Annotated in this window: 56 protein-coding genes, 1 other RNA gene and 1 other annotated feature (2 of these 58 running past the window's edge); of the genes, 14 read left to right on the forward strand and 43 right to left on the reverse strand. The window is 45.0% G+C overall.

The window, feature by feature from the left end; all coding sequences use genetic code 11:
• The 3 genes in view from AC5W2J_RS07295 to AC5W2J_RS07305 are tightly spaced (at most 22 nt apart) and all read right to left on the reverse strand, a layout consistent with a single transcriptional unit that may run on beyond the window.
• Positions 1-773, reverse strand: partial view of a cysteine desulfurase family protein gene (locus AC5W2J_RS07295; RefSeq protein ID WP_496058814.1) — the 5' portion only. It extends 364 nt beyond the left edge of the window; the window shows 773 of its 1,137 coding nt (coding positions 1-773); the start codon lies at positions 771-773; its stop codon lies off the left edge, out of view.
• Positions 774-795: 22 nt separating this feature from the next.
• Positions 796-1,215, reverse strand: coding sequence for a cysteine metabolism transcriptional regulator CymR (gene cymR / locus AC5W2J_RS07300; protein ID WP_120193466.1), 420 nt, complete (start codon positions 1,213-1,215; stop codon positions 796-798).
• Positions 1,148-1,849: a YczE/YyaS/YitT family protein gene (locus AC5W2J_RS07305; RefSeq protein ID WP_496058815.1), complete on the reverse strand. Its 702-nt coding sequence runs from the start codon at positions 1,847-1,849 to the stop codon at positions 1,148-1,150. The genes cymR and AC5W2J_RS07305 overlap by 68 nt, the downstream gene beginning before the upstream one ends.
• A 186-nt stretch (positions 1,850-2,035) precedes the next feature.
• Between AC5W2J_RS07305 and AC5W2J_RS07310 the strand changes: the two genes are divergently transcribed.
• Positions 2,036-3,307, forward strand: coding sequence for a replication-associated recombination protein A (locus AC5W2J_RS07310; RefSeq protein ID WP_496058816.1), 1,272 nt, complete (start codon positions 2,036-2,038; stop codon positions 3,305-3,307).
• A 267-nt stretch (positions 3,308-3,574) separates the two neighbouring features.
• Here AC5W2J_RS07310 and AC5W2J_RS07315 read toward each other — a convergent pair whose 3' ends face one another.
• Positions 3,575-5,725 carry a cache domain-containing protein gene (locus AC5W2J_RS07315; protein WP_496058817.1) on the reverse strand — a complete coding sequence of 717 codons (2,151 nt, stop codon included), beginning with the start codon at positions 5,723-5,725 and terminating at the stop codon, positions 3,575-3,577.
• Between the two features lie 96 nt (positions 5,726-5,821).
• A non-coding RNA gene (gene ssrS / locus AC5W2J_RS07320) (6S RNA) lies at positions 5,822-6,003 on the reverse strand.
• 150 nt (positions 6,004-6,153) lie between these two features.
• On the opposite strand from ssrS, the gene AC5W2J_RS07325 reads away from it, so the two are divergent.
• A complete protein-coding gene (locus AC5W2J_RS07325) occupies positions 6,154-6,471 on the forward strand; it encodes a hypothetical protein (protein ID WP_496058818.1) in 318 nt (105 codons plus the stop codon).
• A 93-nt stretch (positions 6,472-6,564) separates the two neighbouring features.
• On the opposite strand, the gene aspS is transcribed toward AC5W2J_RS07325, so the two are convergent.
• From aspS to AC5W2J_RS07415, 18 genes are all read right to left on the reverse strand, one after another.
• A complete protein-coding gene (aspS, locus tag AC5W2J_RS07330) occupies positions 6,565-8,352 on the reverse strand; it encodes an aspartate--tRNA ligase (RefSeq protein ID WP_496058819.1) in 1,788 nt (595 codons plus the stop codon).
• A 1-nt stretch (position 8,353) separates the two neighbouring features.
• Positions 8,354-9,631 (reverse strand): histidine--tRNA ligase, encoded by a 1,278-nt coding sequence (hisS, locus tag AC5W2J_RS07335; protein ID WP_496058820.1) that lies wholly within the window; start codon positions 9,629-9,631, stop codon positions 8,354-8,356.
• Between the two features lie 72 nt (positions 9,632-9,703).
• Positions 9,704-9,925 (reverse strand) — a binding site (T-box leader).
• 53 nt (positions 9,926-9,978) lie between these two features.
• Positions 9,979-10,431 (reverse strand): D-aminoacyl-tRNA deacylase, encoded by a 453-nt coding sequence (gene dtd, locus AC5W2J_RS07340; protein ID WP_496058821.1) that lies wholly within the window; start codon positions 10,429-10,431, stop codon positions 9,979-9,981.
• Between the two features lie 31 nt (positions 10,432-10,462).
• Positions 10,463-12,640, reverse strand: a complete 2,178-nt coding sequence (locus AC5W2J_RS07345; RefSeq protein ID WP_496058951.1) for a RelA/SpoT family protein — start codon at positions 12,638-12,640, stop codon at positions 10,463-10,465.
• A gap of 264 nt (positions 12,641-12,904) precedes the next feature.
• Complete coding sequence (locus AC5W2J_RS07350; protein ID WP_496058822.1) at positions 12,905-13,426, reverse strand: adenine phosphoribosyltransferase; 522 nt, start codon at positions 13,424-13,426, stop codon at positions 12,905-12,907.
• A complete protein-coding gene (recJ, locus tag AC5W2J_RS07355) occupies positions 13,416-15,767 on the reverse strand; it encodes a single-stranded-DNA-specific exonuclease RecJ (RefSeq protein ID WP_496058823.1) in 2,352 nt (783 codons plus the stop codon). The genes AC5W2J_RS07350 and recJ overlap by 11 nt, the downstream gene beginning before the upstream one ends.
• Positions 15,768-15,848: 81 nt before the next feature.
• Positions 15,849-16,166: a LapA family protein gene (locus AC5W2J_RS07360; protein ID WP_496058824.1), complete on the reverse strand. Its 318-nt coding sequence runs from the start codon at positions 16,164-16,166 to the stop codon at positions 15,849-15,851.
• Positions 16,167-16,177: 11 nt separating this feature from the next.
• On the reverse strand, positions 16,178-17,095 hold the full coding sequence (locus tag AC5W2J_RS07365; protein WP_496058825.1) for a cation diffusion facilitator family transporter: 918 nt from the start codon (positions 17,093-17,095) through the stop codon (positions 16,178-16,180).
• Positions 17,096-17,167: 72 nt separating this feature from the next.
• Positions 17,168-18,034, reverse strand: a complete 867-nt coding sequence (gene secF, locus AC5W2J_RS07370) for a protein translocase subunit SecF (protein ID WP_496058826.1) — start codon at positions 18,032-18,034, stop codon at positions 17,168-17,170.
• A gap of 61 nt (positions 18,035-18,095) precedes the next feature.
• Positions 18,096-19,400, reverse strand: a complete 1,305-nt coding sequence (gene secD / locus AC5W2J_RS07375) for a protein translocase subunit SecD (RefSeq protein ID WP_496058827.1) — start codon at positions 19,398-19,400, stop codon at positions 18,096-18,098.
• A 172-nt stretch (positions 19,401-19,572) separates the two neighbouring features.
• Complete coding sequence (locus tag AC5W2J_RS07380) at positions 19,573-19,890, reverse strand: post-transcriptional regulator (RefSeq protein ID WP_496058828.1); 318 nt, start codon at positions 19,888-19,890, stop codon at positions 19,573-19,575.
• A 147-nt stretch (positions 19,891-20,037) separates the two neighbouring features.
• A complete protein-coding gene (gene yajC / locus AC5W2J_RS07385) occupies positions 20,038-20,292 on the reverse strand; it encodes a preprotein translocase subunit YajC (protein WP_496058829.1) in 255 nt (84 codons plus the stop codon).
• 31 nt (positions 20,293-20,323) lie between these two features.
• A complete protein-coding gene (gene tgt / locus AC5W2J_RS07390; RefSeq protein WP_496058830.1) occupies positions 20,324-21,463 on the reverse strand; it encodes a tRNA guanosine(34) transglycosylase Tgt in 1,140 nt (379 codons plus the stop codon).
• Positions 21,460-22,503: a tRNA preQ1(34) S-adenosylmethionine ribosyltransferase-isomerase QueA gene (queA, locus tag AC5W2J_RS07395; RefSeq protein ID WP_496058831.1), complete on the reverse strand. Its 1,044-nt coding sequence runs from the start codon at positions 22,501-22,503 to the stop codon at positions 21,460-21,462. The genes tgt and queA overlap by 4 nt, the downstream gene beginning before the upstream one ends.
• A gap of 29 nt (positions 22,504-22,532) precedes the next feature.
• On the reverse strand, positions 22,533-22,751 hold the full coding sequence (locus tag AC5W2J_RS07400; protein WP_496058832.1) for a DUF2905 domain-containing protein: 219 nt from the start codon (positions 22,749-22,751) through the stop codon (positions 22,533-22,535).
• The gene (gene ruvB, locus AC5W2J_RS07405) at positions 22,748-23,749 is read right to left on the reverse strand and encodes a Holliday junction branch migration DNA helicase RuvB (protein WP_496058833.1); all 1,002 of its coding nucleotides are present in this window, start codon (positions 23,747-23,749) and stop codon (positions 22,748-22,750) included. Before ruvB ends, AC5W2J_RS07400 begins: the two co-directional genes overlap by 4 nt.
• A 35-nt stretch (positions 23,750-23,784) precedes the next feature.
• A complete protein-coding gene (gene ruvA, locus AC5W2J_RS07410) occupies positions 23,785-24,378 on the reverse strand; it encodes a Holliday junction branch migration protein RuvA (protein WP_496058834.1) in 594 nt (197 codons plus the stop codon).
• A gap of 69 nt (positions 24,379-24,447) precedes the next feature.
• Positions 24,448-25,194 carry a YebC/PmpR family DNA-binding transcriptional regulator gene (locus AC5W2J_RS07415; RefSeq protein ID WP_496058835.1) on the reverse strand — a complete coding sequence of 249 codons (747 nt, stop codon included), beginning with the start codon at positions 25,192-25,194 and terminating at the stop codon, positions 24,448-24,450.
• 98 nt (positions 25,195-25,292) lie between these two features.
• Here AC5W2J_RS07415 and AC5W2J_RS07420 point away from each other — a divergent pair, with 98 nt between their 5' ends.
• The gene (locus AC5W2J_RS07420) at positions 25,293-25,832 is read left to right on the forward strand and encodes a transcription repressor NadR (protein WP_496058836.1); all 540 of its coding nucleotides are present in this window, start codon (positions 25,293-25,295) and stop codon (positions 25,830-25,832) included.
• Between the two features lie 42 nt (positions 25,833-25,874).
• Here AC5W2J_RS07420 and pheA read toward each other — a convergent pair whose 3' ends face one another.
• From pheA to AC5W2J_RS07440, 4 genes are all read right to left on the reverse strand, one after another.
• A complete protein-coding gene (gene pheA, locus AC5W2J_RS07425; protein ID WP_496058837.1) occupies positions 25,875-26,768 on the reverse strand; it encodes a prephenate dehydratase in 894 nt (297 codons plus the stop codon).
• A gap of 30 nt (positions 26,769-26,798) precedes the next feature.
• Positions 26,799-27,239: an ACT domain-containing protein gene (locus tag AC5W2J_RS07430; RefSeq protein WP_496058952.1), complete on the reverse strand. Its 441-nt coding sequence runs from the start codon at positions 27,237-27,239 to the stop codon at positions 26,799-26,801.
• Positions 27,240-27,358: 119 nt separating this feature from the next.
• Complete coding sequence (gene obgE / locus AC5W2J_RS07435; RefSeq protein WP_496058838.1) at positions 27,359-28,648, reverse strand: GTPase ObgE; 1,290 nt, start codon at positions 28,646-28,648, stop codon at positions 27,359-27,361.
• A gap of 5 nt (positions 28,649-28,653) precedes the next feature.
• On the reverse strand, positions 28,654-29,190 hold the full coding sequence (locus tag AC5W2J_RS07440; protein ID WP_496058839.1) for a Spo0B C-terminal domain-containing protein: 537 nt from the start codon (positions 29,188-29,190) through the stop codon (positions 28,654-28,656).
• Between the two features lie 354 nt (positions 29,191-29,544).
• Here AC5W2J_RS07440 and AC5W2J_RS07445 point away from each other — a divergent pair, with 354 nt between their 5' ends.
• Positions 29,545-30,495 (forward strand): agmatinase family protein, encoded by a 951-nt coding sequence (locus AC5W2J_RS07445; protein WP_496058840.1) that lies wholly within the window; start codon positions 29,545-29,547, stop codon positions 30,493-30,495.
• A 45-nt stretch (positions 30,496-30,540) separates the two neighbouring features.
• On the opposite strand, the gene hemY is transcribed toward AC5W2J_RS07445, so the two are convergent.
• The 4 genes from hemY to AC5W2J_RS07465 all read right to left on the reverse strand — a co-directional run bounded on the left by hemY (position 30,541) and on the right by AC5W2J_RS07465 (position 36,282).
• Positions 30,541-31,935 carry a protoporphyrinogen oxidase gene (gene hemY / locus AC5W2J_RS07450; RefSeq protein ID WP_496058841.1) on the reverse strand — a complete coding sequence of 465 codons (1,395 nt, stop codon included), beginning with the start codon at positions 31,933-31,935 and terminating at the stop codon, positions 30,541-30,543.
• A 5-nt stretch (positions 31,936-31,940) separates the two neighbouring features.
• Positions 31,941-32,876 (reverse strand): ferrochelatase, encoded by a 936-nt coding sequence (gene hemH / locus AC5W2J_RS07455; protein ID WP_496058842.1) that lies wholly within the window; start codon positions 32,874-32,876, stop codon positions 31,941-31,943.
• 1 nt (position 32,877) lies between these two features.
• Complete coding sequence (gene hemE, locus AC5W2J_RS07460) at positions 32,878-33,924, reverse strand: uroporphyrinogen decarboxylase (protein WP_496058843.1); 1,047 nt, start codon at positions 33,922-33,924, stop codon at positions 32,878-32,880.
• Between the two features lie 189 nt (positions 33,925-34,113).
• On the reverse strand, positions 34,114-36,282 hold the full coding sequence (locus AC5W2J_RS07465; protein WP_496058844.1) for a transglycosylase domain-containing protein: 2,169 nt from the start codon (positions 36,280-36,282) through the stop codon (positions 34,114-34,116).
• A 155-nt stretch (positions 36,283-36,437) separates the two neighbouring features.
• Here AC5W2J_RS07465 and AC5W2J_RS07470 point away from each other — a divergent pair, with 155 nt between their 5' ends.
• From AC5W2J_RS07470 to AC5W2J_RS07480, 3 genes are read left to right on the forward strand one after another with little or no spacing between them, the layout of a single operon-like run.
• The gene (locus AC5W2J_RS07470) at positions 36,438-36,962 is read left to right on the forward strand and encodes an antibiotic biosynthesis monooxygenase family protein (RefSeq protein ID WP_496058845.1); all 525 of its coding nucleotides are present in this window, start codon (positions 36,438-36,440) and stop codon (positions 36,960-36,962) included.
• A gap of 5 nt (positions 36,963-36,967) precedes the next feature.
• Positions 36,968-37,693 carry a cytochrome c biogenesis CcdA family protein gene (locus tag AC5W2J_RS07475; protein ID WP_496058846.1) on the forward strand — a complete coding sequence of 242 codons (726 nt, stop codon included), beginning with the start codon at positions 36,968-36,970 and terminating at the stop codon, positions 37,691-37,693.
• A gap of 51 nt (positions 37,694-37,744) precedes the next feature.
• The gene (locus AC5W2J_RS07480) at positions 37,745-38,968 is read left to right on the forward strand and encodes a M20 family metallopeptidase (protein ID WP_496058847.1); all 1,224 of its coding nucleotides are present in this window, start codon (positions 37,745-37,747) and stop codon (positions 38,966-38,968) included.
• Between the two features lie 114 nt (positions 38,969-39,082).
• Here AC5W2J_RS07480 and AC5W2J_RS07485 read toward each other — a convergent pair whose 3' ends face one another.
• Positions 39,083-39,661, reverse strand: a complete 579-nt coding sequence (locus AC5W2J_RS07485; protein WP_496058848.1) for a TetR/AcrR family transcriptional regulator — start codon at positions 39,659-39,661, stop codon at positions 39,083-39,085.
• A 185-nt stretch (positions 39,662-39,846) separates the two neighbouring features.
• Between AC5W2J_RS07485 and AC5W2J_RS07490 the strand changes: the two genes are divergently transcribed.
• Positions 39,847-40,482 carry an FMN-dependent NADH-azoreductase gene (locus AC5W2J_RS07490; RefSeq protein ID WP_496058849.1) on the forward strand — a complete coding sequence of 212 codons (636 nt, stop codon included), beginning with the start codon at positions 39,847-39,849 and terminating at the stop codon, positions 40,480-40,482.
• Positions 40,483-40,549: 67 nt separating this feature from the next.
• Here AC5W2J_RS07490 and AC5W2J_RS07495 read toward each other — a convergent pair whose 3' ends face one another.
• The 4 genes from AC5W2J_RS07495 to AC5W2J_RS07510 form a co-directional block, all read right to left on the reverse strand.
• On the reverse strand, positions 40,550-41,770 hold the full coding sequence (locus tag AC5W2J_RS07495) for an ABC transporter permease (RefSeq protein WP_496058850.1): 1,221 nt from the start codon (positions 41,768-41,770) through the stop codon (positions 40,550-40,552).
• A 1-nt stretch (position 41,771) separates the two neighbouring features.
• Positions 41,772-42,512 carry an ABC transporter ATP-binding protein gene (locus tag AC5W2J_RS07500; RefSeq protein ID WP_496058851.1) on the reverse strand — a complete coding sequence of 247 codons (741 nt, stop codon included), beginning with the start codon at positions 42,510-42,512 and terminating at the stop codon, positions 41,772-41,774.
• Between the two features lie 219 nt (positions 42,513-42,731).
• Positions 42,732-43,121 carry a hypothetical protein gene (locus AC5W2J_RS07505; protein ID WP_496058852.1) on the reverse strand — a complete coding sequence of 130 codons (390 nt, stop codon included), beginning with the start codon at positions 43,119-43,121 and terminating at the stop codon, positions 42,732-42,734.
• A gap of 47 nt (positions 43,122-43,168) precedes the next feature.
• Positions 43,169-44,761: a long-chain-fatty-acid--CoA ligase gene (locus AC5W2J_RS07510; protein WP_496058853.1), complete on the reverse strand. Its 1,593-nt coding sequence runs from the start codon at positions 44,759-44,761 to the stop codon at positions 43,169-43,171.
• A gap of 202 nt (positions 44,762-44,963) precedes the next feature.
• On the opposite strand from AC5W2J_RS07510, the gene AC5W2J_RS07515 reads away from it, so the two are divergent.
• From AC5W2J_RS07515 to AC5W2J_RS07535, 5 genes are all read left to right on the forward strand, one after another.
• A complete protein-coding gene (locus AC5W2J_RS07515; RefSeq protein ID WP_496058854.1) occupies positions 44,964-45,401 on the forward strand; it encodes an HIT family protein in 438 nt (145 codons plus the stop codon).
• Positions 45,402-45,499: 98 nt separating this feature from the next.
• Positions 45,500-46,585, forward strand: coding sequence for a 3-phosphoserine/phosphohydroxythreonine transaminase (gene serC, locus AC5W2J_RS07520; RefSeq protein WP_496058855.1), 1,086 nt, complete (start codon positions 45,500-45,502; stop codon positions 46,583-46,585).
• Positions 46,586-46,818: 233 nt separating this feature from the next.
• Entirely contained in the window at positions 46,819-47,178 is a 360-nt protein-coding gene (locus tag AC5W2J_RS07525; RefSeq protein WP_496058856.1) for a YtxH domain-containing protein, read from the forward strand.
• 92 nt (positions 47,179-47,270) lie between these two features.
• Positions 47,271-47,831, forward strand: coding sequence for an HTH-type transcriptional regulator Hpr (locus AC5W2J_RS07530; RefSeq protein ID WP_496058953.1), 561 nt, complete (start codon positions 47,271-47,273; stop codon positions 47,829-47,831).
• Positions 47,832-47,987: 156 nt separating this feature from the next.
• On the forward strand, positions 47,988-48,536 hold the full coding sequence (locus tag AC5W2J_RS07535) for a DUF3267 domain-containing protein (protein ID WP_496058857.1): 549 nt from the start codon (positions 47,988-47,990) through the stop codon (positions 48,534-48,536).
• Between the two features lie 25 nt (positions 48,537-48,561).
• Here the strand turns inward: AC5W2J_RS07535 and AC5W2J_RS07540 are convergent, their stop codons facing one another.
• Positions 48,562-49,140 (reverse strand): YpmS family protein, encoded by a 579-nt coding sequence (locus AC5W2J_RS07540; RefSeq protein ID WP_496058858.1) that lies wholly within the window; start codon positions 49,138-49,140, stop codon positions 48,562-48,564.
• A 201-nt stretch (positions 49,141-49,341) separates the two neighbouring features.
• Between AC5W2J_RS07540 and AC5W2J_RS07545 the strand changes: the two genes are divergently transcribed.
• Positions 49,342-50,250 carry a foldase protein PrsA gene (locus tag AC5W2J_RS07545; protein WP_496058859.1) on the forward strand — a complete coding sequence of 303 codons (909 nt, stop codon included), beginning with the start codon at positions 49,342-49,344 and terminating at the stop codon, positions 50,248-50,250.
• 269 nt (positions 50,251-50,519) lie between these two features.
• Here AC5W2J_RS07545 and AC5W2J_RS07550 read toward each other — a convergent pair whose 3' ends face one another.
• The 6 genes from AC5W2J_RS07550 to AC5W2J_RS07575 all read right to left on the reverse strand — a co-directional run.
• Entirely contained in the window at positions 50,520-51,887 is a 1,368-nt protein-coding gene (locus tag AC5W2J_RS07550) for a sensor histidine kinase (RefSeq protein ID WP_496058860.1), read from the reverse strand.
• Entirely contained in the window at positions 51,884-52,567 is a 684-nt protein-coding gene (locus AC5W2J_RS07555) for a response regulator transcription factor (protein ID WP_496058861.1), read from the reverse strand. Before AC5W2J_RS07555 ends, AC5W2J_RS07550 begins: the two co-directional genes overlap by 4 nt.
• Before the next feature lie 65 nt (positions 52,568-52,632).
• Positions 52,633-55,497 (reverse strand): ATP-binding protein, encoded by a 2,865-nt coding sequence (locus tag AC5W2J_RS07560; protein ID WP_496058862.1) that lies wholly within the window; start codon positions 55,495-55,497, stop codon positions 52,633-52,635.
• Complete coding sequence (locus AC5W2J_RS07565; protein WP_496058863.1) at positions 55,487-56,725, reverse strand: metallophosphoesterase family protein; 1,239 nt, start codon at positions 56,723-56,725, stop codon at positions 55,487-55,489. Before AC5W2J_RS07565 ends, AC5W2J_RS07560 begins: the two co-directional genes overlap by 11 nt.
• A gap of 140 nt (positions 56,726-56,865) precedes the next feature.
• Entirely contained in the window at positions 56,866-57,624 is a 759-nt protein-coding gene (yidC, locus tag AC5W2J_RS07570; protein WP_496058864.1) for a membrane protein insertase YidC, read from the reverse strand.
• A gap of 27 nt (positions 57,625-57,651) precedes the next feature.
• Positions 57,652-57,671, reverse strand: the 3' portion of a protein-coding gene (locus AC5W2J_RS07575; protein ID WP_496058865.1) for a hypothetical protein. It continues 253 nt past the right edge of the window; only the last 20 of its 273 coding nucleotides appear in the window; the start codon falls outside the window, past its right edge — the gene reads right to left on this strand; the stop codon is at positions 57,652-57,654.

Here is a 57,671-nt window from a genome sequence, read left to right on the forward strand (position 1 = left end):
CGACAAGCCGCTTTCTCTTCTGCTGCTTTGGCAAATCCTGCAGCGGCCGGCACGTTTTCTGTTCCCGCTCGTTTTTTCCGTTCCTGTTCCCCGCCTGAGTGGATCGGCTCCAGCTGGATACCGCGTCGGACATATAAAAATCCTGTTCCTTTGGGTCCATTAATTTTATGGGCGGAAACTGAAAGCATGTCCACACCCAGCGTTTCTACATCCAGATTGGACAGCCCAAATGACTGTACCGCATCAGTATGCATTGCCGCCTGCGTATTTTGCACTACTGCTGCTATCTCTTCAACAGGCTGTAATACGCCCGTTTCATTATTACTGTGCATAATGCTCACTAAAATGGTGTCTTCCCGAAACGCTGCTTTAAACTGCTCCAAAGATACTGCACCTGTATGATCGACAGGTAGAAACGTAACCTCAAACCCTTCTTCCTGAAGCTTTTCAAGAGGATGCAGTACCGCATGGTGTTCAACAGCACTCGTAATAATATGCTGTCCTTTCCCCTTATTCGCACGGGCATATCCGGTAAGCGCCAGGTTGTTTGCTTCGGTTCCGCCGCTCGTGAAAATGATGCTTGCAGCGTTGGCATGAATCGTTTCCGCCAGTCTGCTTCTGGCATCATCGAGCAGCTTTCTTGCGTCTCTTCCTATTCGATGAATGCTTGAGGCGTTACCATAGGAATCGTACATACTTTTCGTGATTGTTTCAATTACTTCCGGAAGCATGGGCGTCGTCGCCGCATGATCCAAATAAATGGCTGAGGCCACTTCCGCCCCCTCCTCGCATAGTTTAAATGTAGAACATATAATCCTGCATGTCGCCTTCTTCTTTATAATTAGCTAAATACTCAAGAGTTGTGTTATCGAGAACGTCTTTTACGGCGTCTCTTATTTTTATCCATAGTGCCCGCTTTACCGGCTCTTCGTCCTCGAGAACTTCCACCGGGCTTATTGGGCCTTCCAGTACGCGGATGATATCACCTGCTGTAATTTCGGAAGGTTCCTTCGTCAGCATATAGCCTCCGTAAGCTCCACGTACACTCTTCACGAGCATTGCGTTTCGGAGCGGGGCAATAAGCTGTTCTAAATAATGCTCAGAAAGTTCATGTTCACGCGCTATGGATTTTAATGACGTCGGTCCTTCACCGTGTTTTTTTGCCAATGCCATCATTATGGTAAGGCCGTAGCGTCCTTTTGTTGAAATTTTCATGTCTGCCACCTCTTTCAATCAAATAATGCACAAGCTTCGACGTTTGAGGCATAGCAAATCCTACTACCTGCCCGATGCCGAGGCAAAAAAGAATCGTACCGACAAAAACAGGCCCGCCTAAAGCCCAGCCTGCGGCCAGCACTACTGTTTCCATCATAATTCTCACTCTCGAGATTTTCCATCCTGTTCGTTCATGCAATGCAATCATCAAACTGTCCCGGGGGCCTGCGCCGACTTCCGGCGCGATATACAGGCCTATTCCATAGCCGATAATAATAATTCCGGCCAAAAGCATTGCTATTTGAACAACCAGGAGAGACGGTGTCCCGATAAGAAGAAGAAATATATCAATAAATACTCCAATTAAGAACATATTCACAATTCCGCCTGCCTGCGGTTTTTCTTTCTGCAGAAGGGAAGTTACAATAATCACAATAATGCCGATTATAATGCTCCACGTTCCTACCGTCAGGCCAAATTGATCCCGCAGGCCAATGTGAAGAACATCCCACGGGGCACTTCCCAGATCAGCACGGATCATCAGCGCAATGCCAAATGACACAATGACCAATCCTATCATAAAAATGAGCCACCGTATGAAAAGATGCTCGCGTTTTGTATACAGTTTTACCATCAAAGACCTTCTTTCAACCGATTCACACTGAAGTCTACGCTATTATAGCATGAAAGCCCCCTTATTTGCATAAGAGTGCTCTAAGTCCGTTTATTTACTTCTGCCCTTTGCCTCTCTATAATAAAGGCTGTATATATGATGCAGCCTAAGGCGCCTTTTAAGGCATGCTGCAAGATGGAGGATTTTATGAAAAACAAACAGCAGCCGCTGGCTTACCGAATGAGGCCGAGAACAATAGAAGAAATTGCAGGGCAGCAGCACCTGCTCGAAGAAGGCAAACTGCTAAAACGGATGATAACCGCTAAAAGACTGACTTCCCTGATACTATACGGCCCTCCCGGCACTGGAAAAACGTCTATCGCTTCGGCTATTGCGGGAAGCACCGACACCCCGTTTAAAATGCTGAATGCGGTTGTCCACAATAAGAAAGATATGGAAATAGCCGTCGCAGAAGCAAAAATATCCAATCACTTGATCGTGATTATGGATGAAGTCCATCGTCTCGATAAAACAAAACAGGATTTTCTGCTTCCCCACCTGGAAAAAGGGCTGATTACGATGATTGGTGCCACGACCGCCAATCCGTATCATTCCATTAACCCTGCCATTCGGAGCAGATGCCAGATTTTTGAACTGCACCGCCTGGAACACGAAGATATAAAAAAACTCTTGTTTGCCGCCATGGACGATAAAGAAAGAGGGTTTGGTTCCTTTTCCGCCGTTCTGGCTGATGAAGCGGCGGAACATCTTGCCTACGCCTGCGGAGGAGATGCCCGTGCCGCTTTAAATGCACTTGAAATTGCCGTTTTGTCGAGTCCCTCTTCTGATCAGCCTGCGGCTATTACTAAAGAAACAGCAGAAGAATGTATACAGCATAATCGCTTTCAGCATGATAAAGACGGAGACGCCCATTATGACGTGCTTTCTGCTTTTCAAAAATCGATCCGGGGAAGCGATCCGGATGCCGCTCTTCATTATCTGGCGAGGCTTATTGAAGCAGGGGATTTAATAAGCATCAGCAGAAGGCTTATCGTCACAGCCTACGAAGACATTGGGCTTGCCAACCCTCAGGCCGGTGTCCGAGCGGTTGCTGCGGTGGAAGCTGCAGAAAGACTGGGCTTTCCGGAAGCACGCATTCCCCTGGCAAACGTTGTTGTGGAGCTCTGCCTCTCCCCTAAATCCAACAGCGCCTATAAAGCGATCGATAAAGCCCGGGAGTCTCTTCTAAAACACGGGACCCCCGACATACCGAAGCACTTAAAAGACTCTCATTATAAGGGAGCTGCCAGTTTAAACAGAGGCGTGGCATACAAATACCCGCACAATGAACCCGGCGGCTGGCTGGCTCAGCAGTATCTTCCCGATGCTCTGAAAAAGGATGCATACTACGAAGCAAAAAACCATAATAAATTCGAACATGCTTTAGCTGAAGGACATAAAAAAATGACAAAGCGTTGATGGTCCTGCAAAAGCTGCTTCAATAAAAAAGGTGAGAAAATGTATAGGCGGCGCTTTCCGCAGGCCATACCTCAGCTCCAGAGGAAAAGATCAACCTCTTTATCTTCACCCCTGGCTGTTCTGCTGGAGTCACCGCCTGATTCATTCTTTGTATTTCTAAGCAGCCTTTCTTAAAAAAACGGCGCTCTTTTAGATAAGCTAAATGAAGCAGCTTCTCGACAACCTAAAAAAACCGGAAGGCTGGCCCTTCCGGTTTTTTGTGTTTTTTTATTCTATTGGAAACGAGAGCTGAAACAGCGTGCCCTTACCTTCTGCAGAAAACACTTTAATGTTTCCGTCCATTTCACTTACGATCTGGTAGCAGATCATCAGCCCAAGACCTGTTCCTTCCTCTTTTGTAGTAAAAAATGGCGTGCCTAATTTCGACAGGGTGCGGGGATCCATCCCCTCTCCCGTATCTTCTATCTCCACCCCGATACATGGATGGTTGGATTTATTAAGAAACTCATATGTTCTTATACTGACTCTGCCGTTCTCTTTAACTGCTTCTATTGCATTTTGAAGTAAATTTAAATAAAGCTGTTTTAATTTTTTCTCATTGGCATTCATATTAGGGATATCTTGAAAAGCTGTGTGAATTTCTATATTTTTTGACTGAGCCTGGTCTTTATGAAGGTACAAAATATCCTGCAGAATAGTGTTCATATTGATCTGCATGGTCCGTTCGTCATATTCCGGACTTGCAATCCCCAGCAGATCACGGACAATTCCATTCACCCGGTCAATCTCGCTTAAGATAATCTGGTAATGCTGAATTTCCTCATCATTTTGTTCTGATTTTTCTTTAAACAACTGAATAAATCCTTTTATCGTCGTAAGCGGATTGCGGATTTCATGAGCAAATCCCGATGCAAGCTTCCCTACTGCCTGAAGCTTTTCGCTGCGGACCAGCTCTTTTTCAAGCACTCTGTTATCGGTCACATCATTAAAAACAATTAAAATATCTTCCACCTGTTCTGCATTTTCAAGCCTGGGCAGAAGCGTTACGCTCGTAATAAAATAATATGTCTTACCATCAAAGGTGAGCTCTATTTCTTTTGTATGCTCTTCTTCAAGTTCCATGTTTATTTGATCAATAAACGCCCGGAACAGCCCGCTTTGCTTTTTTAATTCCTCGAGTGAGGAAGCAAGCACATTGTTTTTATTCAATTGAAAAAGCGAGCTTGCCGCATGGTTAAATGTAGTAACCAATCGGGCGCTTTTATTGATCGAAATAACACCATTATCCGTCGTCTCAAGAATTAAGGTTGATTTTTTATGGCTTTTTTCCCGTTCTTCCAGCCTTGCCGTCATAACATTAAACGTCTGAGTCAGCTCATTTACTTCTGAATAGGAAGCCGGCGGCAGTGGGAGCACAGGTTTGCCAATGGCAAAATCCCGTGTGGCTGTTACAAGAGATTCCAACGGCCGTACGATATACCTCGAAAGCGCGATAGCAGCTAAAACGGTAATAACGAGCACAGCGCTGAATAATATTACATATGTAAACAGTAATCTTCTTAATGGAGCATACAGAGCACTTTCTGGTACTGAAATCCCTACATACCACTGGTTATTAAAACCTTCCATCTGATCAATCGGAACGATTGTACTGACTGTTTCTGCTTCCCTGCTTGTCGTTAAAGAAGGAGAAGTTCCCAGCTGTTCAAATTCTTCAAAAGTCAGCTCTGCGTCGCGGACAAAATTACGATCCAGAATATAACTGCTGTCCGGATGGGCGATATAGTACCCTTCTTCATTTAAAATAAAGGCCTCTCCATTCATTCCCAGCTGTTCCTGCTCATCTGTAAACCGGTTCATTCTGTCCCAGATAAACGTTTCAAGCGAAACGAGGTCATATGCCGGTGATATCACACCGATATCATTACCGTCCTCATCTTTTACTCCCGCGGACATTGCTAATATCGGCCGCTCTAGTATTCTCGACATAAACAGGTCAGAGAAATAAAGTTCTCCATTTTTAGCTTCTTCATACCAGGCCACATCATTTACATCCCGGCCGACCGCATTGTCTTCAGTGGAATGAGCGATTATGCCTTCATTGTTCGTAAACACCATGCCGTGATACATTTCCTGGGATTCTACAAAGCGGGTAAACTCGGCCTGCAGCTCGGCTTCAGAAGCATCCGGATTTCGTATAACAGGACTGGTCGCCAATTGATCAAGATCAGACAGGCGCTCCCGTATCATTCCTTCTACAGAGACAGACAAATTGGAGGAAAATGAAATGAGTGTCTGCTCGATACGGTCGGATAAATCTGCTTCCTGGGTTTCATGCGAAACAAAACCAATCACCAGCAGTGGGATGCTGGTAATGGCTACAAAGAAAACCAATAATTTTGACCGCAGTGTACGCATGTGTTTCACCCACTATCTATTAAGTAATAAGCTTTCCATATAAAAAACTCCGAAGTAACAGCCTTCGGAGTAAGCATTTGTAGTAGTTAGTTAAGGAAGAGTCCCGTAGTGCCGTTAAACTAACTTTGTTTTGAAGCCTGCTCTCGCAGGTGGGTGCCCTGCTTCACCGTCCGTGCTTCCACTTCGCAGAGGCATGCACTTTCGATGAAAACATCAGGCTCCCGATGTATAGGTGTTGGCTCAAAACGTACAGTGTTCTACGTACACCTCAGGACTCTTCGATTTGTGATTTTATCATAGCATGCCGGTCCCGAATGGTCAAGATACTTACCCGGCATATTGAGAAGAGATTCGTTATTACTAAACTTCCCGGTTTCTTTATGTTAACCTTTATAAAAGACTTACGATAAAGAAGGGAGCAGATCATATTGACCAATTCCTCCGTTCGGGAAAACGATACACCGCAGCCGTTGGCAGAACAGGATACTATTTTTATCGAACAAAAAATTGAATGGCTTGAAAAAAAGCGGGTAAAACATGTATCTTCTCTTTGTTTGTATGAAGACAGAATAGAAAGCGAGCATCATGCATACTACCTCGAAGATATCTTTGATCTCTCCTACCGTTGGTCTGAGGAACAGATTGGGTTTTTATACATTCACACGGTGTTTGGTATTCGTACCTTCCATATCCATTCCTCACCGGAAGAATTTATCACTGAGTTTCATAAGCTGGAGCATCTTTAGAAAACTTCTTATTTACTAAACAATGGCTTCTTTATACAACAAAGGTTCCGATTATCGAGTAATGATAATCGGAACCTTTCTATAATAGGGAACTTATTTTGTCTTTTCTTCTTTTTTAGCAATCGCAAGCTTGAGATGCAGTTCTTTTAACTGCTGGTCGCTTACAGCACCTGGTGCACCCGTCAATGGATCACTTGCACTGGCTGTTTTTGGAAATGCAATTGTATCACGCAGGTTGTCACGGCCTGCAAGAATCATGACGAACCGGTCCAGTCCAAGAGCAATTCCTCCGTGCGGCGGCGTGCCGAATTCAAATGCATCCAGCAGGAAGCCAAACTGCTCCTGCGCTTCTTCTTCACTGAAGCCAAGTGCCTTGAACATACTCTGCTGCATATCTTTTTTATAAATACGCTGGGATCCTCCACCGATCTCATATCCGTTCAGGACGATATCATATGCTTCTGCCCTTACGTCTTCCGGTGCGGACTCAAGCTTATGGGCATCCTCCTTTAGAGGACTTGTAAACGGGTGATGCATTGCAGTGTAACGATTTGAGTTATCATCGTATTCAACGAGTGGAAATTCTGTGACCCACAGGAAGTTATATTTAGACTCATCGATCAACTGAAAATCTTTACCGAATTTCAGCCGCAGCGCGCCCATCGTTGCGTACACAACCTCTTTTTTGTCTGCACCAAAGAAGAGAAGATCTCCCGGCTCCGCGTCCATTGCCGTTTTAATTTGTTCGATTTCCTCTTCCGTAAAGAATTTCGCGATCGGTCCGCGCAGTTGATCTTCTTCTACCCGCAGCCATGCCAGTCCTTTTGCACCGTAAATGGCTGCAAAGTCTGCCAGCTCGTCAATTTCCTTGCGGGACATCTTTGGAGCGGCCCCTTTTACGTTCAGGCCTTTTACGATGCCGCCGTTCTTCACAGCCTGGGCGAAAACTTTAAAATCGCTGTTTCCTACAATATGAGACAGCTCTGTAAGCTCCAGGCCAAATCTCGTATCCGGTTTATCAGAACCGTAGCGGTTCATGGCATCCTCATATGTCATTCTTGGAAAAGGTGTCTGTACCTCTTTGCCAAGCACTTCTTTTACAGTTTTCTGCATCAGCTCTTCAATCATTGGAAGAAATTCTTCTGTTTCCAGGAAAGAGGCTTCAATATCAAGCTGGGTGAATTCCGGCTGGCGGTCTGCCCGCAGGTCTTCATCTCTAAAACAGCGTACAATTTGATAATATCTTTCAAAGCCGGACACCATCAATAGCTGTTTAAACAATTGCGGAGACTGGGGCAGGGCATAAAATTCTCCTTTATGAACACGGCTTGGTACCAAATAGTCCCGCGCGCCTTCCGGTGTGCTTTTTGTAAGCATTGGTGTTTCAATATCGATAAATTCATTATCATTCATATAATCACGGATGATGTTTGTCACCCGGTTGCGCAGCTTAATCGTTTCGCGCATTTCTTCTCTTCTTAGATCGAGATAACGATACTTCAGGCGGACATCTTCCGAAATTTCCTGATTGCTGTCAATTTGAAAAGGAAGCGGCTTGGAGGTATTTAAAATATCGATCTGTTCCACCCGGATTTCCACCGTACCGGTAGGAATCTTCTCGTTGTATGTTTCCTTGTCTCTTTGCACGACTGTCCCGTAGATTTCCAGGACGTATTCACTGCGCACGCTGTCTGCTGTTTCCAGTGCATCCGCGGAAATTTCCGGATTTGCGACAATCTGTACGATACCACTGCGGTCGCGCAGGTCAATAAAAATAACCTGTCCGAGATCTCTTCTCGTCTGGGCCCAGCCTTTCAGGCGTACTTTTTCTCCAATAAGCGATTCTGTAATATCTCCTGCATAATGCGTTCTTTTTCCCATGTTATTCTCTCCCCATTTTATCAGTTAAATAGTCAGCCAGATCGGCGATGGCTGTTTTTTCCTGGCTGCCATCGCTCATTTTTTTAATACTGACTTCTCCGCTCTGCAGTTCATCGTCACCGATGACGACAGTATATGCAGCATTCATTCGATCCGCTGCTTTAAACTGTGCTTTCACTTTTTTCTTCATGTAATCTTTTTCCACACGAAGTCCTTTTCTGCGAAGCGACCACAAAATCGATACTGCTTCCGTTTCTGCTTTTTCTCCCATCGTGACGACGTAGCAGTCCAGTCCTTTTTCGACCGGCAGGTCTACGTTCTGGGCGGAAAGAGCCATCAGCAGCCTTTCAATACTCAGCGCAAAGCCAATGCCCGGCGCTTCAGGTCCCCCCAGCTCTTCGGTTAAACCATTGTAACGGCCGCCTCCTGTCAGAGTCGTGATTGCGCCGAACCCTTCGCCTTCAATCATGATCTCAAAAGCGGTGTTATTATAATAATCGAGCCCTCTGACCAGTCCCGGATCAATTTCGTACGAAATATCCATCTGGCTGAGAAAAGCCTGTACTTTTTCAAAATAGCGGCGGCTGTCTTCATTAAGATAATCCAGAATAGATGGTGCGGTTTCCATTAAAGGATGGTTTTTATCTTTTTTGCAGTCCAGAATACGTAGTGGATTTTTCTCCAGCCGCTGCTGGCAGTCACTGCAGAACTCCTCAATACTCGGTTTAAAGTGGCCGATAAGTGCCTGCTTATGGTTCTCACGGCTTTCTGTATCTCCGAGGCTGTTTATAACCAGCTTCAATCCTTTTAATCCAAGGGATGAATACAGCTCCATCGCAAGCGCAATCACTTCTGCATCAATCGATGGATCATCACTGCCAATCGCCTCGACGCCAAACTGGACAAACTGGCGCATCCGTCCTGACTGCGGACGTTCGTAGCGGAACATTGGACCGATATAATACAGTTTATCCGGCTGACCCGGAAGTCCGAAGCGTTTGTTTTCTACATAAGAACGGGCAACCGAGGCTGTACCTTCCGGACGAAGGGTCATGCTGCGTCCGCCTTTATCTTCAAAGGTATACATTTCCTTCTGGACAATATCTGTTGTGTCGCCTACACTCCGCTGAAATAGTTCTGTCTGTTCAAAAATAGGAGTGCGGATTTCCGAGTAATTAAAAGCCCGGCATAAATCGTGCATTCTTTTTTCTACGTACTGCCACTTTTCTGACGTTCCCGGAAGTATATCCTGGGTTCCTCTAGGTATTTGAACTGCCATTTCCCCACTCCCTTTAAAAATAGTTGTTTTGCAGGCTTATAAAAAAACACAAAAAACCCGCCCCTCAAAAATATGAGGGACGGGATTTATTCCCGTGGTACCACCCTGGTTAGAGCCTTACAGCTCCCGCTTTGACAGTTAACGCCTGTGTACGGCTGCTTTTACTTCTCCACGTTTCAAAGCAGCACCTAAAGAGTGTCTTTCTGTAAATAACGAGCGGAAATGCTTCCAGCCTTGGCATCTCTTCTCTGGCCTCGTTTACCTTTACATACTTTTCTCCATCATTGGTTTTCTATCGAATTCCATCATACGAATAATTGTCTTTTGTGTCAATACGAACCTGCGCTTTATTCCTTTGGTTCAGGGGATTCCAACGTAAGGGTTACCGGGCCGTTGTTCGTAAGCGATACCTGCATATCCGCACCGAACCTTCCCTCTGCCACTGTTACGTTTTTGCTGCGGAGTTCCTCATTGAACAAATGATAAAGCGGCTTGGCATCTTCAGGTCGGGCGGCTTCGGTAAAGCTTGGCCGTCTTCCTTTTTGAGCATCACCGTATAACGTAAACTGCGAGATCGAGAGCACTTCGCCCGAAATATCGAGCAGGGATTTATCGAATTTCCCCTCTGCATTTTCAAAAATGCGGAGGTTGACTATTTTTTCAGCCATCCATTCTACTTCCCGGCTTGTATCACCGTGGGTGAAGCCTGCTAATACAACCAGTCCTTCTGTTATAGAGCCGGATACCTCTCCTTCGACGGAACAGGCTCCTTCTGATACACGCTGAATAATAACTTTCATCGCTGGAATGGACCCTTTCTGTAAACCGGTATTAATGCATAACGCGCTGCACCGTATATATATCCGGTAGTTTTTTTATTTTATCTACCACTTTCTGCAGATGACCGGTGTTGTGAATGGATATGCTCATATCGATGAACGCCATTTTGTTTTTATCACTGCGGCCGCTGACAGCATTAATGTTTGTTTTTGCTTCCGTTACGCAGTGCAGTACTTCATTCAAAAGTCCGCGTCTGTCATAGCCGATAATTTCTATATCCACATTGTAGTTTTTGTTCGTTTCGACCGAGCCTTCCCACTCTACTTCAAGCAGGCGTGGACGTGCTTCGTCATTATCTACGTTTGCACAGTCCCTGCGGTGAATCGATACGCCGCGGCCCTTCGTAATAAAACCTACAATGTCGTCACCTGGTACAGGACTGCAGCATTTGGATAACCGGATGAGCAGGTTGTCTACTCCTTTTACACGTACTCCTGCGTTTGTTTTTTTCACAGGATGATTCGTATTAATAGTTTTCACCGCTTCAGCTACCGACTGTTTTTCGTCCTGTTCATTTTGGTGGCGGATTTTATCTGTCAGTCTCGTGACGATCTGTTTTGGGCTTACTCCATTGTAGCCGACAGCCGCAAACATATCTTCTTCTCCGCTAAAGCTGAATTTATCGGCCGCTTCATTTTTGTTCTCTTCCGTGAGAATCTGCTTTGGATCATAATCCTGAGACTTTAATTCTTTTTCAACAAGCTCTTTTCCTTTTTGAACGTTTTCTTCCCGACGTTCTTTTTTATAGAACTGCTTGATTTTATTTTTGGCGTGGGAACTCTGTGTTAGTTTCAGCCAGTCCTGACTTGGGCCGTAGGAATGCTTGGATGTAAGCATCTCTACGATATCTCCGGTATCAAGCTGATAATCCAGCGGCACCATCTTTCCATTTACCTTCGCCCCGATAGTCCGGTTTCCAATTTCCGTATGGATCCGGTAGGCAAAGTCAATAGGCACCGATCCTCTCGGCAGTTCGATAACGTCCCCTTTCGGGCTGAATACAAACACCATATCCGAGAACAGATCCATTTTTAAGGATTCCATAAAGTCCTGGGCATCATCGGCATCATTCTGCCATTCAATAATTTCCCGGAACCACGTTAATTTATCCTCGAACGTCTGCTTTCCGGAAACACTTTTGCCTTCTTTGTATGCCCAGTGGGCTGCCACACCAAATTCAGCTACACGGTGCATATCCGTGGAACGTATCTGCACTTCAAGCGGCTCTCCTTTTGGACCAATAACGGTCGTATGAAGAGACTGGTACATGTTTGCTTTCGGCATCGCAATATAGTCTTTAAACCGTCCCGGCATCGGTTTCCAGCAGGTATGAATAATACCAAGCACGGCGTAACAGTCCCGTATGCTTTTCACAATAATACGCACGGCGAGAAGGTCATATATTTCGTTAAACTGTTTTTTCTGTTTAACCATCTTTCGGTAAATACTGTAAATATGTTTCGGACGTCCGTACATCTCTGCTTTAATGTTTAAGTCATCAAGGTTGTGATTAATGTCCCCGATTACTTCTTCGATATACTGCTCGCGCTCGGCGCGCTTCTGCTTCATCAGATTAACAATCCGGTAATACTGCTGTGGATCCAAATAACGCAGAGCGGTGTCCTCAAGCTCCCACTTGATCTTTGAAATACCAAGGCGGTGGGCAAGCGGCGCAAATATTTCCAGGGTTTCATTGGAAATCCGGCGCTGTTTATCAGGCGGCAGGTGCTTTAACGTTCTCATGTTGTGCAGACGGTCTGCCAGCTTAATCAGGATAACCCGGATATCCTTTGCCATCGCAACGACCATTTTCCGGTGATTCTCCGCCTGCTGTTCCTCTTTTGATTTGTATTTGATTTTCTTTAATTTGGTGACGCCGTCTACAAGCATCGCTACTTCTTCGTTAAATGCCTCTGAAATGTCTTCCACTGTTACTTCTGTATCTTCGACCACATCATGCAAAAAAGCACCCGCAACTGTATTGGGGTCCATTTCAAGGTCTACTAATATTCCTGCTACTTGAATGGGATGGAGAATATATGGCTCTCCAGATTTTCTGTATTGATCTTTGTGAGCTTCTTCTGCATATTTATACGCCTTTTCTAAAAAAGAGACATGGTTTTCGGATAAATAATGTCGAGCTTTTTCCAACACTTCATCGATGGTCATGGAATCACCCTGCACACCTTTCTACATAACGTGTTTTTTTCTATTTTCTATATTATGTGTAAGAATTGCGTTTCTGTAAAGTTTTTAGACTTATTCTAATTGGCTCAAAAAAGTCTGTCCTTTTCTAAAAAGACACTCCATGCAAATTTGGGTCTAATCTGTTAAGTATAACTCTACCATGCCCTTGTTTGCACTACTTTATTCAAGAAATAAAAAAAGCACTCCATATTAGGAGTGCTTTTTGTAAAATATTAGTATTTTCTGCTAAAAAGTTACTAAGGAAAAAATATCATACTCTCCCAGCTCAGCCAGCTTGTCCCGGCCATCCAGGTAGTCCAGTTCAATTAAGAAGGCAAGGCCGGCTACAATGCCGCCCAGCTCTTCTACCAGTTTTACAGTGGCATGAATGGTGCCGCCGGTAGCCAGCAGGTCGTCTGTAATTAGCACACGTTGTCCCGGCTTGATGGAATCCTGATGGATGGAAAGCTGGTCTTCCCCGTATTCCAGCCCGTAATCCATATCCACGGTTTCGCGGGGCAGTTTGCCTTTTTTCCGAACCGGTACAAAGCCGATTTCCATTGCGTAGGCGATCGGGCAGCCAACGACAAATCCTCTTGCTTCAGGTCCTACAATCACATCAATACTTTTGTCTTTCGCGAATTCTTTCATTTCGTTAATCGCCTGTTTGTATGCCGGGCCGTCCTGCATAAGAGTCGTAATGTCTTTAAAGCGAATGCCGTCTTTCGGGTAATCCTCAACGACTGTAATATATTTCTTATAATCCATGATTAACCTTCTCTCTTAATTCATTGTCTTGTTTTTCCAAAAGCAGTTCACCAAGCAGCCGTTCCTTCAACTGCTTATACGTAGAAAAAAGCAGGTCCTGCTCCATTTGCTTCAGCTGTTCCCGGCGATTGTATGCAGTCGATTCGGTTAACGGCTTTTTTCCGCTGGACCCTAAAAACTCAACCTTGCTGCCTTCCAGCCTGATAAACCCAAGTTCAGTGAAGACATTTGTCATAAAATCAATATCTGCCGCCTTCCAGCCTTTCTGCTGAATTAACTTTTGTTTGAGCGTTTCCAGATTAAATGACTGGTATTTATTTAAAAATGAGTAAAACCACTTGAAATGTTCTCTTGTTCCTCCGTGTTGGAAATAGGTTTCTTCTTCTGTGTAAAAACAGGCATACATATGCTCTGTCCGGCGGCAGAGATGAAGCGCCTGGTTTAATTCTTCAAGAGACGTTGGAATATCGATAAAAGCCGTATATTTCTCTTCGACAGGATTCTCCAGCTCACGGGCCATATATAGTGCAGAACCATCCGGCAGGTCATCTGCTATTAACGCTTTGGTTTTGTCCTGAAAAACGACAGCCGCCGTGCCGGCAGGAAGGGCTTGTATCATCTGCTTTAATCCTTTTTGCTGGCGCTTGTCATGAACCTGGCATGTAGTGATCGCCATATCATGCATCATCAGCTGCGGCTTGCGGAAATTGTTCCATTCATTAATCGTCAGTTGCCCTATGAAAGAAGCATTGGCCGTTACCGTCATCTGATCGGCTAAATGCCCCTTTTGAAAAGCAATTCCATCGAGCCGGCTCCCCGCCTGTTCAAGTGAAAGTTTCAAATGGGTTTTATCGCTGCCGATTTTTTTAAAGGCCGTAATTTCCACGTCTTCAAGCAGAAATACAGGCTTTGGGTTTGCCATCCCGAATGGCGCGAGTGTGCTTAAATCTTCCAGCGCTGCCACTGTAATATCGGATAACGGTACCTGCAGGTCAATGGAAGCCGCAGGCACATAGGCAGAAGGATCAAGGACAGAGGCTGCCTGCCGGCACAGTTCGGTACGCAGCTCTTCGATGTTCTCCACCTTCATCGAAAGACCGGCTGCCATTTCGTGGCCTCCGAATTTCTCAAGAAGCGGACGCTGTTTGGATAACTGCTCAAACATATTAAAGCCTTCAATACTCCGCGCCGATCCTTTAGCGGTTTTCGTTTCGCCGTTAATGGATAATACAATGACCGGGTGGTGGTAGGTCTCGACAAGGCGGGAAGCCACAATCCCTATAACGCCTTCATTCCAGCCTTCTCCTCCTGTGATAATCACTTCGTTCTCATGATATCCTTTGTCTTCCACCTGCTTGACGGCCGTGTCTGTTAACTCTTTCACTATATTTTTTCTCGATTGATTCAATGTATCGATGCGCCCGGCCCATTCAGCTGCCTCCTCTTCGTTTTCAGAGAGGAGCAGATGAACCGCCGGGTCAGCAGAATCCATGCGGCCGGCTGCATTTAAACGCGGTCCCATCGTAAATCCGATATGGTCTTCCTGCATTGTATCCGCGTCAATGCCGCACACTTTCTTTAATGCGGCAATTCCAGGCCTTGTGGAAGAAGTAAGCGAACGAAGCCCTTTTTTAACCATGCTTCTATTTTCATCCACAAGCGGCACCAGGTCGCTTATCGTACCGAGCGTCACCAGGTCCAAATAATGTTCCGGCAGCTCTCCAAGAAGGGCATGGGCTACTTTAAAAGCCACTCCAACCCCGGCCAGTTCTTTAAACGGATAAGAGCATTCCGGTTTTTTAGGGTTTATAATAGCAAAGGCTTCCGGCAGCTCCGGGGGCGGCTCGTGGTGATCGGTAATAATAACATCCATGCCAAGGGCATTGGCTGCGGCAACTTCCTCTTTAGCACTGATTCCGGTATCTACCGTAATCATCAGAGAAGCCCCGTCTGCTGCAGCCTGTTCCACTGCCGGTATATTAGGGCCGTAGCCTTCTGTAAAACGATTAGGAATATACCAGCCGAATACGGCTCCCGCTTCTTTAAGCAGAAGTACCATCAGCGTCGTGCTCGATACCCCATCGGCATCATAATCACCAAAAATCAAAATCTTTTCTTTATCCTCTATTGCCTGTTTTATTCGGGAGACCGCCCGCTCCATGCCATCCAATAAATATGGGTCATGCAGCCTGGACATGCTCGTGTCCAGAAAAGAGGCGGCCTCTTCTACAGAGGAAAATCCTCTGGCAGATAATACTTTTGCTGCGAGAGGAGACAGGTTCATTTTTTTTTCGAGTACTTTCCATTCCTCATTGACAGAGGAAGCTGTTTTCCAATTCATTTTGGATTTTAACATTAAAACACCCCTCAACCCGTTTATTATACTAAAGGGTTGAAAGGGTGACAATCTTATATTTACAGCTTACGGCCTGTTTTTTCCGGTAGTTTGTTTGTCTTTTCTGCGGCCGAACCCTTTGCTTCCTGAAGCGGCAGAGTCCGAGGCCGGTGTCCGATTTTTATATTTTTTTAATTCTGTCCGAAGTCCGTAAATTTTAACAGCGTTGATGGAACCTGCGATGAAGGCTCCTATTAACACCGAACCAAGTATGATAAGAATGAGCGGCCATTCTGCCGTACCGAACAAGTAGTTCACTTCTACACTATTAACGTTAATTACTGCAAAAACAGCAATAACAATGGCTAAAATCAAACTGACAATAAACATCGTTTGTGTTTTCATCACGCATTCTCCTATTCTGGTTTCTTTTCCTCAAATGGATTCACATGCACGAATACATCCTGCACTTCCACCATTGTCATTAATGATTCCTTTACCTGTTTTCCGATAGCATGCCCCTCCTCTACGCTGATATACGGATCTACACCAATCTTTATATCAATTATAACGTAATGCCCATGCTCCCGTGCAAAAAATTCATCCACATGCAGCACGCCCTCCACCTGCTCCGCATTCTTTATCATCTCTACGGTATCTTCCGAATGAAGCACATGGTCAAGCACATTATGAATAGAATCTTTCCCCAGCTTCCAGGCCATTCTCATAATCAATATAGAGACAAATAAACCCGCTAAAAGGTCTCCGTATGTCAGAAAGTTAATGTTGTAGGCACCCCCTGCAATGGAAGCTCCTATCCCAATTAAAGCGGCAATAGAGGAAAAGACGTCAGAGCGGTGATGCCAGGCGTCTGTTATAATCGCTTCGCTTTTGTATTTCACACCCAGCTTATATTTATAGCGGAACATGCCTTCTTTTACTATTATCGAAAAAACGACCGCATATAAGGCTAGACTGCCTGGAACGACCACAGGCTCTGATATGTCCCTCACCGCATTTAATCCTATTTCAAACCCGACCACAAATAGCAGAACAGCGACAATAATCGCCGTCAGCGTTTCTGCTTTGCCGTGTCCGTATGGGTGATCAGCATCAGGAGGCAGCTTGGCTGCACGGATCCCGACCAGCACCGCTACTGATCCGACCACATCCGACGCAGAATGAGCGGCATCGGCCACAAGGGCACGGCTGTCGGCCATAATACCTACGATAAATTTAATAATGGCTAAAATAATATTTCCAAAGATGCCAACCATAGCTCCAAAACGCACCATTTTATACCGATGTTCCTGAAAGTCGTTCATCGCTATCATTCCTTTATCTTTGTTACCTATTTTCCGTTTTAAAAGATAGAAAAAACCATGGCACAAACCATGGCCTTTTCGTTATAACGTTGGTTCTGCTTCTTTCTGTGCTTCTTTTTTCTGCTGCTTCTGAATGCTTTTCCATTTCCACGATACCCATAACTGGGCGGCAAGGAATAAAGAGGAATACGTTCCCGCAATAAGCCCGATAATCAAGGCAAAGGAGAACGAGCGTATCGCCTCGCCGCCGAATACATAAAGGGATACTGCTGCAAATACGACGGTAAGAACCGTGCTGATGGAACGGCCCAGCGTCTGATTTAAACTTTTATCAACCACAGCAGAGAGCTGCTCAAAGGTTGAAACTTCTTCTTCTTTCGCCATATTCTCCCGGATCCGGTCGAATGTAACGATCGTATCGTTGATGGAATAACCGACGATCGTCAGAACGGCTGCAATGAACGGTACGTTCACTTCGAGCTGCAGCGCACTAAATACGACGATAATGAAGAAAGCATCATGAAACAGGGCGACGATAGCCGCAAGTGCATATAAAAATTGAAAACGGATGGTCACATAAATAATGATTCCGACCGCTGCGATGAGTACCGAAATCAGGGCATTCATGGCAAGTTCTTCTCCTACCTGAGGAGACACGGTACTGATATTCGGTTCCTGTCCATAGTTATCAATAAAATACGTCTGTACCTCGCTGATTTCCCCTTGATCGAGAGCTCCTATAAAGCGGGCATGAGCGATTTCCCCATTATCTCCGGCAAGGGTAATATCATCGGGTTCGTATCCTTCGCCAATAGCAGCAAAATCTTCCTGCACCTGCTCTGCGGTCAGCGGATCTCCTGAAGATACTTCAACCCGGGATCCGCTCTCAAAGTCGATGCCGAGATTTAAACGGATCGTGACCAGCAGGGCAATTCCTATAGCTGCCATTACAAGTGATATGATAAAAAACTTTTTTCTGTGTTTGACGAATGGAATTTCTTTTCTACGTTTACTGCCGAGCATCAATGTCACGCTCCTTTATTCCAAACACTCTTGGCTTTTTGTTGAAGATCCGGCTTTTCACCCATAAACCGAGTAAAAATCTCGTTAAAAGAACGGCGGTTAAAAAGCTCGTCAAAATACTGACAATAAGCACGACAGCAAACCCCTGAACGGAGCTCGTACCATAGTAAAACAGTACCCCTGCAGCAATAATCGTCGTGATGTTGGCATCTACGATAGTGGAAAAAGAACGGCTCGTTCCTAGTTTAAAGGCGCTGATAACCGATCTGCCTTCACGCAGTTCTTCTTTAATCCGCTCGTAGGTGATAATATTCGCATCTACGGCCATACCCACACCAAGAACGAGGGCTGCAAGACCAGGCAGGGTCAGAACACCCTGCATCCAGTTAAAAACAACCAGCACGACATAAATATAACTTGTCAGGGAAATAATCGATATAACTCCCATGAATCTGTAATAGAAAAGCATAAATGCGAAAATCAGGCCGATGCCGATAAATCCGGCAAATATTGTCTGTTCCATCGCTTCTTCTCCAAGAGAGGCACCAACAGCATTGGAGTAGATCTCTTCGAGTTCAACCGGCAGTGACCCGGAATTAAGAATCTCTGCCAGAAATTCTGCTTCTTCGAGTTCAAAGTTTCCTTCTATCTGTACGGTATCGGTATAAAGAGGTTCGTTAACGGATGGAGCAGATAAAAACTTAGGATCTTCTTTTTGGGATTCCTCCATAAAAGAATCCCCTTCTTCATAATCCAGCCAAATAACCATCAAGTTCTCCGGTGGAGGATATTCTTCAATAACCTGTTCGGTTACCCGGCCGAACTCATCTCCGTCCCGGAGCCCAACGGAAACAACAGGCTGATTGCCCTGGTCAAAATTGACGCTGGCTCCACTTTCCTGAAGATCGTCACCAGAGAGCAGTACATTATCATCTATGTCACGAAAGCTCAGGTCTGCTTCGGTAGCGAGAAGCTCCCGGGCCTGCTGCTGGTCGTCTATCCCTGCCAGCTGCACCCTGATACGGTTATCTCCTTCAATCGAAATGTTGGGTTCTGATACCCCCAGAACGTTCACACGTTGATCGAGGGCACTAACCGTCGACTGCATCGTCTCCTCTGTTACTTCCCCCTCGCCGCCGGGATTATTGACTTCATATAATATCTCAAAGCCTCCCTGCAGATCGAGTCCAAGATTAATGCTTTTGGCGGTATTGAGCGCCGTTTGGGACATCAGTCCCCCAATAGCAAGGACGATGAGAAAAAAGATAACAATTCTCGATTTTTTTATCATGCTTCGGTACATCCTCTCTATACACTGTCTCAAGCTGGCTTTTTTCATGAAAAAACTTGGCAGTGCTGCCAAGTTTGCTGTTACAGGCCTTTTTTTTCACAGAACATGCTAATTATACGGACGCATCTAAATCAATGTCAAATCACTTTTTTCTATACTATACGTTTTGCACTTAAGAACGGGCACTGCGGGTATTTTCAATATCTTCCAATATAGATGCCAGCTGATTGCCGCTGCGGCTCTTCTCTTCAAGGTCAATATAGGAATTAATCGTAAGGCGGTTCATATAGTCGCTCATTTTAAGATGCAGAATATCTTGTATTACTTTATGTAAATGCACTCTTTTTTTCCATGTCCGCTCGTTCTCAAGTAGATACTGCCAAATGGTTTCTTCTGTTACATTAATGTACCCAAGCATATGAAACTCTTCTTTTTTACTCTGCAGTGCCGGTTGCACCACATCTTTCCAATTGCTGACTGAATATAACATGCTTTAGCTCCTTTACCTGTTTTGCGCTTATGTCTGAATAACCTGACAGATCTCTTCTTTTATTTTAGCAGGGGAGAGCGCAAAGAAAAAGCTGTCTCCCCAAAATTAATAAAATGGAGAAACAGCTGTTTTTACAATGGAAGTACTTTAATCTTCATTTACTACCTCTTTAACCGCACTGCGGTCAAAAGTCAGCCTGTTGCTTCCATCTACAACAATAACAAGTTTGTTTTCGTCTATCGCATCAATTGTACCGTGAAGGCCTCCAATTGTGACGATGCGATCTCCTTTTTGGAGATTGGAGTGCATCTGTGTGATCTGCTTTTGTTTTTTCTGCTGTGGACGAATAAGCAGAAAATAAAAAATAGCAAACATAAGCACGAGCATAATAATTGCTTCCATGATTTGTCCCTCCCTTCACTGGTTAAAAAAACTAAAAGTTTTTGGCATTTTCTTTATTAAAGCCGTATGCCTCAAAATACTCTTCCCTGAAATCAAGAAGCCTGTCGTCACGTATAGCCTGGCGGACCTGCTCCATCAAGTTTAACAGGAAATAAAGATTGTGATAAGAAGTGAGCCTAAAACCAAATGATTCATTGCATTTCACCAAATGACGTATGTAAGCTCTGGAATAATTTTTGCAAACATGGCAGTCACATTTCTCATCAATTGGTCTGAAGTCCCGGGCAAACTTTGCATTTCTAACGACAAGACGGCCGGAACTTGTCATGCACGTCCCGTTCCTTGCAATTCGAGTTGGAAGCACACAGTCAAACATATCTATGCCGCGGATCGCTCCATCTATAAGAGAATCAGCAGACCCAACACCCATCAGATACCTTGGCTTGTTGTCCGGAAGAAGCGGAGTCGTAAATTCCAGCACACGATTCATGATTTCTTTCGGCTCTCCAACTGATAGACCGCCTATAGCATAACCCGGAAAGTCGAGAGAAATCAATTCTTTCGCTGATTGTTTACGAAAATGTTCATATTCTCCTCCCTGGACAATGCCGAACAATCCCTGCGTATCCGGATTAGCGTGTTCGGCCAGACAGCGCTCAGCCCACCTGGAAGTTCTTTCTACACTGGCTTTCATGTATTCTTCACTTGCCGGATGAGGGGGGCATTCATCAAACGCCATCATAATATCAGGTCCCAGGTCATTTTGAATCTGCATTGCTTTTTCAGGAGATAAAAACAATTTTTCCCCGCTGATATGATTTCTAAAGTGGACGCCCTCTTCTTTAATATCTCTAAGCTTGCTTAAGCTGAACACTTGAAATCCACCGGAATCGGTTAGAATCGGCTTGTTCCAGTTCATGAATTTATGCAGACCGCCCGCTTCTTTAATGATATCTTCCCCGGGTCTGATCCATAAATGATACGTATTGCTTAAAATAATCTGGGCGTGCATTTCTTCCAGTTCATCCGGACTGATGGTTTTAACAGTAGCCATCGTTCCAACCGGCATGAATATCGGCGTTTCAATCACTCCATGCGGAGTATGAAGCTTTCCGAGCCTGGCCCCGGATTGTTTGCACGTTTTTATTAGTTCGTAACGGATCGCGCTCATGTGACGCCCCCTCCCTTTTTAATAAACATAGCATCTCCAAAGCTGAAAAATCTATACTTGTTTTTCACCGCTTCTTTGTATGCCTCCAATATTGTATCTTTTCCTGCTAATGCGCTGACAAGCATAACCAGCGTTGATTTCGGAAGGTGGAAATTAGTAAGCAGGGCGTCAATTCCTGAAAAAGAATAGCCCGGATAAATGAAAATATTCGTCCATCCTGATCCTGCAGCAAATAAACCATCGTTCTGTCCCGCAATCGTTTCCAAAGTACGGGCGGACGTCGTTCCTACCGCTGTAATAGTACCCCCGGAACGCCTTACTTCATTCAGCGTCTCCGCAGCCGGCTGCTTTAATTCATAAAATTCAGAGTGCATGTCATGGTCCTCTATGGAATCGACCGAAACAGGCCGGAACGTCCCGAGACCGACATGAAGCGTAAGCGGAACAATATGAACCCCCTGCTCCTGAAGCTCATGCAGCAAATCTTCGGTAAAATGAAGGCCTGCCGTCGGCGCCGCTGCGGAACCATTGTTTTCTGCATATACCGTCTGATAGCGCTCCTGGTCTTCCAGCTTTTCTTTTATATAGGGAGGAAGCGGCATTTCACCAAGTGACTCCAGAATTTCCAGAAACACCCCATCGTATGAAAATTGAAGAATACGACCGCCGTGTTCCTGCAGCTCTATGCATTCGGCGGTAAGCTTTCCTCCACCGAACGTTATAACCGTCCCTGCTTTAATTTTTTTGGCGGGCTTTACGAGCGTCTCCCACTTGTCCTGTTCCAGCTGTTTTAACAAGAGTATTTCAATGGCAGCCCCTGTGTCTTTCTCACCAATCAGCCGGGCGGGCAACACGCGCGTGTCATTAATAACCAGCGCATCTCCCTTTTGAAGAAACTGCTTTACCGCCGTAAATTGACGGTGTTCGACCCCGCCTGACAGCGGATCGACCACCATCATCCGGGAACGGTCTCTATTTAACAAAGGAGTCTGGGCGATCAGCTCCTCCGGAAGTTCAAAGTCAAAATCCTGTACGTTCATGTCCAGTATTCCTTTCTATGCATGCCGTTTTAACGAAAACGGCCTATCACAAATAAGATCAAAGATAACACGATACTTATAATGATGGAAGTAGCGAGCGGAAAATAAAAAGAAGTATTTTCTCCTTTAAAGAAAAAATCCCCCGGCAGGCGCCCTAATGAAATATAACGGCCCCCCACCTGCCAGATTACACCAAATAATATAAGCGCAGCACCCAGACCGATCAACAGCTTTGGGATATCATTCACTGTCCCGGCACCTCCAGTTGAAAATGCTCATACACTTTGGCACTGACCATCCGGCCTCTCGGGCTTCGTATTAAAAAACCAATCTGGAGCAGATACGGCTCGTATACATCTTCTAATGTATGGGATTCTTCCCCAATTGACGCTGCTACCGCTTCAACTCCCACCGGTCCTCCGGCAAATGTTTCAATAATGCTTTTCAGGAGCTTATGGTCGATGTGATCCAGTCCAAGCTTATCGACCTGAAGCTTTTCCAGCGCATTTCTTGCTATGTTTTCTGTAACCAGTCCATCTCCCTGCACCATTGCAAAATCGCGAACGCGGCGCAGCAGCCTGTTGGCAATGCGGGGGGTTCCCCTTGAACGTCTGGCCATTTCATAAGATGCTTCCTCGGTAATATCGAGCTGAAACAAATCGGCACTACGGGCTACAATTTTAGCAAGCTCCTCCGGCTGATAATATTCCAGACGGGCATGAACACCGAACCTGTCCCGGAGAGGGGCTGTCAGCATCCCCGCTCTCGTTGTTGCTCCAATCAGGGTAAAGGGCGGAAGATCAAGCCGTACCGAACGCGCTGTTGCCTCTTTCCCTATCATTATATCAATGCAGAAGTCTTCCATTGCCGGATACAGTACCTCTTCAATCGTACGTGGAAGACGATGTATTTCGTCAATAAACAAAACATCTCCCGGCTCCAGAGCAGTAAGAACTGCTGCCAGATCGCCGGGTTTTTCAATAGCAGGACCGGATGTTGTTTTGATGTTTACTCCCATTTCGTTGGCAATAATCATCGCAAGCGTCGTCTTACCAAGACCGGGCGGACCATATAATAGAACATGGTCCAGGCATTCTTCTCTCATCTTGGCGGCCTCAATAAATATACTTAAATTATTTTTTACTTTATGCTGTCCAATGTATTCTGAAAACTGCAGAGGACGAAGACCGCTTTCCATCGATTGATCATCGTTGGTTGCTTCCTGGGATACGATACGGTCATCCATTACTGCTCACCACCATTTATTCATTCGTCTCTCCATTATGAGAGCATCCACTGCAGGGCTTTTCTAACGTACTCATCTGCGCTCAGCTGTTCTTTTGCAAGCTTTGGTTTCACTTTTTGGATCTCTTTTTCTCCATACCCTAATGCCCGCAGTGCTTCCAGTGCTTCCTCAAGCGGCTGGTCGAACAGCGGTCCGGACGCACTTGGCGCTGCCAGAAAACCTTCTTCTCCGATGATGTCCTGCAGTTTGCCTTTTAAATCCAAAATCATCTGGCGGGCTGTTTTTTTTCCGACACCGGGAAATTTCACTAAAAATGCTTCATTTTCATTTTCAACAGCTTCCACGACCTGAAGCGGTGCGCCGGCTGCCAGAATGGCCAGGGCCCCTTTCGGACCGATGCCAGACACCTGCAGGAGCCGCTCAAACAATTCGCGTTCTTTTCTGGATTTAAAGCCATAAAGCCGCAGTATATCTTCTCTTACATACTGATAGGTATATACCGTATTTTCTTCATTCAGCTGAAAAACAAAAGGGTTGGCACAGTAAATTAAATACCCAATGCCCCCGACTTCCACCGTAATGGTATCTCCTTCTGCACGTACCACTCTGCCTGCTACATATTCTATCAATCAAGACACCCTTCCCCATCCTGCGAACATACTTTCCCTAATCCTATCAAAAAAGCAGGCGTTTGGGTATTACTGATTTATTTGTTCCTGCGTTTCATTCCAGTCAAAATTGTGATGAACGTCCTGGACGTCATCATTTTCTTCCAGCACGTCAATCAGCTTTATCATTGCTTCCGCGTGTTCCACACTGAGCTCTACTGTTGTTTCAGGTTCCATCAGTACTTCCGCTTTCACTACTTTATATCCCTTTTCTTCAAGCTCGGCTCTTACTTTTTCAATCTCTTTGACCGGTACGGTAACCGTGAACACTTCTTCCTCCCGTTCCACGTCATCGGCTCCGGCTTCAATTGCATCAAGCATAGCGGTTTCTTCTTCTACTTCTTCCCCGGAAAGAAAGATATAGCCGTTTTTGTGAAACATAAAAGCGACACATCCGCTTTCTCCCATATTGCCGCCGTTTTTGTTGAAAGCATGGCGGATCTCGGCCACCGAGCGGTTCTTATTATCTGTGAGCACTTCGACCATGACAGCCGCGCCTCCCGGACCGTAGCCTTCGTACGTAATTTCTTCGTATTGGATGCCGCTTGTATCACCGGATGCTTTCTTAATCGTCCGGTCCACATTGTCTCCGGGAATATTTTCAGCTTTTGCTTTTGCAATGGCAGAACGCAGTCTCAGGTTTGTGGACGGGTCATCTCCCGCTTCCCGGACTGCAGCAAAAATTTCCTTGGAAAGCTTGGTAAAAATCTTTGCCCGCTTTGCGTCCTGTCTTTCTTTTCTATGCTTAATATTATTCCATTTTGAATGCCCTGCCATAACGGATCTCTCCTCTATTTCATCTTGATAAATAGCTGTTTTTCCTTTAAAGTCAATTAGACCAGGTACCGTAAATAAGCACACTAGGAGCCTATACTATGAATAATCCGGATAAAATGCTCGGCGAAGCACGCCGTAACCAAATATTAAAGTGGCTCGAAGAAGCTTCTTCCCCCTTAACAGGAAGCGAATTAGCGAAACGAACAAAAGTCAGCCGGCAGGTTATTGTTCAGGACGTCTCCCTATTAAAAGCAAAGGGGCACCCTATCCTGGCAACAGCGCAGGGCTATATTCTTGTTTCTGCTCAGGCACCGACTACCGTTCAACGAAAAATAGCCTGCTATCATCTCTCTGATTTAGAAACGACCCAGAAAGAGCTGCAGATTGTAGTCGATTATGGAGCCGTAGTTGTCGATGTCTCGGTAGATCATCCAATTTACGGTGATCTTACAGCATCTTTATTAATAAAAAATCGTTACGATATCGGTCAGTTTATTCAGAAGATCTCCAATACAAATGCTGCACTTCTCTCCGAACTGACCGGCGGCACGCACATGCATACGATCGAAGCTGCTTCCGACCAAATTTTGGACAATGTCTGTGATGCATTGGAAAAAGAAGGATTTCTTCTTTCATAATGGACACCCAGATGGTGGTCTTGTTGAAGAAAAGCCGATTCCTTATTTAGGAATTGGCTTTTTTTGTGTACTTTCTATTTCTTCAACGGAGAATAGACAGGGATAACTCCCTAATATACGAACTCCGCAGCCAAGCGCTTCCAGTTCTGCTACCGCTCCGGGAAGCAGAACATCATCCATCAGCTGGTCTACGTCAATCACAAAAAAATAGTTGCCGATTCCTGTTTTCATCGGCCTGGACTCGATTTTTGTCAAGTTCAGCTTTCTCCAGGCAAATGCTGACAGCACCTGATGAAGCGCCCCGGAAAAATCCGAAGGCAGAGTGACCATTAACGTGGTTTTATCCCCCGTCCGGTTGGACACCGGCTGTAATTCCATGGAAGCTTCTCTGGCAAGTACGACAAACCTCGTATGATTATTTTCATAATCATGAATGTTTTCATTCACAATGGTCAATCCGTATTGTTCTGCTGCCAGTACGTTGGCTACGGCAGCTGCATTCATTGCCGGGTCATCATGAAGCTTCTCGGCAGCCGCTGAAGTCGAGTTTGTATAATGCAGGCCCGCACCGGGAAGAATATCTGTTAAGAAGTCGTGGCACTGGGCAATGGCGTGCGGATGGGAATATACATCCTCTACGTCTCTCCACCGGGAAGCACGGGAAGGATGCACCATTAGATGCTGTTCAATAGGCACCGTTACTTCTCCAATAATAGGAAGGTTATGTTTGTGAATTAAATAGTCCAGCGTCATGTTTACTGATCCCTCAATCGTGTTTTCCAGAGGAATAACCGCCCGGTCAATATCTTCGGCTGCAAGGGCGTCCATACATGCCGGAATCGTCTCAAATGGAACCAGCTCTTCCTCTGTAAAAATGGAAACTGCCGCCATTTCAGTAAATGTCCCCTTCGGGCCGAGATATCCTATCTTATTCATACCCATCGTTCCTTCCTTGTTTCGATAAATTTACAATGATCCTGATCCAACTACTTCTGCTTTTTCAACAGAAGGCATAGCCTGTATCCTGCGTACAAGCTCTCTGATTTCCATATTTAAAGCAGACGTGTCTACTGTAAGTGTTACGTTAGCTCTTCCTTGAAGAGGAATACTCTGATTGATTGTTAATACATTGGCATTGGCCCGGGCCATCAGTGCAAGCAGTTCTGATAACGATCCGGACTTATCCACAAGCTGGATAGATAACGTAATAATCTGTTCTTGTATCATTTGGTGAAAAGGGAACACTGCGTCTTTGTATTTATAAAAAGCGCTTCGGCTTAAGTTGACTTCCGCTGCTGCATCGGCCACTCTTGCCACCTTTCCGCTTTCCAAAATAGCCTTTGCAGCCAATGTTTTCTGCATAGCTTCTGTCAGCAGATCCTGACGCACTAAATAAAATTGGTCCATTTTCTCTGCCAATACATTTCACCGCCATTAACCATGGTCGATACCATCATTTTCATACTAATTATACATTATAAAGACTTGCCCGCTGTTTTACAACAAGCGGGCAAGTCTGAGGTCTTCTAGCCTTCCATAAATTCGAATTCAAAGTCAAGCAGTTTGACGATATCGCCGTGCTTGGCTCCTTTTTCCCGGAGGGCGCTGTCTATTCCCATGTGTCTCATTTGGCGGGAGAACTTTTTAATTGATTCATCGCGCATCATATCTGTCATTTTAAAGCGGCGCTCAATTTCTTTTCCTGAAATGATGAAGGTGCCGTCTTCATCAATGGTAATTTCAAAAGCCTGCTTTTCTTTATCAAACGAATAGAGTACCCTCTGTTCTTTATCTACGTGATCTTCATAAAGAGGAAACTCCGGCGTCGTATCGATCAAGTCTGCAACCGTGCGGAGCAGATTCGTTAGTCCGCTTTTCGTTAAAGCGGAAACAGGGAATACCTGAAGATCTTTTGGTGCTTTTTCCAGAAAAGCATCGAGTCTTTCCTGAGCTTCCGGCATATCCATCTTGTTTGCCACGACGACCTGTGGACGTTCCAACAGACGCATGTTGTATTGTTTAAGCTCTTCGTTTATTTTTAAATAGTCGTCATAGGGATCTCTGTCCTCTATGCCGGACATATCCAGAACGTGTACAATAACACGTGTTCTTTCGATGTGACGGAGAAACTGATGGCCAAGTCCCACGCCCTCGTGGGCGCCTTCAATTAAACCGGGCAGGTCCGCCATAACAAAGCTGACGCCTTCTTTTACATTAACTACACCAAGGTTTGGTTTTAACGTAGTGAACGGGTAGTCGGCGATTTTAGGACGGGCGGAAGAAACAACGCTTAGTATCGTCGACTTTCCAACACTCGGAAATCCTACCAGGCCGACATCAGCAAGAACTTTCAGTTCAAGCGTTACGTTTCGATCACCTGCCGGCTCTCCTTTTTCACTCAGTTCCGGAGCGGGATTGGATGGAGAAGCAAATCTTGAGTTCCCCCGTCCTCCGCGTCCGCCTTTTATAATGACAGCGCGCTGCCCATGATCAACGAGGTCGGCCAGAGCCTGGCCCGTTTCATCATCGGTCACAATCGTGCCCGGTGGCACTTTAATAATTAAATCATCGGCTCCTCTGCCGTGCTGGTTCTTCGGACGGCCGTGTTCACCTGGTTTTGCTTTAAAATGTTTTTTATAGCGGAAATCCATTAACGTGCGGAGGCCTTCATCTACTTCAAATATAACGTCGGCTCCTCTTCCACCGTCGCCTCCGGCCGGTCCGCCGTCCGGTACGTATTTCTCGCGCCGGAATGCTACCATGCCGTCGCCGCCGTCGCCGGCTTTCAGGTAGACTTTTACTCTATCTACAAACACATGCTTCACTCCTTATTTTTATTTAGTACAAATACAAGTTCCTGTCCGTTCGCTACGATATTCTCTACATAGCAGCTGGATGAAACACTCCACTCGCCAAGCCAGTTCTGCATGTTTTCCATATCCTGAATGCCGCCCTGGAAATCAAATTCAATATAGGGGGATTCCTGAAGGTGAAAGCTCACAAGAAGCGTCGGATCTGTTATGCTGTGAGACTGTTCATTGAGCTTTTCAAAAAACTGGTCAAAAAAATCCAGCCAGCATTTTTCATGCCGGGCACAATCTATTGGTTTACCGATCATTTCAATATCTAAATGAAATTTCTGCCACTGCCAATTGAAGGTAATCAATTTATAAGCAAGGTCCGGCGTATTCAAGTCGGACAGCTTTGCTTCATGCTCAGCACGTCTTGTTACTTCATTAAGAATGTCATAAACACGATCTTTTCGGTCGAGCTGCAGATTCCCTTTTATGACTTGTACAATATTCATCCAGTCATGCCTGGAATGTCGAAGAATATTTAATTTGTCTTTTTCCTGCAATACTCAGCACTTCCCAGTTTGTGTCGTTAGAATATATACCAGCTCATCTAAAGGCTGAACCCTATTATGATTACTTGTGAAAGAGCCGTGCGGCCTGCTTTCTCCAGCTTCTGTTCTTCTTATCGTACCACTAATTCTCCGGTAAAAACCAGAATAGCTTATAAATCGTCCAGAATTGAATGTACATGACATTGGATGAAATAACAACTAAAACTTTCACAGAGAGCCTCTGCCGGCAAGTGAAGCACGCGGGATGCAGGATAATATTTCTTTTTATCAGCCTCATTCTCCTATACAATAAAATGATAAAGTTCTCTTTGCATTAAAGCTATATTTAGAAATGAGGGATAGGACATGCAGGATGAAAACTATATTTATGGAAATACACCTTGTTACTTAGGAAGTACCAATGTCTCCGGCGACTGGGAAACAGCTGCCGGCAAGGATGTTCTGTTTTACGGGGTTCCCTGGGAAGGGGCAGTAACGTGGGGCGATTTCACCGGCTGCGAACTGGCTCCTAAAGTGATCAGGCTCAGCTCCGCACGCTACAGCGGCTATCTGCCCGAACTTGATCATATCGATGTAAAAGAACATTTAACGATGGGGGACGCCGGCGACATTGACGTTGTTCCGTCCAATGTAGAAGAAACGATGGAACGAATCGGCGCTTTTGCCGAGAAAGCCTGGGACAGTGGTGCTTTTTCCGTTGCATTTGGAGGAGACCACGGCATCACCTACCCCATTGTTAAGGCATTGGCTTCCAAAGGAAAAAAAGTAGGCATCATTCATATGGATGCCCATTATGACAATAACAATAACTCCATGGGGGATCCGTTCGGCCGGGGCGCCCCATTTGCCCGCCTTTATGAAACCGAAGGCGTCCGGAACGAAAGCCTCGTTCACCTCGGTATTCACGGCCCGAGAAATAAGCCGGAAAATGGACGAAGCGCCAAAGAAGCCGGAGCGGTCACACTTACGATTAACGATATCCGCAAAAACGGCGGAGACCTGGAGGCATTTGCTGATGAGGTATATTCGATTGCTGCCGAACAGACAGATGCCGTTTACTTAAGCATCTGCAGTGACGTGCTCGACCACGCCTTTAACCCGGGAGGTCCTATTGACGGCAATGGCCTTTACTCTCATGAACTGTTAGCGCTCATTCATGCGTTTGCTAAAAAAGGACTGATCGGCATGGACTATGTGGAAGTTTATCCACAGCAGGATCCCAACGATTTTTCTTCCCATTTTGTAACAAATGCCGTGCTTTATGCGTTAGCCGGTCATCAGCTTTCCAAAAAATAAGTAAACCCCTCCTGAAAATGGAGGGGTTTTGTTTGATTACACACTTTACTGCTCATGCTGCAGCACAAATTGAACGGCTTTTTCTCCTTGAAGTATACAGTCAGGCAGCCCGACGCCTTCAAAGGCGGCACCGCCTGCATATACATTCGGAAATTCGTCAGCCAAACGGTTTCTTACTTTCGCCAGTGACTGCTTATGACCAATTTCATATTGCGGCATCGATTGTCTCCACCTTGTTACGAGAAAATCGGAAGGCTCTGCCTGTATCTGCATAATTTTCTCCAGGTCATGACGTACAGCTTCCAGTATTTCTATATCCGGCTTTTCGACGATTCCTTCGCCTCCAGGCTTGCCGACATAACAGCGGATCAATGCTTTGTCTGCAGGAGCGGAATGCTTCCACTTCCGGTGGGTCCACGTGCAGGCAGTAATCGTATAGTCTGCTTTTTTGGAAACGACAAATCCGGTTCCATCAAATTCTTCCGGTACTTCTCCGGCTTCAAACGTCATCGATATTGTCGCCACTGTCGTCGACCGTATGCTTCCAAGCGTCTCATCGATCACCGGATCCTGAAGCAGTTTAGATGTGACATGAGGCGGTGTGGCCAGAATGACTTTATCCACTTCTTCGGTGGACCCGTCTTTAAAATACAGCATCATGCCCCGCTCCGTTTTTGAAAGGCGTTCTACGGTTGTATTTTTATAAACAGCTTCTTCTTTTAAATGATTTTCAATAGCTTCCACTAAAGAATACAGCCCTCTTTCAAAGCTGAGAAAAGCACCCTTTTTTTTAGAAGCCTCTTCATTTTTATTAGGAGCCGGCGGTTTGAGCCCGCGCATTAAACTTTGGTGCTTCTGCTCGGCTTCGAAAAACTGGGGGTAGGTTGCATGCAGGCTCAGTTTATCTATATCTCCTGCATATACGCCTGATAACAGCGGATCAATTAAATAATCCACTGCTTCGCTGCCAAGCCGGCGGCGGAAAAACCCTCCAAGAGATTGATCCTCTTCCGGAGAGCTTTTCGGTATGACTAAATCAGCTAAAGCCCGTACTTTTCCTTTAAAGCTGAGAAGCGGCGTTTTCCAGAAAGGCATCCACTTTGTCGGAACACCCATCACCGATCCTTTAGGAATCGGATACAGATTGTCTTTTTTCAGGATATACGCCTGACCGGCAAAGTTCGAAACCATTTCTTTATCAATGCCGACTTCTTTTGCGAGCCGGGAAGCACTTTCTTTTCGGGCGAGAAAAGAATCAGGTCCTCTTTCCATGACAAAACCATGCCGGTACTCTGTCTGTATCTTCCCCCCAAGCCTGCCGCCGCTCTCAAACAGTTTAAATTCCATATCTAAATCATTCGCCATAATAGATTTCTGCAGATAGTAAGCAGCGGTAAGGCCGGTAATTCCGCCTCCAATAATAGCTGTTTTAGTCGTCATGCCAGTCACTTCTCTACGCTGGCATTCATTTTGCTTTCGATAACATTGGCCAGCGCATTTAAAAATTCAGGCTTTGCATTAGGCATCTCGGGACGATAATAAGCGGCGCCTACTTCATCTGTCGCAGCTTTACACTCTACGTCATTATCAAATAAAACTTCCAGATGATCCGTTACAAAGCCTACAGGACAGTAGACAAACGCTTCAAACCCTTTATTGCGGGCCAGATCCTTTGTTAAATCCTGTACATCGGGGCCAATCCATGGATCCGGCGTGTTGCCTTCACTCTGCCAGCCGATATCAAAATGCTTGATGCCTGCCTGGTCTGCTATCATTTCTGCGGTTTCCCGCAGCTGCTCCGGGTATGGATCTCCATTGGCCAGAATTTTTTCCGGGAGGCTGTGTGCGGAAAAAATGACGCAGGTTTTGTTTTCATCCTCCACCTCTGCCAATGTTTCTTTCACCTGATTGACCCAATAGTCAATGAAAAGCGGTTCTTTATACCAGCTTTCCACGCTGTGTATGACCGGTCCGTTGATTTTTTCAGACATTTCTTTGGCACGGCCGTTGTATGATTTTACGCTGAATGTGGAAAAGTGGGGAGCTAAAACGATACTATAGGCTTCTTCAATACCGTCTTCTTTCATCTGCTCGACAGCTTCTTCAATAAATGGATCAATATGCTTCAGACCTAGATACATCACAAATTCCACGTCCTCATGACGGCTGTTAAGAACGGCCGTCAGCCCGTTAGCCTGGTCTTCTGTCAGGCGGGCCAGCGGAGAAATACCGCCGATCGCTTTATAACGTGACACAAGATCTTCCAGCGCCTCTTCTGAAGGCTTTCTTCCCCGACGGATATGAGTATAGTAAGGCTCTACTTCTTCCAGGCTTCTCGGCGTTCCGTAAGCCATTACGAGGAGTCCGATTTTCTTTTTCATGTTAATTTCTCTCCTTTGCCTGTCTGGTATAGTCATGAACAAACGCAGTCAGTCGTTTTAACACCTGAGGATCCACTTCCGGGAAAACGCCGTGGCCCAGATTAAAGATATACGCGTCATTTTTGATGCCTTCATCAAGTATAGGTTTAACCTGCTCTTCGATTTTTTCCCATGGTGCCAACAGCAGGGACGGATCGAGATTTCCCTGTAACGCTTTATTTACACCTGCCCGTCTTGCTTCTCCAATACTCGTTCTCCAGTCAAGTCCCATGACATCAATAGGGAGATCATTCCATTCTTTCATCAAATGGCCGGCGCCTACTCCGAACATAATAAAAGGCACGTCTTTTCTTTGCAGCTCTGTAAATATTCTGTTCATTACAGGTTTAACAAACGTCCGGTAATCCGCCGCATTTAATGCGCCTACCCAAGAATCAAAAATCTGGATTGCTTTGGCACCGGCATCTATCTGTGCATTTATATATACGATGGTCATATCAGCCAGTTTGTTCATGAGCAAATTCCATGCTTCAGGCTTTGCGTGCATAAATGCTTTTGTGTGGTGATAATTTTTCGATGGGCCTCCTTCAATCATGTAGCTGGCCAATGTAAATGGAGCACCGCTGAATCCGATCAACGGAACATTCAGCTGTTTTTCCAGCAGCGAAATTGTATCAAAGACATATGGCACGTCTGCTTTTGGATGTAATTCACCCAGCGCTTCAATATCACGCATCGAACGGATCGGGTTGGAAATAACCGGACCGATGCCGGATTTAATTTCCACATCTACTCCCATAGCTGGAAGCGGCGTCATAATATCTTTATATAAAACAGCGGCATCATTATTGTACTGATCCACCGGCAGTTTCGTTACGTATGCACATAACTCCGGCTGATGGGTAATTTCAAACAATGAATACTTTTCTTTAATTTTACGGTATTCCGGCTGTGACCTGCCCGCCTGTCTCATATACCAAACCGGTACATAATCCGTCGCCTCGCCTCTGCAAGCTTTTAAAAACCGGTCGTTGAATGGCTTGTTCATCTCCTGCACCCCTTTTAACTGCACTGATATTATATCGGTGACCTGTCTTATTCTGTGTGAATTCCATATCATTTTTACCATACTCTTGTCTGAATGTCATGTATAGTACTTATCGCAAAGAGTCATTAATTGTCCATACCGCTTTTTCATAAAAAAATACCGGCACTAAAAAAGTGCCGGCTGTCTGCTTTAAGAAGCAGCCCCCCAAATAGAACCAACTTTCACTTCTACTGTGTTGGAAGGCTCGCCTTCCTGGTTGGTCTGGGAATTAAATGGAACAACTTTATAATCTTTTAGGGAAAAGACATTTACTCCTTCTACGGTGTACGAGCCTTCCCCTTGAACTTCAGCGATTTCTGTTTCTTCATCTCCATCTATTTCATAAAGCTTATACTTCACCCGGTCATCCTCTGACGGTGTCCAGGCGAGCTGTACATTAATCAGTCCGGATCCTTTAAAACTTAATGAGGAAACCAGATCATTTACTTCTCCCATATCAATCGGGTCTGCCAGATCCTGGACACCTTCCGGTTTTTCAAATTCCTGCTGCGGGGCAGTCTGCTCTTCCGGAAGCCTGTTCATAATTTCTTTAAACAAAGTAACCGCGTATGCACTGCCGCCTTCCAGATAGTTCTCCTCTGTCGTCTGGTCATACCCCATCCACAAAGAGCCTGTCCACTCCGGTGTGTAACCGGCAAACCATGCATCTCTTGCTGCATCATCAACAGCTTCAAATGAGGTTGTTCCGGTCTTGCCGGCCAGAGCGTAGGAAGTATCCCCGCCCGCCGTTCCGGTTCCTTCCAATACAGCCTGTTCCAGCATTCTTGTCATGTACCAAGCGTTCTGCGGGGTAGTTACTTCCGTTTCGTCTATCTCGCGCTCAGCAATTGTTTCTCCGCTGCGGTCTTCAATCTTTTCTATAAAATAAGGTTCCACCTTCATCCCATTATTGGAAAACGCCGTATACGCTCTGGCGATTTCAAGCGGGGACGTTCCTTCTGACATGCCGCCAAGAGCCACTCCGAGTCCCTCGTCTTCCACCTGCAGACCGGCTTTTTCCATCCAGCTGCTGCTGTAGCTTTCGCCAATTTGGTCGTAGAGCCAAACCGCAGACGTATTCGTCGACTCAATGACCGCCTCTGACATGGAAACTTCTCCTTTGTATTCATCATTAATATTAGACGGCTCGTATCCGTCGTAGTCTGTTTTTTCATCTACAAGCATCGAATATGGCTGGTAGTCGCCGGTATCAAGTGCCGGCCCGTAAACAGCCAGCGGCTTCATCGCAGAACCCGGCTGCCGTTTCAAGGTTGTCCGGTTGAGACCCTGACGGACGTACTCCCTTCCACCCTGTACCGCCGTTACCCCTCCGGTATCGCTGTCCATCATGAAAAAGGAAGCTTCGCTTCTGGCTTCGGATGATTCCGGGAAATAGCTGCTGTCCTGGAACAAGTCATAGGACGTCTGCTGCATTTCATTGTTCATCGGTACCGTTATCGTGTAGCCGCCCCGGTATACTTCTTCTGCACTTATGTGATACGTGTTCTCTGCTTCGGACAACACCATATCAATGTACGTATAGTAGGCCGGGTTGTTTTCCGTACGATGAAGCTCTGCAGGAACGGTCCTGCCCTGCGCCGCAACAGCTTCTTCTGCGCTGATAAAGCCATGCCGTTCCATTACGGAAAGAACCACATCACGCCGGTCTTTTGACCCTTCCGGGTTATCTATCGGCGAATAGGTGGTCGGGGCTTTCGGCATTCCGGCAAGCAGCGCCGCCTCATCAATAGTCAGTTCGGAAGCATCTTTGTTAAAGTACATCTCGGAGGCCGATTGAATACCGTAGGCCCCGTGGCCGAAGTATATTTGATTTAAATAGTAGCCGAGAATTTCATCCTTGCTGAATTTCCGCTCCAGCCCCATGGCAATAAGTACTTCTTTTGTTTTTCTCATTAACGATTTGTCATTTGTTAAAAAGGCATTCTTGGCCAGCTGCTGGGTAAGCGTGCTTCCGCCTTCGACCGCGGCTCCTGCTTGTATGTCACGGTAAAGCGCCCGCCCGATGGCTCGTGGATCTATCCCCTGGTGCTGGTAGAAACGCACATCTTCAATAGCTACAAATGCTTCTTTCACATGGTCGGGAAGCTCATCAATATCGACTAAATCCCTGTTTTCTTCCTGCAGCTCCGCAATAAGCTCTCCCTCTTCATCTTCAAGGACAGACGTTTCGTTCATTACGAGTTCTTTCTCATCAATAGCTGCAGCGCCAATGACTACAGAAGAAAGATAAATTCCAAAGCTCAGTATAATAAATGCTGTACCAAGTGCCAGTACAACGAACCATTTCTTTTTTAACATGTTCGTATTCCTTTCTTAACAGCCTTCCATATTTCTTTCTGGATTAAAAACCTTTACAATTGAGTAAAGCGGTTTATTTCACCAGCAGAAAACGAAAGCCTGTATCCGCTTTTCATGCTTCTTACACCAGTCGTTACTTAAGGAGGAAAAGTTACATGAGCTATGCCTGTTTCGGCAAAAAGCCGTCTGACACTCTTATTACGAAACCATCCGTACAAATGATTCAATTGTCTGCTGAAACAGAAAAAAATGCTGCAGCGGATATATGGTATGCAGAAGACCTGATGGGCTCTCTTGAACCTGAAGCGACGCACACTATTATCAACAAAACCGGAACGCTTCCGGCCCATTCTTTTGTTGTCTGCAACAACGTTCCTGTGCTTGAAGAAAAACAGCCTCAATTTGAGGAGCGGTTTCTGCAGCGGGCCGGGAAAGTAGAAAAAGAACCCGGTTTTGAAGCTATACGTATTTTAAAGCCAATCCATTCAGATGTAAATGTCATCATTACTTTTTGGCAGGAGGCTTCTTTTTTTACAGACTGGCAGAACTCTTCCGCTTATAAAGAAGCACATAAGCACAGAAACACGACACAGGGATTATCAAAAAGTATTTTCTCCCGTCCTTCTTATGTAGGATACTACAACGGTATTTTTCATTCGGTCGGAAAGAGCAATGATTAAATGAGGTGACCGCATTGAGTGAAATAAGTATTTGGCTTGCTTTTGGGGCGGGCGTTATATCTTTTTTATCCCCCTGTATTTTTCCTTTGATACCGGCTTATCTAGCCCAGCTTACCGGTACCGTCATTACAGACAGCAAAGTAACCGCTTCACGCAGCATGATTCTTTCAAGAAGCTTTGGGTTTATTATGGGATTCACCATTATTTTTCTCTTATTAGGAGCTTCCTCTACTTTTCTCGGGCAGCAGTTTTCCCGATGGGGGAACATGATTGAACAGCTTGGGGCGGTAGTCATTGTTTTATTTGGTCTGCAGATGGCAGGTATTATTTCCATCCGCGCCCTGCTTTCTGAAAAACGCATACATAAAAAACCAACTCATTCGTCGAGTTTTCTGGGCTCGATTTCGCTGGGGTTGATTTTTGCGGCAGGATGGTCACCTTGTATCGGCCTTGTTCTCGGCTCTATCCTTGCTATGGCCAGCCAGTCGGATACGCTCTATTCAGGAATGGCCATGCTGTTGTTTTATTCAGCCGGACTCGGTGTTCCTTTTCTTATCGTAGCCCTGCTGTATTCCAGATCGCTGAATAAACTAAAACGCTGGAACAAATGGCTCCCCCGCCTTCAGCGTACGGGCGGCTATATTATGATCGCTTTAGGCATTATGCTTTTCACCGGCCATTTCCAAATGATATCGAGCTACCTCGCCCGGTTTGTGCCATTTGGCATTTAAATAAAATAATATTATCTGATGGCCCTGCCATACATGGAAAGGAAGAATACAATGACTACGGAAACATCTTTGTACGACTTACTTGACGGCCGCTATGAGGAAATGATCGAAATAAGAAGATACCTTCACCAGCATCCCGAACTTTCTTTTCAAGAAGAAAACACCCCGGCTTATATTGCAGACTACCATGAAAAACTTGGTCTTGAAGTACAGACTAAGGTCGGCGGACGCGGTGTCGTATCAACGTTAAAAGGAGGCCGTCCCGGACCGGTAGTAGCTCTGCGCGCTGATTTTGATGCTCTGCCTATCCAGGAGCAGACCGGTCTTCCCTTCTCTTCTAAAGTAGACGGAGTGATGCATGCCTGCGGACACGACGGCCATACCGCTACGCTTCTTGTTCTGGCTAAATGCCTGAACGAAATCAAAGAAGACATTGAAGGCACCGTTGTTTTTATTCATCAGCACGCTGAAGAATTCGCTCCCGGCGGCGCAATAGAGATGATTAAGGATGGATGCCTTGAAGGAGTGGATGTTATCTTCGGCACGCACCTTTGGGCCACTACTCCCTACGGCACCGTGCAGCACTGCACCGGGCCAATGATGGCGGCGGCAGATCGCTTTGAAATTGAAATACTCGGCCAGGGCGGCCACGGGGCAATGCCTCATTTAACAAAAGACGCCGTTCTTATCGGCTCTCAGCTTGTTACCCAGATCCAGCAGATTGTCAGCCGCTACGTGGACCCTCAGAAGCCGGCGGTTGTATCGATCGGTTCCTTTGAAGCTTCTAATGCGTTCAACGTTATCGCAGACCGTGCCAAATTGACCGGCACGGTGCGGACGTTCGATGCCGATGTTAGAGACCTGATTGAAAAAGAGCTGGAAATCATCACTAACGGAATGGTCTCCAGCTGGGGGGCGGAAGCTGATTTTCACTACTACCGCGGATATCCGCCTGTGGTCAATCATGAGACCGAAACAGCTTATCTGGCTGACTGCGCCACCAATGTTCCCGGAGTGGAAAAAACGGAAGAAATGAAACCTGAAATGGGCGGCGAAGACTTCGCCTACTACCTGGAAAATGTGAAAGGCAGCTTTTTTTTCACAGGAGCAGAAAACCCGGAATGGACAAAAACTTTTCCCCACCATCACCCAAAATTTGATATCGATGAAAGAGCAATGCTTACGGCTGCTAAAGTGATGGCCAAAGCTGTTCTTGATTACCCAGACCAAACTCAAACAATTGATAAAGAAACACTGTCTCACAACACTTATTGAAAATTCCCTTTTCTATTTTCAGAAGAAGGAAAAAAAGAACCCCGTATCCTTTTAAAAAAAGGCAAGCGGGGTTCTTTTTAATGATGAAATTTTTAAACCAGCTTCTTCTATTATTTATTCGGCTGTCACATAAAAGTCCATGCCGTACATAAAATAAGGCAGTGCTAGTCTGATGTATTCCTCCGGTGCAATAGAGCTGTTCTGCTTCCAGTCCACTGAAGCCCCGTAGATCCCCCAGCTCAGCATAAACGCGGCTATTCTTAACGATTCATCGCTGTCTGTCTGGTGCTGCTTAAGCAGCGCCTGGTAAAATATAGCTTCCAGCTTCTTTTTAATAATCGCTTCAATTGTAACGGAAAAAGCTTGAAAACTTCTTCTGCACTGAGAAGATAACGACAAATGAAAAGTCGTAATAGATAAAAAGATACTTACAATCGTATCTTCTGTAAGCTTTTCGTGCTGGGCGATTTCATTGCTGACATTCATCATGAGATCTTCAGTTAATGACTTTTCCAGCAGGTCATATTTGTCCGTAAAATGAGAATAAAATGTGGCACGGTTTACCGTTGCTTCTGCTGTAATATCCTTAATCGTAATATCTTTGACGTCTTTTTTCATAGCCAGCTCAATAAAGGAATCCATAATTAATTTCCTTGTCCGCTTAATGCGCGGATCTATTTTTGTCTCTGACATAGTCATACACGTACACATCCTCTCCACTTATTAGACATTTTCATCCATATGTTGTTTAAACAATAAAAAGCAGGAACTATTGGTTGAATAACAAAACAAAAGTCTATATAGTGTGATTATACAACAAGTGTTGGATAAACGAACCTTGTTTTTAAAATTTTACAATAAACGGAGGAAATTATTTCATGAATGTATTAGTAGTTAAAGCAAATAACCGCCCTGATGGAGTTTCTACAAAGATGTACGAAACGTTTCTAGAGAACGTTCAGGAAAAAGAAAATTTAAATGTAAGCACATTTGATGTGTTTGAAGAAGATATGCCTTACTTTGGCCAGGATCTGTTTAATGCTTTTGGAAAGATCCAAAACGACGGAGAGCTTTCCGATGTAGAGCAGCGCATCGTTAATGCCAAGCAGAAAGCTAAAGACGCGCTTGCAGCAGCAGACGTTCTTGTCTTTGCTTTTCCACTTTGGAACCTTACTATTCCAGCAAAGCTTCAGACATTTATTGACTATATTGCTGAAGCTGGATTCACATTCAAATATGACCAAAACGGAAATCTTGTACAGTTAATGTCCGAGAAAAAAGTTATCCTGCTTAACGCCCGCGGTGGTGTATATTCCCTTCCGGAAGCAGCTCCAATGGATATGTGTGTCACTTACATGCGCAACCTGTTCGGCGGCCTGTACGGCATGGATATTCTTAATGAAGTCATCATTGAAGGCCACAATGCCATGCCTGAAAAGTCCGAAGAGATCATTCAGGACGGTCTGGAAGCTGTAAAAGAAGCAGCAGAAAACCTTTCTTACCAAAACGCATAAGTTTTCTTTATACTAAAAAACCATTTTCAGGCCGGGCAGCTGCCCGCTTGAAAATGGTTTTTTTACGTTAGGAAAGCTCCAGTCTGTTTTTCGGCTTCTGCCGGGCCAGGTAATAACTAAGCAGCAGCCCCGCTCCCAAAATAAACAAGGAAAACAGCATCTGCGTCCCAAGAAGAAGATAAGCCGCTGCAAAAAGAACAGACTGCAGCATTAAAAGACGCAGTACTAAAAACTGAAACGAATATTCTTTTTCCGACAGCGCCAACGGATAAAGATCAGGCCAGATGTTCGTGTCAAAATGATACCATAAGGTTCTGAGCTGAACGCCTGTTAAGTATATAAACAGAACGCTTACCAGCACCCGCAGCCATTCAAATGGAAATGCGTACATGACGAGACACCCGACGAGCAGGAGTCTGGCATACATCCCTAAATACTCGCCTGAGCGTACAAACGCTTTAATATACATATACCTGTAGGCTTTGTCTTTTTGAAAAGGCATCCGCTCGGCCAGTCCGGCCAGCCACCTCCTTCGTTTTACCGGTGATTTGATAAACGGTACATCCGCAAACGATTGAATAAAACGGTAAAAAGCAGACAGGCGGCGCTGTTCCATTATAAAGACCGCTTCCCACTTCAGCGCGTATTTTGCTGCCAGCCTTCCATGCCAGGCAACGTACACACCAGCCATGACAGCAAGCAGAATAGCTGCCAGAAACCATGACACTTCAGCGAATACGATGTACAAAAGAGATGCGGTAAGCAGAATTCTTCCTATAAGAAGTCCCAGTCTCACCCGATGATCCTGCAGCCTCCACTCTGCCCAGGCTGAAGCAATATTCCAGCCTTTCACCGCCAGAATAACAGCAAGCACAAGCAGAAAGGAATTGGATTCTTCAAACAGCCGGTTTTGATAAAGCGGACCGAGAATAAAATACAGCAGTACAATAAATAAAGATTGAAGCGTATATGAATACACCACGCTTTTTCTAAAGTACGAACGCAGCTGATTTTCCATCGGCAGCAAAAAGACCATGTCTGCTTCTTTCAAAAAGGTCCGGATAGGGTTTCTGGTCAGGAAATATGTGAATATCAATGTAAACAGCTCGAGTACCGGCACATAGGCAGGCAGCCACTCCAAAAAAGCAGGGTACATAAATCCGCCTACCAGAAACAGGGCATAGATGCTGAACATAAAGCCGCTGTTGGCGACAAGCCTTAAATAGCGGATAGCCGTACCGGCAAATTCGCCGGCACGCTCTTCCCACAGCCGATCCAACGTCCCCATGTTAGATCGCCCCTTTGGCGACTTCAATGTATAGATCATCCAGCAGGGCTCCAGGCATGCCCGCCTGCTCCTGAAGCTCCTCCATCGTCCCCTGGAGCTTGATGCGTCCTTCATGCAGGACGATAAAACGGTCACAGTACCGCTCTGCGGTCGCCAGGATGTGGGTGGACATCAGTATACCGGCGCCATCCTCTTTCATTTTCACCATCATATCGAGCAGCGCTTTAATTGCCAGAGGATCCAGCCCGATAAACGGCTCATCTACCACATAGAGCTCGGGTTCGATAAGGAAAGCACACATGATCATTACTTTCTGGCGCATCCCTTTGGAAAAATGGCTCGGAAACCAATTTTTCATTTTCGTCATCCGGTATTCCTCCATGAGACGCTCCGCCCGTTCCTCAAATACCTCTTCTTCTATGCCGTAGGCCATCGCTGTTAATCGCATATGCTCCCACAGCGTCAGCTCATCGTATAAAATCGGCGTCTCGGGAATATACGTAAAGTGCCTGCGGTATTCCTCCGGTCCGTCCATCAGCCGCTTTCCATGAATTGTTACGGTCCCTTCTATCGCTTCCATCAGCCCAAGAACATGTTTAATCGTGGTACTTTTACCGGCTCCATTCAAGCCGATTAAGCCGACGATTTCGTTTTGTTTTACGGTAAAATTTAATCCGTGAAGGACTGGTTTATGAACGTTATATCCTCCGCTCATATTTCGAACATTCAGCAACTCCGTCATTATAAAAGCTCCTTTTATGTAAAAATTGAATGATTGTGATTAAGACTGCTTGAAAATTATATCATAATTCCATATTTTTCTGACGGCGGCCTTATTCCTTTCTATGATCAAAATAGTTAAAATGCACTGGAAGAAGTGTTAATAGAAATGATACACCCCCTTCACAGAAAAACAAAAGGAACCGCTCTTTAGGAAGAGATAGGTTCCTTCATTTTTCTTTTATATTTTTTCTGACGGCCAGCTGCGAAATCCGCTCACTGTTTTGTTTTTATGAAACTCTTTAAAATGCTTTACCATTTCTTCGTAGGAAATACCGCTGTTAACAAATACTTTACCATAATCGTAAGAATGTTCCGGCGGCAGAGCTTCCAAACGATACCCTGTCTCTATGTCAACTGCCTGAATCATTTCAATTTCCAGATCGGAATGAACATAGCCTAAAGACACAAATTCCAGTTCTTTATGAGTAATGGCAGCGAGCGTTTCATTCACTTGTTCCCAGGTTGGGTCGATTACTTCCCCTTCTGCTGTTGTAAGGGTCCAGTATTTCTCCTTTGGAGCTTCCTGGCGGCTTTCCGGCTCTTTTTTCAAGAAATCAAATAGTCCCATAGGCCACATCCTTTTTTTAATAGGCTGATGAACTGAAAAGTATACTGCTAGTTTACCAGTTTATCAGAATCATTCCAGAGCTGTTTGCGGATCTGGACTTTTTGTATTTTTCCGGAAGCGGTTTTAGGAAGTTCTTTTACAAAGTTAATGCTTTTCGGCGCTTTAAAATGAGCCATTTTTTCTCGTGCGAAATCGATAATGTCTTCTTCTGTGAGGCTGCTGCCCTCCCGCTTAACAACCACAGCATGGGGAATCTCCCCCCACTTTTCATGAGGAAGAGCGACAACGGCTGTTTCAACAATATCAGGATGTTGATATAAATAGCCTTCCACCTCAATGGAGGAAATGTTTTCGCCGCCGCTTATAATAACGTCTTTTTTCCGGTCTACGATTTCAATATAGCCGTTTTCAAAGACGACCGCCATATCTCCGGTATGGAGCCAGCCATGCTGAATCGTTTCGGCTGTCGCTTCGGGATTTTTAAAGTATCCTTCCATTACATTATTGCTGCGCACAACAATCTCACCTACAGCCTTGCCATCTTTTTCTACATCCTCATACACTTCGTTTACTACTCTTACTTCCGAACCGATCAGCGGGTAGCCGGTTTTGGCTTTTAAGCGCTGCTGTTCTTCTTTGGATAGATGCTCATCCTGGGTCGTAATCTGTGAAGTCGTCACGAGCGGGGAAATTTCAGTCATGCCGTATACATGAATAAATTCCCAGCCCAGCTCATTTTCCGCCATTTCAATAAATGCCGGCGGCGGGGCAGATCCGGCGACCACAATACGGACAGAGTGCTCCGTGCGGCATTCTTCTTTGTGCAGGTGATAGTATTCCAGCAGCATATTTAATACAGTAGGGGCCATATGAAGAATACTTATTTGGTGTTTTTTAATATTATCAAAAATAGATTTGGGATCTATTTTGCGCTGCATCACCTGGGTCACACCGTTGGCGGTATAGTAAAAAGGAGAGCCCCAGCCGTTTACGTGAAACATCGGAAGAACGTGCAGCATCTTATCGTGTTCCCTGATTCTTAAATGATGCATGGTAGACATCGCGTGCAGGTAATTGCTTCGGTGCGTCAACAGTACCCCTTTTGGGTTTCCGGTTGTACCGCTCGTATAAAGCAGACTTGCTATATCATGTTCATCCACTTCAGCCCGGTCGAAGAAGGTTCCATCGAATCCGTTGAGCCACTTTTCATAGCCCTTGGCTGTTTTTGTATCTTCTTCTTCTCCGTGCAGAATGATAGTTTCGATTGATGTTAAATTGTCGAGAACCGGCTCCAGCTGTTTAAACAGTGTTTTATCAGCAAACAGCACCCTGCTTCCGCTGTGATTCAAAATAAATTCATAGTCTTCTGCAGTAAGCCTTGTGTTCAGCGGGGTCATCACAGCGCCTAGTTGATACACGCCATAAAACCCTTCGAGCATTTCCAAAGCATTCGGACTCAAATAGGCAACCTTATCCCCTTTTTTAATATTAAGCGCTTTCAATCCGTTTGACAGCTGATTGACCCTGTACTGCAGTTCTCCATACGTTACTGTTCTTTCTCCATCAACCGCCGCTGTTTTGCCGGCATACAGCTCGGCAGCTCTGTCTAAAAAGCCAGTTAATACGAGAGGGACGTACATAAGCATCCTCCTAGATATTGAATTAATGAAATATTTATTTTATTGTACCACAACACCTATATCCTGTTTTATACAAGTTTCACCTGGTATAAAGAGATTCCCTGTCGGGGATATCCGAAGGTCTCCGCCATTCCTTCTTTTCATTTCCGGAAATTCTACGTATGATAGAAAGTAAATCGAGCAAAAAGAGGAGAGAATATACATGCCACTAGAACACGATTGTATTTTCTGTAAAATTATTCAGGGGGATATTCCAGCTTCTATTGTATATGAAGATGATGATATGCTGGCTTTTACTGATCTCGGCCAGGTAACAAAAGGACATACGCTCCTTATCCCGAAAGACCACCAGAAAAACATTTACGAACTCCAGCCCGATACCGCAGCCAAATTGTTCAGTAAAGCCCCTGCTATTGCCAATGCAATTAAAGAAGCATTTCAGCCGGCGGGAATGAACCTGCTTAATAACAATGAGGCCCCTGCTTCCCAATCCGTGTTTCACTATCATCTGCACTTTATTCCGCGCTACGACGATACAGATGGATTTCAGCCTTCGTTTGTCGACCATTCCGATGCCTACTCCGCAGAAGATCTGCAGAAAATAGCAGAACAGATTGGCGAAGCTCTGAAAAAACAATAATCCTTACCGCGTCTGTTCTGGCTGTTTTGAGATTTGTTTGTTAAACTATTCACATGAACGCAAATATCTCTATCGGAGTAAAGGAGTCGACCTATTCAATGACTAGAGCACACAATTTTAATGCAGGGCCGGCCGCTCTTCCAACGGAAGTGCTGGAAAAAGCTCAAAAGGAATTGACTAATTTTAATAATACCGGCATGTCCGTGATGGAACTCAGCCACCGCAGCGCAGATTACGAAGAGGTTCACAATAATGCTGCTGTTTTAATGAAAGAACTTATGAATATTCCCGATGATTATGAAGTCTTGTTTCTCCAGGGTGGAGCAAGCCTCCAGTTTTCCATGCTTCCTATGAACTTTCTTCCTGAGAAAGCGCCGGGTAATTATGTGCTGACAGGATCCTGGTCGGAGAAGGCTTTAAAAGAAGCCGAAGCTATGGGACAGACAAAAGTTGGAGGAAGCGCAAAAGACACAAATTACACTTATATTCCTGCGTTTGAATCCCTTGATATGGATAATGATGATGCGTATGTGCATATTACATCAAACAATACGATATTCGGCACACAGTGGCAGGATTTCGACTACGACTGGAAAGCTCCCCTGTTTGCGGACATGTCGAGTGATATTTTAAGCAGACCTATCCCGGTGGAACGATTTTCTGTTATTTATGCAGGAGCCCAGAAGAATCTCGGACCTTCCGGTGTCACTACCGTAATCATTAAAAAAAGCCTTATCGAAAATGAAAACAGCAGCGTACCGACTATACTCAAGTACAGCACGCATTCCAAAGCGAATTCTCTTTATCATACCCCACCCACTTTTTCCATATACATGCTCAATAACGTGCTCGAGTGGATTAAAGCAAACGGTGGAGCCGAAGGAATGGAAAAAAGAAATAAACAAAAATCCGATACCATCTATACAGCTATTGATAAAAGCAGCGGTTTCTACACCGGACATGCCGAGAAAGACAGCCGGTCGCGTATGAATATAACGTTTACTCTTCCATCCGAAGACTTGACGAAAGCCTTTCTAACAGAAGCAAAAGACAATGGCTTTATCGGTTTGAACGGTCATCGTTCAATAGGCGGGTGCCGTGCTTCAATTTACAACGCAGTAACACAGGAATCCTGCGATGCCCTTGCTTCATTTATGAATAAATTCCACGATTCCCACCGTTGATCATTATTGTAAAAAAATGAGCTTTCTCTTTCGTTTTTCACAGTATAAATACGTAAATGAAGAAGAATCCGGACTCCCGGGTTCTTCTTTTTTTTTTTCTACAGATGGATTACGGAATTGTGTGAATAATTTCACCCGGGATGCTTTCTTTTTCTCTCGATTTTTCTTATACTGTTATTAAAGAATAGTATTTTAAAAAAACCGTTTCTTATTCTGAAAGGAAGTGAGTTCTAGTGAATACGAAATCATTAGTATTAGGAATTTCTGTAGGAACGATTGCTGGAAGCATCATTACGCTGCTTACCTCTCCCTCATCCGGCCGAAAAAACCGGGACGCCCTGATCCGCGGCGACTGGGCATACTGGCGCGATTCCAGCGCTTCAAAAAAAGGTAAAAGGCTGATGCAGGACTGGCAGGACATGGCTGCCGAGGGTTTTGAAGCAGTAGACGGCTTTTCTAAAGAAATGAGTAAAACATATACCCGCTATAAAGAAGAAGTAGAACCGGAAGTAGAAACGATCCAATCACAGATTAAAGAAATCTCCGAAGCAGTGTCCCAATTAAATAAAAAGATTCGTAAAGAACTTAAATAAGCATTCTTTTTTTATTCCTTTTCTGAAAAATGAATGTATTCCCACTTTTTTTTACAATACTTTTTTTGGAAGGAGGACCTACCTTGGAATCAATGCCCGCTGGATCAAAACAGTCTCTCATGTTCAGTTATAAAATGGCCCAGCTCACAAAAGCTTTATGGAAGTCTGTAGAGAAAGATTGGCAGATGTGGGTAAAGCCATTCGACCTGAATATTAACGAGCATCAAATATTATTGATTTCCTATCAGCTGGAGGGTGCCTCTATATCAGATATTGCTAAATTCGGTGTCATGCATGTCTCTACTGCATTTAACTTTTCAAAGAAGCTGGAAGAACGCGGCCTTCTCCGATTTTCCAAAAAAACAACGGATAAACGAAATACGTACATTGAACTAACGGAAAAAGGAAGCGAACTTCTGCTTCAGACGTTTGAAGAATACGAAAAAGATACGTTCGGCATTTATGAAGGTGCTATGCCGATCAAGCAGCTTTACGGCAAATTTCCGGATTTTTCAGAGCTGATTACGATTGTCCGTCATTTATATGGAGAAGATTTCATGGAGATTTTTGATGCATCCCTGTCGAATTTTGATGATGAATTTCTTGAAAAGGATGGACATCTTGTTTCTAAATATCATGCTGAAGAAGAATAAGCTGCATTCAGCTATGCCGGTACGCCAGGCATAGTTTTTTACCATGCCTTCTTTTAAATTGTTAGATTTTTTAAACATTTTCACACCCCCTTGCTTTTTCTTTCAATAGGGATTAGATTTATCAGATAGATAGTTGGAAAGAAAAGGGGGTTTCCTATGAACTGCTGGAAATCAATAAACGTTAAAAGAGAATATAATCCTAAGAAGCTTCGTTTTGGAGCGCTTGGGCTGATGATGATTACATTTATACTGACTTATTTATTTTTCAGCTTTTGGCATATTTCTCCGGTCTATGCCGATATAAGCTTTATTGGCGCGCTGTTGTTTATCGGAATACTATTTCCGGGCCATATTCTGCTCCATTACCTGCCGCTTTTCTCGGTCGGCCCGCATACTTCTTTCAGCATTGAACGAACCAAAAAACGAAATCTCCCTTATGTGGTTTTTCGTTCCAAGAAACCGATCAGTAAAAACATTTATATCTTTTCGATGGTGTTTCCATCTCTTATTACCGGTCTATTTGCTGCTGCAGGTGCTTTTCTTATGCCTTCCCTGCTTCCTTATTTTTTAATTTTGTTTGCTGTAAATGCCGGATTTGCCTTTTACGATTACATCTATGTAAAACAGCTCCTTACAGCACCAAAGCACTGCTTTATTGAAAAGAAACAACACGGCATGCATATACTAATAAAACAGCCCGCATAACCATGCCGGCTGTTTTTTTATTTGTTTAATTTTCTATTCTGCCTACATAAACGGAAATATCGTCTTCTTCTAAATTAAAAGATTCTGCCTGGGTATAGAACCCTTCCCCAACTTCGATATCCTCTGTATGCACGACTATCTGCTCTTCAGACGGCTGCATCTCAACAAATTCAGGCACGTCGAGCTGGCTTTGCAGCAGTGTCAGAACGGCTGATGAAGGAAGCGGAATCCCTCCGATTGAAAAGCTCTGCTGATGAAAAGCCATATTTCCATTATCGAGTGCTTCCGGTTCGAAATCGAACGTAGCATTCACTTCATTTCCAAGAATATCAAGCGGCAGATTCACCTGCAGCAGGCGGTTTTCGACTACATCCAGTTCAAGCTGTTCTTCCTGCCATTCTTCTTCAATCACTTCTTTTAATTGATCTGTCGTCAGGCTCAACGTAAAGTAATGCTGAAATCCTTCCGAAGGTTCTCTTTCAAGCTGCCTCTCCCCTGCTTCTTCTTCGTTGTCTGAAAAAGGCTGCATGAGCAGGATAAACAAAAAAGCAATAATAATGGCATTAACGGCCAGCAGCCCAATAAAAAGCCATTTCCAAATCATTCTTCTTTTCTCCACTTTTATTCACTCTTTTCTCTTTCTTTGTTTTGATTCCCTTCCGACGATACGTACTCTTTCTATTTTACACAAGTTAACACGTCTGGAAAAAGAAAAAAGCGGAAAATAAATAGATAAAATTGCGTTTCAATTTATGATATAGTAGAAACTGGCACAGTATATACATAATAAGGGGCTGGATTAAACATGAAGAAAGAACTAATTGCCGTTATCGGCACGAGCGGGCTGCTGTTTCTCGCAGGCTGTAATGATAATGAAGAACAGTCATCAGATAACACCCAGACAGTCGTGCAGGTAAATGACACGGAAATTACGGAAGAAGAATTTACCGATGAGCTAAAAAACACATATGGCTCCCAGGTGCTAAATGATATGGTCCAGGGTGCTTTAATTGATGAGCAGGCAGAAGAAATGGAGATTACCGAAGAACGTCTTGATGAAGAGCTGGCGGACTTTAAAGAACAGGTCGGCGTTCAGGAAGACGAAGAGCTCCTTTCTCTTATGGAATCCCAGCTGGGCGTTCAAATAGAGTCTGTAGATGAGTTCAAGGAAGATTACCTCAAACCCCAGGTTGTTGTTTATGATCTGGCGGAAGCAGATGTAGAAGTAAGCGAGGAAGACAAAGAAGCCTATTTCGAAGAAAACCAGGAAGATCTTGAGTCAGCCAACGCTCGTCATATTCTAGTGGAAGATGAAGAAACAGCTGACGAGGCTGTCGCCCGCCTTGACGACGGGGAAAGCTTTGAGGATGTGGCTACTGATATGTCGACCGATCCTGGTTCTGCTGAACAAGGAGGAGATCTCGGCTTTTTCAATAGAGGTCAGATGGTACCTGAATTCGATGAAGCCGTATTCAGCATGGAAGAAGGCGAAGTCAGCGAACCTATTGAAAGCGAGTTCGGCTTTCACATCATTGAACTCATAGAAGTACGTGATACGTATGAAGAGCTTGAGGGGGATATTGAAGAAGCCCTAAGGCAGGAACAGCGTCTTGATGAAACAGAAGTCATGCAGAACTTAATGGAAGATGCTGACATTAATGTGGAAGAGCCTTCTTACGAAGACTGGATCAACATGCCTGAGGAAGAAGAATAGTCAGGCACCGTCATTCTAATCTCTCTACAAACATTCGATAACACATTAAAAGGATGGGCCTCCGCCCATCCTTTTCTATGTGGGATCAACTCTTTCTTTAAAAAGGCAGCTTCACTCCTGCAGCGGTGGACTCCTGCAGAACAGCCATCGACGAAGAGGAAGAGGACGCTTTTTCACTCTTCAACTGAGGCATGGCCTGCGGAAAGCAGCCGCCGAAAAAAAACAGTATATAGAAACAAATAAGGATGGGCCTCCGCCCATCCTTTTTGCTACTGCTCTTCTATTGTGCGCTTCAAAGATTTCGGAATCGTGATTTTAAAACAAACGCCGTCCTTTTCGTTAATGGCCTCATGGGTTCCTTCATGGAGCTCGGCGATACGCTGCACGATCGCAAGTCCAAGTCCAAACTGTCCTTTATTTCCTTTTTGGAAAGGTGTAAATATCTGTTCCAATTCCTCATCGGGAATCAGCGACCCGTTATTTCGGACAGAGATAATGATTGTATCCGCGGTTTCTTCTGCTTTTATCCAAATCGTGTCCTTCGCATAACGCATCGCGTTCTCAATCAGGTTTTCCAGCAGTATCTGAATCTGCTCTTTATCTGCCGTCATTTCTACATCGGCACCTTCAATGATAAATTTAACGTGGCCGCGCTTCATTCGGAATCGTTCTTCAATCCGAAACGCCACACTGCCAAACATCATTTCTTCCAAATTAATCGTATTGCGCTTCATCGCGTCCAATTTGGTAAAATACAGCATGTCTTTGACCCGTTTGTCCATTCGGTTTGCCTCTTCAAGAATAACATCCATCGTGTTTTCAATATCCTCTTTAGGAAGAATGCCGTCTTTGACAGACTGCGCATAAGTTTTTATCACCATGATAGGTGTTTTCAATTCGTGCGAGGCGTGCTGGATGAACGTTTTCTGAGACCTGTCATACCGGATGAGGTTCTGACGCATTCCTTCAAACTGATTGGAGAGCCGAATAAAATCATCATCCCCCTCGAGATGAAATGGTTCTTTCCAGTTTCGTTTAGCGATCTGCTCAAATTGATTGCCGAGCACACGGAGCGGCTGGCTCAAATACCGTTTAAGCCATATCGCAGGGAGAAAGCTGAGAGCACTCGTAATCAGCAGCAGATAGGCGAGCCGTTCCCAGAGCCTCGATACCATTAAATCTCTGTATGTATCCCACATGTAGGAAATCTGGTAGGCTTCTTCTCCGTCTGATTCAATTCGGTTAATTACATAAAACAAGGTTGCATCGTTATACATCATTTCAAATCGTTCCTGGTCATTTTCCTGATCTACTGCGTTGGATATCATTTCCTGCAGCACGCTGTCAGGAACCTGTCCGCCCTGCAGGGTCCCTGTTTCATTCAGCAGAAACAAGTGCCCGACAGACCTTTCTGCTTCCTGCCTCTCAATAAAATCAAAATCTTCTTCGGGAGGGGTGAAATATTCACTAAAAGGATTGGCACTTCTCGCCTGCTCTTCCTCGATAATTCGATACGTTTCTTCCGTCAGCGTCCCCCGGATCGAAATAGGGTATACAATAATCATCGTTAACCCGACGAGAACAATCAGGGAAATAAAAGACAAGTACACCCGTTTAGTTAAATTCAGCTTCATCATGATGATAAAATGCGATACCCAAATCCATATAATGTTTCAAGATGGATGCGGGACATTTTTTTTCTGACTCTTCTTACGACATCATCCACTGCCCGTTCCGATCCAAAATAGTCTTCTCCCCAGACCTGTTCGATAATGTCTTCTCTGGACAGAGCCTTCCCTACATCTTCTGTCAGCAGTAAAATCAGATCCATTTCTTTAGTCGTCAGTTCAATCGAACGATTGTCATTAAGGGTATCAATGACGACTCTGGCTTCTGCATCTACAATATAATCGTTAAGCTCTACTTTTTTATTCTCCTGGGCTATTTCTCCGTATACTCTTTTTAATAGCTTCTTCACACGGATGATCAGCTCCTGCGGGAGAAACGGCTTGGATAAATAATCATCACTTCCCATTTCCAGACCAAGAACGCGGTCCAGGTCCTGATCCCTGGCACTAATGAAAATAACCGGTGTGTTTTCGTTAATCGCTCTGATCTCTTTTAACACGTGATAGCCGTCCGTACCTGGCAGCATAATATCAAGCACCCATAAATGAGGCGCATTCTCGGCTTCTGCAATCGCATCGTCGCCGTTTTCGAATACAATGACCTCCCAGCCTTCTTTTACCATGTACGCTTTTAATATGTCAGAAAGATTTTTTTCATCTTCTGCCAAATACACTTTATACTTACTCATATATTTAGTCCTTTCACTGCGGCGTTCATTATAATGTTCATGTTATCAATGTTTTCTAAAAGGCGCTACCTTTCATCGGGGCCATCTCTTCCGAGAAAGAGGATTTTATCTTTCAGCAGAGGAACTTCCGCATAATCATGGCACGTGAAATAAATAATCTGGCGGCCTTTGCTGATATAGGAAAGCAGACTAAACGCTTCGCTGCGGCGGCTGTGATCAAAATGGGCAAACGCATCATCTATGGTCATGGGAATACTGTCATTACGCTGCTTTTCATACACTTCGGCCAGAGACAGGCGCAGGGAAAGATACAACTGTTCGGACGTACCGTAGCTTAGTTCTTCCGGTGTGAAAATGATACCGCCGGCACTCTCCACCATAATAGTTTCTTCTCCCATCGGTGAAAATAAGCGGACATGCTCCCCTCCGGTTATACGTTGAAAATAGTCCGACGCTTTTTGAAGAACTTCCGGCTGCCTTTCCTTTTCATGAACCGATTTTGCCTCCTCCATTAAATACACGGCTGTATTCCATACTTTCCAGCGGTGCATGTGCTCAGCCAGTGACTCTCTCAGGTTCTCGTAGTCCTGAAGAAGCTGTTCATAGCCACCGCCTTCCTCCCATGCATAAACACGCTGGAAGACAGCAGCCAGCTCTTCATTTAAATCGTGAATGCTTTCCTGTTTCTCGTGAATCTGCCTGTCGGTTTCTTCGAGTTCTTCTTCAGTATCACCGGGAAGCTTCAGCGCTGCAATCAGCTCTTCTTCTATTTCTCCTGCTGTCATTTGGGAACGCCACTGGGCTTTGACAAGCTGCATACGCTGCTGCAGGCTTTGATACGTTTCTTTTCCATCCGCTGCCTGGAGCAGCTCTTCTTCTGAGGCCCACCCGTACGAGTGCAGAAACTCGGACTGCTCCTCGTTTATCTGTTCTTTTACATGCAGCCACTTTTTAAAAAAGAGCCTGCTTTTTTCTGCGGTTTCCGCTCTGCTGTTAAGCTGCTGCAGGTGCTCTTCTTCCTGCTTTAACATATCGGCTGCATAGTGAATCGACTGGGCTGTTGGAAGCTTTTTTTCCAGGCGCAGGCGCTCGTAAAGCTGGTTCGTTTGGTGGTCTATATCGGCCACACGCTTTTGCCTGGCAGCAAGTTCTGCTGCTGCTTCCTTTTCTTTTTCCATTTCGTTTTTTAAACGGTTCCATGCCTGAAAATAGTCTTCTGCCATAGCGAGCGGGAACGCAGGCATCCCCCATTTGCTGCACCATTCCGATAACTCCCGCTTTACCTCTTCCTGTGCTTCTATTTCCTTATCAAGGCGTACCAGTACAGTGTCTATTCGCTTTGTTTCCAATTCAATATTCTGATTAATTGCTGCGAGAGACTGTTCTCTATGCTGTGTTTTCCAGTACTTTTCTTTTTCTGCTTCGGACTGCTGCTTTTCTTTTTGGGTGTCTGTCTGCTTTTGAAGCAGGAACAATACGAGTGCAGCGATCCCTGCCACAAGCATAGTCATGCCTTCAAACCAGGAACCGGTAATTAATTCCCATAATCCAAGTACGGTAAAAACAAAAGCGGCAGCTTTTAGAAATAAAAGCAGCTTGCTCCACTCTCCGCTCGAATCAGCGGCAATTTCTTCATGAGGCTGCTTCGATGCTTGGCTGTCTTTAGAAAGCGCGGAAGCTTCCCGTTCTTTTTCCTGTTCATGAAAGGTTTTCTGCTGTTCAAGCTGTTCTGCTTCTCTTGAAGATAAGTGAATGTTCTCCTGCACAGCCCGCTTTCTGTCCATAATCATCTTAAAATCATTTTCCCCGGCTATGCTCGGAAATACAGCAGGCACTGAAGATTCATCTTCTATCTCCAGTTTATAAAAAAGCTCCCTTTTTGCAGAAATGATCCGCTCCAGCTTTTGCGCTGCCTGCTCCGCCTCCTGCTGATTGCTTTCCCGGAGCGGCAGATTTTCTTTTAAGTTATGAATCACGTATTTTTCCTTATGCAACAGGATCGAGCAGCTTTCCCCCGCAACGGTTTTTATCGATTCGTAGTACTCTGCCTCGGCTTCTTCCAGCATCTGCCCTGCATTTCTATTTCTGTCCTGAATTTTCTCCCACTGCTGCTTCAGATTAGCAGGCAGCTTTTCAAATGATCGGAAAACTTCTGCCTGCGCTTCTAGTTCTTCTTTTTCATTCAGCGTCTGCAGAAGCATCTTTTTACGGCGGATCCATTCTTTTCTATGGTATAGCTGCTGGATGTCTTTTTCTGTGCCCGCAATTTGAAGCTGCAGTGATTTTTCTTTTTCCTGAAGTTTTTCGTATTCTTCAAGGTCTTGTTCAAAACGACTAATATCTGCTTTCTTTTCCTTTATAGCCGTCAGGAGCTGATTAATAACCGGTTTTCGGCCCTGGGGCTTGAACCACCCTCCTGCTTCCTGGATCATTTCTTTTTCAATTTCCATCATATGCTTTGTGCCCGTCATTCCGGCTTCATATAAATACTGATTAAGAGAATCTGCCTTTAATTGCTGCAGTTCACTCCAGTCTTCGGCCCCGAAACAAAAGATATCCTGGTACGTTGTTTTGTCCAGCCTGTGCAGGTACAGTTCAAGCCATTTGTCGTCCTGCAGGGTCCCTGCTTCATCCCAGATCTTCACGTCACCTGCGACTTTTTTCCCTTCTGTTCTTTCCAGGATAAATTGTTTTCCCTCATTGGAAACAAACGTCATTTTTCCTCCATAACGACTGCCCTGCTTGGGACGGTAATTTTTTCGTTTTTCTATTTTTGAAGGAAACCCAAACAGCATCGATAAAATAAATGCCCTCAGGGTGGATTTACCGGCTTCGTTATCTCCCTGGATCAGTACCAGGCCGTCCGATAACGAGATAGTCGTATCAATCCATTTTCCAAATCCATATATCTGAAGTTCTTTAATGATCATCCGCTTCTCTCCTTAACCATTTTTCCTGAATAAGATGAAGCGCTTCATCCACTAAATCCTCTACTGCGGGCTCTTCTATCCCGTACCGTGCGGCCGGCTTTTCCAGCCCTGCCCATTTACTCTGCAGCTCTGTATCCCCGCTGTTTACTTGGGCTGCTGCTTTTTTTAAATCCCCGGTAAATAACAGCTGGTCAAACGCATCTATATGCGTTTCTTTAATCGTTTTATCTTCTATGGATTCTATTATATAAAACGGGACAAATTTCTTTCCCGCTTCCTGCAGCCACTCCATTATTTCTTCCCGCTTTGCTTCCTGACGGAGGGAGTCATGAAGAGAGCCGCTTCCTTCGATGGTTAGACGGACGGCAGCCCCCTTAACCATACTATTGGAGAGCCTCGATTCCAGCGCCTCTTCCAAAGCCATTCCCAGTTCATCGACCGATGTCATATGGTTAATCGACACCGTGATTTTCTCATACGTGAACGGGGATACCGGCCTGAATTGGACATTTGTCTGTTCCGAAGACATTTCTACAAGCAAATACCCTTTTTCTCCGTCTTCTTTCATATGGTGTCCTTGAATACAGCCGGGATAGTGTACACCCGGTGCCAGTTCCATCCGTTTATGAATATGGCCCAGCGCCCAGTAATCCATCTGCTTGTCCTTTAATTCCTGCAGACGGAATGGGGCATAGGGCTGGTGAGGGGCGCTTGATTCGAGCGGCTGCCCGTGAAGAAGGGCAATATGCAGCGCGGCTCCGTCCTGTTTTTTATAAAAAGGCACAATGTTTTCTGTGACCGCCCGCTTCTCATAGCTGTACCCATAAAGATGGACGGCCTCGTTTTCATCCACCCGATGCACCGCACATTCTTCTTTATTCGAAAATACATATACATTATCCGGCCATTTTACCGGCGCGTAGTTGCCTTCCACCGGATCGTGATTTCCATAAATGATGTATACCATTATTTTTTCTTTTTCGAGCTGTTCAAATTGTCGTTTCAAAAAGACCTGGCCGCGGATGCTCCGGCTTTTCTGGTCAAATAAATCGCCGGATAACAGCAGAAAATCGACAGAATCCCGTACGGCGGCTTTTACCATTCTTTCCACAGCTGTTTCCGTGCTTGTTAATACTTCCTGCTGAACGTCTGCTTCCGCTGCTTTTAATGCAGAAAAAGGAGCGCCTATATGTAAGTCTGCAGCATGAATAAAACGAATCGCTCTCATTTTTCTTCATCCTTTCTTCTGCTCTGTCTCCCTGTATCCCAATTCCCTTTTCTGACAAGAGATATGCTGTGTATTTTACCGGATTTTTTCATCCTTGTATAAAAAAAGCTGATGATACTATTATATCATCAGCCCTGCTTTTATTTTACGGGTTCCTGTTCCCATTTTTCCCGTTTCTTTTTAAAAATCCACGCCTGAATAATCATAAAAAGGCCTCCTGTTACCCAGTACAGCGACAGCGCAGATGGAAGAGCGATACCTGCGATGATTATCATGACCGGCATTAAGTACAGCATAGGCTTCATCATATCCGGCATTTCCTGCCCGCCTGACGTAACTTTCGTCTGCAGAAACACAGCGGCTCCTGCCAGAAGAGGCATAATAAAATAAGGATCCGGGTCTCCCAGGTTCATCCATAAAAAGGAGTGGCCGGCGATAGCCTCGGTGCGCACAATCGCAAAGTAAAAGGCCATGAGAATTGGCATTTGAATCAAAATCGGCAGGCATCCTGCAATAGGATTGACTCCGCTCGTCTGATACAGCTTCATGACTTCCTGCTGATACTTCTGTGCTTCGGTCTGGTCTTTCATGTTGTATTTTTTCTGAATTTCTTTCATCTGCGGCTGAATTTTCTTCATTTCGTGAGAGCTGCGCTGCTGCTTGGCAAACAGCGGCACGAGCAGCAGCCTTACAGCAATAGTTGCTGCAACAATAGCCAGTCCGTAGTTTCCTTGAAAGAAAAGAGCCAGCTGGGTGAGCACCCAGGAGAATGGATACACAAAGTAGTGATTCCATACTCCCTGGCTCTCCGGTGTGATAAATTCTCTCTCTATACCGCACCCGGACAGAACAGTAATCCCGAGCACAATAACAAGCATAAATAGTATTTTTCTTTTCATTTCTATTTCCTCCCGTATTCAATCTCCTTATACTGCAGCAGAATTAA

The sequence above is a fragment of the Sinobaca sp. SA16-1 genome (assembly GCF_059510515.1).

What these genes read in the sequence shown, in the direction of transcription:
- AC5W2J_RS07545 (WP_496058859.1), top strand. Translation starts at nt 49,342, where the DNA reads ATGAAGAAAGAACTAATTGCCGTTATCGGCACGAGCGGGCTGCTGTTT.
- AC5W2J_RS07305 (WP_496058815.1), bottom strand. Translation starts at nt 1,849, where the DNA reads ATGGTAAAACTGTATACAAAACGCGAGCATCTTTTCATACGGTGGCTC.
- secD (WP_496058827.1), bottom strand. Translation starts at nt 19,400, where the DNA reads ATGATAAAAAAATCGAGAATTGTTATCTTTTTTCTCATCGTCCTTGCT.
- AC5W2J_RS07495 (WP_496058850.1), bottom strand. Translation starts at nt 41,770, where the DNA reads ATGGGGACGTTGGATCGGCTGTGGGAAGAGCGTGCCGGCGAATTTGCC.
- ruvB (WP_496058833.1), bottom strand. Translation starts at nt 23,749, where the DNA reads ATGGATGACCGTATCGTATCCCAGGAAGCAACCAACGATGATCAATCG.
- AC5W2J_RS07345 (WP_496058951.1), bottom strand. Translation starts at nt 12,640, where the DNA reads ATGACCATCGATGAAGTGTTGGAAAAAGCTCGACATTATTTATCCGAA.
- AC5W2J_RS07505 (WP_496058852.1), bottom strand. Translation starts at nt 43,121, where the DNA reads ATGGGACTATTTGATTTCTTGAAAAAAGAGCCGGAAAGCCGCCAGGAA.
- AC5W2J_RS07430 (WP_496058952.1), bottom strand. Translation starts at nt 27,239, where the DNA reads ATGGACCAATTTTATTTAGTGCGTCAGGATCTGCTGACAGAAGCTATG.
- AC5W2J_RS07445 (WP_496058840.1), top strand. Translation starts at nt 29,545, where the DNA reads ATGCAGGATGAAAACTATATTTATGGAAATACACCTTGTTACTTAGGA.
- secF (WP_496058826.1), bottom strand. Translation starts at nt 18,034, where the DNA reads ATGGCAGCTATAGGAATTGCCCTGCTGGTCACGATCCGTTTAAATCTC.
- AC5W2J_RS07420 (WP_496058836.1), top strand. Translation starts at nt 25,293, where the DNA reads ATGAATAATCCGGATAAAATGCTCGGCGAAGCACGCCGTAACCAAATA.
- AC5W2J_RS07310 (WP_496058816.1), top strand. Translation starts at nt 2,036, where the DNA reads ATGAAAAACAAACAGCAGCCGCTGGCTTACCGAATGAGGCCGAGAACA.
- AC5W2J_RS07315 (WP_496058817.1), bottom strand. Translation starts at nt 5,725, where the DNA reads ATGCGTACACTGCGGTCAAAATTATTGGTTTTCTTTGTAGCCATTACC.
- AC5W2J_RS07485 (WP_496058848.1), bottom strand. Translation starts at nt 39,661, where the DNA reads ATGTCAGAGACAAAAATAGATCCGCGCATTAAGCGGACAAGGAAATTA.
- queA (WP_496058831.1), bottom strand. Translation starts at nt 22,503, where the DNA reads ATGAACGTACAGGATTTTGACTTTGAACTTCCGGAGGAGCTGATCGCC.
- hemE (WP_496058843.1), bottom strand. Translation starts at nt 33,924, where the DNA reads ATGAACAAGCCATTCAACGACCGGTTTTTAAAAGCTTGCAGAGGCGAG.
- yajC (WP_496058829.1), bottom strand. Translation starts at nt 20,292, where the DNA reads ATGGAAGCAATTATTATGCTCGTGCTTATGTTTGCTATTTTTTATTTT.
- AC5W2J_RS07500 (WP_496058851.1), bottom strand. Translation starts at nt 42,512, where the DNA reads ATGACGGAGTTGCTGAATGTTCGAAATATGAGCGGAGGATATAACGTT.
- recJ (WP_496058823.1), bottom strand. Translation starts at nt 15,767, where the DNA reads ATGAATTGGAAAACAGCTTCCTCTGTCAATGAGGAATGGAAAGTACTC.
- AC5W2J_RS07565 (WP_496058863.1), bottom strand. Translation starts at nt 56,725, where the DNA reads ATGAGAGCGATTCGTTTTATTCATGCTGCAGACTTACATATAGGCGCT.
- AC5W2J_RS07555 (WP_496058861.1), bottom strand. Translation starts at nt 52,567, where the DNA reads ATGAGTAAGTATAAAGTGTATTTGGCAGAAGATGAAAAAAATCTTTCT.
- AC5W2J_RS07470 (WP_496058845.1), top strand. Translation starts at nt 36,438, where the DNA reads ATGAGCTATGCCTGTTTCGGCAAAAAGCCGTCTGACACTCTTATTACG.
- hisS (WP_496058820.1), bottom strand. Translation starts at nt 9,631, where the DNA reads ATGGCAGTTCAAATACCTAGAGGAACCCAGGATATACTTCCGGGAACG.
- AC5W2J_RS07560 (WP_496058862.1), bottom strand. Translation starts at nt 55,497, where the DNA reads ATGATCATTAAAGAACTTCAGATATATGGATTTGGAAAATGGATTGAT.
- AC5W2J_RS07530 (WP_496058953.1), top strand. Translation starts at nt 47,271, where the DNA reads ATGCCCGCTGGATCAAAACAGTCTCTCATGTTCAGTTATAAAATGGCC.
- AC5W2J_RS07540 (WP_496058858.1), bottom strand. Translation starts at nt 49,140, where the DNA reads ATGATTTGGAAATGGCTTTTTATTGGGCTGCTGGCCGTTAATGCCATT.
- AC5W2J_RS07360 (WP_496058824.1), bottom strand. Translation starts at nt 16,166, where the DNA reads ATGAAAACACAAACGATGTTTATTGTCAGTTTGATTTTAGCCATTGTT.
- AC5W2J_RS07465 (WP_496058844.1), bottom strand. Translation starts at nt 36,282, where the DNA reads ATGTTAAAAAAGAAATGGTTCGTTGTACTGGCACTTGGTACAGCATTT.
- AC5W2J_RS07480 (WP_496058847.1), top strand. Translation starts at nt 37,745, where the DNA reads ATGACTACGGAAACATCTTTGTACGACTTACTTGACGGCCGCTATGAG.
- AC5W2J_RS07350 (WP_496058822.1), bottom strand. Translation starts at nt 13,426, where the DNA reads ATGGATTATAAGAAATATATTACAGTCGTTGAGGATTACCCGAAAGAC.
- tgt (WP_496058830.1), bottom strand. Translation starts at nt 21,463, where the DNA reads ATGAGCGCGATCCGTTACGAACTAATAAAAACGTGCAAACAATCCGGG.
- yidC (WP_496058864.1), bottom strand. Translation starts at nt 57,624, where the DNA reads ATGAAAAGAAAAATACTATTTATGCTTGTTATTGTGCTCGGGATTACT.
- pheA (WP_496058837.1), bottom strand. Translation starts at nt 26,768, where the DNA reads ATGAATAAGATAGGATATCTCGGCCCGAAGGGGACATTTACTGAAATG.
- AC5W2J_RS07365 (WP_496058825.1), bottom strand. Translation starts at nt 17,095, where the DNA reads ATGATAGCGATGAACGACTTTCAGGAACATCGGTATAAAATGGTGCGT.
- AC5W2J_RS07550 (WP_496058860.1), bottom strand. Translation starts at nt 51,887, where the DNA reads ATGATGAAGCTGAATTTAACTAAACGGGTGTACTTGTCTTTTATTTCC.
- serC (WP_496058855.1), top strand. Translation starts at nt 45,500, where the DNA reads ATGACTAGAGCACACAATTTTAATGCAGGGCCGGCCGCTCTTCCAACG.
- AC5W2J_RS07515 (WP_496058854.1), top strand. Translation starts at nt 44,964, where the DNA reads ATGCCACTAGAACACGATTGTATTTTCTGTAAAATTATTCAGGGGGAT.
- cymR (WP_120193466.1), bottom strand. Translation starts at nt 1,215, where the DNA reads ATGAAAATTTCAACAAAAGGACGCTACGGCCTTACCATAATGATGGCA.
- AC5W2J_RS07415 (WP_496058835.1), bottom strand. Translation starts at nt 25,194, where the DNA reads ATGGCAGGGCATTCAAAATGGAATAATATTAAGCATAGAAAAGAAAGA.
- dtd (WP_496058821.1), bottom strand. Translation starts at nt 10,431, where the DNA reads ATGAAAGTTATTATTCAGCGTGTATCAGAAGGAGCCTGTTCCGTCGAA.
- AC5W2J_RS07380 (WP_496058828.1), bottom strand. Translation starts at nt 19,890, where the DNA reads ATGTTATATTCAGTCAGCAATTGGAAAGATGTGGTGCAACCGGCACTG.
- hemH (WP_496058842.1), bottom strand. Translation starts at nt 32,876, where the DNA reads ATGAAAAAGAAAATCGGACTCCTCGTAATGGCTTACGGAACGCCGAGA.
- hemY (WP_496058841.1), bottom strand. Translation starts at nt 31,935, where the DNA reads ATGACGACTAAAACAGCTATTATTGGAGGCGGAATTACCGGCCTTACC.
- AC5W2J_RS07510 (WP_496058853.1), bottom strand. Translation starts at nt 44,761, where the DNA reads ATGTACGTCCCTCTCGTATTAACTGGCTTTTTAGACAGAGCTGCCGAG.
- AC5W2J_RS07535 (WP_496058857.1), top strand. Translation starts at nt 47,988, where the DNA reads ATGAACTGCTGGAAATCAATAAACGTTAAAAGAGAATATAATCCTAAG.
- aspS (WP_496058819.1), bottom strand. Translation starts at nt 8,352, where the DNA reads ATGGGAAAAAGAACGCATTATGCAGGAGATATTACAGAATCGCTTATT.
- AC5W2J_RS07490 (WP_496058849.1), top strand. Translation starts at nt 39,847, where the DNA reads ATGAATGTATTAGTAGTTAAAGCAAATAACCGCCCTGATGGAGTTTCT.